Origin of the sequence: Sporosarcina koreensis (assembly GCF_042655825.1) — a bacterium.
GTDB lineage: Bacteria > Bacillota > Bacilli > Bacillales_A > Planococcaceae > Sporosarcina > Sporosarcina koreensis.
In genome coordinates, this window is sequence record NZ_JBHSNP010000011.1 from 517,873 (window position 1) to 575,543 (window position 57,671).

Sequence of the window (57,671 nt, forward strand, 5' to 3'; positions counted from 1 at the left end):
ATTGCTCACAAATAAGTCGACGACAGGAACGAAACAAGCCTTACCGTCCATGATCGTCTGAATTTCAATCGCCTCATTCCAATCATCGATCACCGTTTCGAATTCATTCGCTTCGTCCGTAACGATGGACAACGGATTGTATAAGCCAGCTACGACAATGATGGCATCCCCGTTCAATCCGCGAACCATTTTGAATATTTCATCAAGTCTATTTTCAAACATACCCAATTCAACATAGAAAGGCTTCGCCGTCAAATTAAAGAGATTTGCCTTGACGATTTTCATCATGTCATTCCCGCCGATTGTCATATAAATGACATCCGCCTTTTTAATTTCTGCTTGGATATCATCACTTTCCAACTGGGCGATTAATTGATCGCTTCGCCTTCCTCTTTTCGCCAAGTTCTTTGAATCGATTTCTTCGACGCCTTTCCAATCATTCATTGCAAGTGCAACACGCCCGAAATAACCGCCTCTCTTCAGTTCATCTCCCACCCCTTGGGTAAGTGAATCCCCGAGCCCGATGACAGTGACCTTTTCAGGAATAAAATAATCCGGTACGCTATAGTCGAACAGTGCCAAACCTTTTCTTTCGGAAAATGACGTTGTCTCATATATGGCATTTTCCTGGCATCCTGTTAAAACGAATGAGAAGACGATGAGTAAAAAAATTCTTCTCATAAACACAGTTCCCCTTTTTTTAGTTATTGAACCGCCCGATTATAGTTCAGTCGGTATAATACATGAAACCGATTGCCCCTTCTCCCGTATGAGTGCTGATGATCGGTGAAGTGAAAGAGAATTTGACGTCCTTCAAACCCGATTCTTCCAAGAGTTTTACAAGCGGTTCTGCCATTGCCAACCCATTTGCATGAGAGATGCCGACTGAACGGATGATTTTGCCGGCAGTCTCCTCTTTGAACGCTTTAAAAAGTTGTGAGACGACCTGCTTATGGCTGCGCGCTTTGCCAACAGGGGTATAGACACCGTCTTGCAAAGTTGCGATCGGTTTAATATTCAATAAAGACCCGATCAGTGCTTTCCCTTTACCGATACGCCCGCCTTTCACGAGATTGTCCAACATGTCGACAACGACGAAGAGCGTGGTATTTTTACGCACATCAACCAGCCTCTTTACAATCTCCTCTACACTTTTACCGTCTTGCGCCATTTTAGCGGCTTCAACGACTTGAAACGTCAAAGCATGGGAAATAAACATAGAGTCAATGACAGTAACTTTCGAGTCAGTCATTCCAGCGGCAGCTTCTGCTGATTTTACAGTTCCGCTCATCCCGCCTGTCATATGAATAGATATGATTTCACTTCCGTCTTTTCCGAGGCGATCATATAATTCTTTGAAAACACCTGCAGCTGGTTGCGAACTTTTCGGAAGCTCCTTGCTGTCTTTCATCTTTTCAATGAACGTTTCCGGTTGTAGATCGATTCCGTCCGAATACGTATTGCCATCAATATGGATTGTAAGCGGAACAACATGAATATCATATTGATCGGTATAGTTTTCAATTAAATCCGCTGTCGAGTCCGTGACGATATGAATTTTCTTCAAAAATAGCACTTCCTTTACTATATTGCCGGCGGTTATCAATTAGGCATTTTTCGCCTTATCTAAAATCAAGTAAGAATACGGGGTGCCATCTTCCGTATAATGATCTGCCGACTCCGACACAAGCTTCCAGCTGTTATCATGTTCAGGGAAAAATGTATCCCCTTCATATTCTTTTCGGATAATTGTAATGTAAAGACGGTCAGCGATATCCATCGAGAGATTGAAGATTTCCGCGCCCCCGATGATTACAACTTCATCTGAATACGCTTTTCCTCTTTCAATCGCTTTATGGAGATCGTGGAACACCTCTACCCCTTCGGCCTTATAATCTTTGTTGCGTGTGACAATAATATTCAATCGGCCGGGTAATGGTCGGCCGATTGATTCAAATGTTTTTCTTCCCATGACAATCGCCTTGCCCATAGTTACTTTTTTAAAATATTGAAGTTCTTCAGGGATATGCCAAGGCATTTTGTTATCGATGCCGATCACACGGTTCAAATCATACGCCACAAGTAAAGAAATCATATTACCATCCTCTTTTCTTTTTACGTCTAGATTGCACTTCTGTTTTATACAGCAATCGGCGCTTTGATTTTCGGATAAGGATCGTATCCTTCTACTGAAATGTCTTCATACGTTAAATCAAAAATCGATTTCCCTTCAGTGTTCAATTTCAATGTAGGCAACTTTTTCGGCGTTCTTGATAATTGTTCTTTCACTTGCTCCATATGGTTCAAATAAATATGTGCATCCCCTAATGTATGGATGAAATCGCCAACTTCCAAATTACACTCATGCGCAATCAAATGGACAAGCAATGCATACGATGCAATGTTGAATGGCACTCCAAGGAACACATCCGCGCTTCTTTGATAGAGCTGGCATGACAGCTTGCCATCGGCTACGTAAAATTGGAATAATGCATGGCAAGGGGGCAGAGCCATGTCATTCACTTCTGAGGGGTTCCAAGCAGTGACAATATGTCTGCGTGAATCCGGGTTCCGCTTAATCCCATCAATCAATTGTTTAATTTGATCGACGACACCTTCCCCGGAGCTCCAAGATCTCCATTGCTTCCCGTAGATCGGGCCTAGATCACCGTATTTTGCCGCAAACTCATCATCTTCGACAATGCGCTTTTTATAGTTTGCCATTTCCTCTTTATATGTACGTTCAAACTCTTCGTCTCGAAGACTGCGACGGCCGAAATCCGTCATATCCGGCCCATTATATTCGTCACTATTTACCCAACGTTCAAAGCCCCACTCATCCCAAATCGGATTTCGGTCATTAATTAACGTCCGAAGAGAGGTGTCCCCTTTCAGGAACCATACTAATTCCGAAGCAATCAGCCGCAATGCGGTTTTTTTCGTTGTCATTAAAGGAAAGCCTTTCTGCAGATCATATCTCATTTGGTATCCGAAGACACTGATTGTACCAGTACCTGTTCTATCTTCTTTTACTGTTCCATTTTCAAGTATGTGGGAGCATAAATCCAAATATTGTTTCATTGTCCAATCCTCCTTGTGCTTAATTGACAGTATAGCAAAAACTGAATGCAATTTCGCCTAGCGGTCATCGCATCTTGCTTATTATTAAAAAAGCCAATTAAAATTGGGTTTTAGCATCCATGAAGTCCACAAAGAAAAAACTATCGATACAGCTTTCAGACTGTAGACAAACACCAAAAATGTGCTTGCCAACAGTTATCCTTATAAAATAGAGATAAAGCTAGCATTGTTGATTTCCGCTGCGAGCGGACGCTTTCCGCGGGCACGGCTTCAGCCGCTTCCCTCGCTACGCTCAGTCCAGGGTCTTCAGCTCGCGCTGTTCCCGCAGGAGTCGCCGCTCTCCGCTCCAATCAATGATATTTCCCATTCAAAACTAGGTGATGGAAATGATAACGAAATTAGAAATGCTGACCATAGAGCAACTGGTTCCCTAAAATTAACTGGTACTGTCAATAAGCGCCGCACTTTTTCCGACTTCAATTCCTTATTACCTCACTCATTTTTGTAAATTGAAAAGAGAACAACGAATAATACAGCGTAATGCTTTAATCATCGTTATTCTGTGGTTGGCCAGGGGAACTACAACTTATTTAACTTCTTCTCAATATCACTTTCCAAATCTTTCAATTCCTCCGTACTATATCTAACAACATCTCTGTGTTCTGATAACTTTTCTTTGCCAGTTAGCAAACATGTAACGTTGAGGATTCTCTTCAAACAATTCTATTTGAGTTTGATAGGCCAACAAATTGTACATAACTTTTAAATATAATTCATGGCTAACATGGCTGAAATCTTCCTGTTTCACTTGAGTTAATAGTTCATTTGTCCGCATCTGAAGCAATCTTTCTCTCCTTAAAGCAAATGCATCAAGAGACTCTTTTTGTTTTCCTACAATGTATCTGAATGAAAGATGATTATTTAGATTGAAAATTGTTTGTGTAAATAATTGAATAGCTTTTAGTTCTTTATTCAAATCCTCTTTTTCTTTAAGTCTTAGACTTTGTCTAAATTGACTATGCATAATTGTTACTGCTATAGCACCAGAAGTTATTGTTCCTGAGATAGCCCCAATAAAGCTAGGTTCATAAAATAGGGACGGAATACTAAGAAAATCTTTTGTATACAGTATAAGTATTAAACAGAGGACTATTAACAGAAGGGCTCCATTAGTAATCCATAAAACTTTATTTTCTAATTTTCTTTCACTCAAAACTTTTCACCTTCCCCAAAGCGTAAAAATCTTATACTCACCGTGCAATTTGAATTTTCTCTTTGTCTTACACTCCAAAATTACCACACACAGTTAATAGGCCGCTCTATTATATCAATATTCAGCATTCCTTCACATTCTATTTCTATGTCTGTTAGTTTCATCGAAGTTTCCTCCGTACTTTAATTGTAATCTGCCAAATCAGGAGAGTCACTCCTGGTCTTTTTTATAAATAATTGAATGGAGATACGATTTATGTTTAAAGGGGTAGAATTTAATGGGATGCCTATAGTAGGTCCGCCAACGTTTTGATATTCACCATTTTTGCATTGCACTTTTATATTCCCTCATCTTTTCTACACTACTACCTAGGAGATTGTATAATTTCCTTATTGGTCCTGTATGTTTATTAGGATGCTATATCTGGGCAATACCCTATGAATTTGGGTTTTCATACGTATTTTCAGGGCCAGAAGGAATTCTGTGCTTTTAAATTCCCTAACAACCCATTATCATAGTTGTGCGAAAACACATATACCTCCTATTCTTTGATTGGTACGTTACTTTTCGATATTTGATAAGGTGAAGTATATTTTCTTAGTAATCATTAGATTGCACATAAAAACCGTTCTTGCTGAAATGGAAGTTACCAAATCCTATTTTCAAGGACGTTTATTGTATTTTTTATAAACAGTGATTATGAGTTGCTTGGAGTGAAAGGCGCCGACTCCTGGGGGATTAGCGGGACAGGTGAGACCCCGCAGGAAGCAAAGCGAACGAGGAGGCTCACCGCCCGCCCCCCGGAAAGCGTGCGCCTGGAACGGAAAGCAACGGTTCCTTTGGAAGTCTCCATATGTTCTCCTATAGAAAAGGGCTATCACAGAGAGACAGTTTTCACCGACTTTCTGGACAGCCCCATACCATATTTTTTTAAGACAACCATTTTGGCGGCGTGTTCTTCGACCAATAAATATCCCCAAGTGAGTGGTGCACATTGAAACCGTCTTCTGCGGTATGGTAATGGAAGTTATAGAAATAACCATCCAATGGCCTTTTCTCTGTGCGTACATGAAAGCGTATCAAATCTTTGTTTTCATTTTTGTCGGAAACGTGAAACATTTTTTCGGCGTAATCACCAGATGGATATTCTGTGATGGAAAGCATTCTATTCTCGAGTCCTCCGGTGGAAACTACAGCGTTTTGGATGACCTCTTCAATTTTCGGGAAAATATTTTTGTCAAACTCACTCTGAATGACTGGGCCGATTTTAGATCCGAATTTCAAGTATGCAAGTTCCTTGGCTGGTTGAAAAAGGACCTCTTCTACCGATAGATGCTGTTCAAACGATTCCCTTTCAAATATGGAATCTTCTAATCCTAATCGTAAATCATGTTTTGAGGATGTTGGGATATCGGCTGTCCTGGCATCGTTTTTCGGCTGCAGATTCGTCCAAATTTCATGGTTTGGCGAAATGACGCCGAGAGTCAGGACAGCAACGAGTGCTATGATAATGTTTTGCAAATGTTTTTTCATCAAGTCACCTGCTTTTTATTATGTATTGGGAAATTTCATATTACTAGTTTGATAGTTTCATTCAATTCAACAAATGTACAGCCTCTACCCTAATATTACGAAAAAAACTTGTAAAGGTTTCATATTTCTCTAATTCATTGTACAATAAAACTGAAGATAATTGTGAGGTTTTATGAAGGAGGTTTTTATAAATGAACGTAGAATTACTTATGGGAATTGGAATGCTCGTACTCGTCCTTTATTTAAGCTCATTGAACTTTACAAACTGATACAAAAACCGTCCACGCCTTAAAAGGAATGGACGGTTTTTTCATTTTGATAAGTATCCAAAATGGAACTTCGTGTTTGGCCTTATTTTACGTTTCAAGCCGAACTGATCGAAGACTACGGAATCAAAACGCTCTTTCACAACAACGCGTCGACTGCTAACTCGATACGCCTCTTCCAACCATTCTGCTGTCAAGGATATATGCACACCCGCTTGACGCAGAGGTTTGAAGTTCGAAGATTCTTCGATGGGTGCGTGAAACATCGGGTCAATGTATACGACATCCCAGGAACAATCAGCCTGGTTCGCCAAGTACTTGATCGCTTCGGTTTGAAGTACTTCAATCCGCTGCATCGAAGTCGTCAACACTTCAGATGATGAGGGAAAGTTGCGAAGTCCTGTTTTTGTCAAGAATGCCACAGTCGGATCTGCTTCCAAGCCCGTACACTTTCCCTCGTCTCCAATTACATACGAAGCGATAATGCTATCTGACGCCAATCCCAGCGTACAGTCAAGGAACGTATCCCCTTGCTGTAATCCGCTCGCCTCGACGAGCGGATCGATTTCCCCTTTTACGATGCGCTTTAGGCGGAATGCTGCCGAATTAGGGTGAAAAAATAACGGCTGCTCCATTCCGTCCCGGAAAAGTTCGTAACGGTCTTTACCCGCAACAAGGACATCCGCTTCATACTCGCGCTGCATGCGTGTTACGGATCTCTTCTTTCTTTCAACAATCGGAAATCCGAGTTCCCGGCTAGCCATTTCAGCTAATTCGTAAGAGAGTTGATCCGGTCTTCCGGCTGTCGTGATGATCGTTTTACTGTGCACAAACTTGTCCAAGAACACCTGTCAAATGTTCCTTGATCTGTTCCATTTCATAATTCTCGATTTGTTCCCTTGGAATGAAGTAGGCTAGCGCCCCATCCTTCCATACTGCAATCGAAGGAGAGCTCGGAGGAACTTCAGGGAAATAGTTTCTCATAGCCTCAGTCGCCTCTTTATCTTGGCCTGCGAATACGGTCAATAGATGATTAGGCGCCTCCTCAGTCGCTTGAAGTGCCTCCCTTACTGCCGGGCGGGCAAGTCCTGCCGCACATCCACAAACTGAATTGATGACAATCAATGCAGATCCTTCAAGAGATTGCATTGTCTCCTCCACTTGCTCCGCTGTCGTCAACTCAGTAAATCCAGTTTGAACGAGTTCTTCCCTCATCGGTTTAACAATACCTTTCATGTACTCATCATATGCGTTCATAATTAATTCCCCTTTCGTCGTATCAATGCTACCGGTACTATTCTACATTGAATGCAAACCGGTTTCATGTTTTCATTTTTGGTTTACATAATAAAATTATGAGAAGGCCACTATTTTATTCAGGTGAATTGCTATGGACTTCAGTCATTTGCTTCCATATGGATCCTTTTGCTTCTTCCCCTTCAGTGATTCTTGCAATGGCCATTCTTACTTGCAGTTTCACTTCGAATTCAGGATCATTTTCAGCGTCATGCAAAGCCGGTAAAGCGTTCTCGGTTCCCGTTTCATATAGGAACATGGCAGCCCGCCATCTGACGAGTTTGTTCTTATCTTTCAATGCACCGATAGCAGCATTCTCGAATCCAGGAAAGCCTAAATCACTCATGCAATCCCCGGCCGTTCTGCGGACCGCCCAACTCTTATCTCTCAATGCTTTTTCGACATATGGAATAACAGACTCATCTTCGATCATCCCAAGATACACCGTTGCTAGCCGACGGATCGACATTTTTTCATCCTCCAGCGCAAGATCAAGCAAAGGAAGATCCGAGACATCCGGATCCGGCAACTGATCGATCATCTGGAACCTCTTTTCCCACTCCGTCACATTGAAATCGTCCACTGTGATTTTTCGTTTTCTCTCTTCTACATTGCTTTTACCTTGTTCCGACTGGCTAATAATTTCTTTCAATCGTCCCTCTGGATAAGCCGCTTCTACTTCCAGGGCAACCGTTTCTCCAATTTCCTGCTTATCTCCGTACCGGATTCCGTAATCGGCCCATTTCCGAAGAAGGATATAATTTTCCACTTCCGTACTATGCACTTTTTCCATAGCCTCACGAAAACGGTCGCTTAAACCGAAACGCAACTCGGAATCACTATCGAAAACCTTTACTTGAAGCGGGATATCCTTGTACGTTTGGACATGGACATACACTTCCCCGTAATGATCGTCCGGTGCCTTTTCTGTTTCCTTTTCCACGTCCACGGACTCTTCATTGAAAATACCTTGCACCTCTGCAAGTATGTCCTCCCATGCGATATTTCCAACGCGTTCAACCGCCAAGAAATCCATGACATGGTAAATTCCTTTCACGCCTTTGACTGCAAGGATTTCCGAGACAGGATAGGGTGCATTACCAGCGTCCTCTTTCTTATAATTATGGCTGACACCCAATGGCAGCTCCTTATCCACTATGATTTTCATAGAGTTTGGACTCGGTGTCGGTTCTATTGTGACGATCTTCATGTTGAAATCTCCTCCCATTATGATTCGGATAATTCCTGTAAATATGACCAACGTTCGATCAAACGCTCGTATTCAGCGTTTAATCCATCCAGTTTCGTTGTCAATTCTCTTAATCGGTCGTAATCCGATCCGAATTCCATCATTTCCGCTTCAGTCGATTCAATCTGAGCCTCGACTTCCTCCACGTCTTTTTCAATTGTTGACCATTCCTTTTTCTCAGAGTAGGTCATCCGTTTTCTTGTTACGGCTGGTTCCGGCAATTGTTGCTCAATAGTAGCTTTTTTAGGGGCGGCTTCATTCGTTTTTGCGGCTTCCAATTCTAGATATTCCGAATAAAGACCAAAAAGGACTTCAATATTTCCGGAGCCGTCCAACACCCAAAGCTTCGTAGATGTCCGATCAAGGAAAAAACGATCATGGGAGATTGTCATGACGACACCCGGAAACGAATCGATAAAGGACTCAAGTACTGACAACGTTTCAATATCAAGGTCGTTCGTAGGTTCATCGAGGAGCAGCACATTCGGCTGTTCCATAAGCAGTTTCAATAAATAAAGCCGCTTCCTCTCTCCGCCGGACAGTTTTCCAATCGGGGTCCCGTGAGACGAAGATGGAAACAGAAAACGTTCCAGCATTTGCGTGGCGGATATGCGTGTACCGCTGCTATCTTCAATATCATTGGATGTTTCCCTAATATATTCAATGATCCGCTTATTTTCGTCCATCATCGGCAGTTGCTGATGAAAATGCGCAATTTTTACGGTCGAACCCATTTCGATCGTGCCGCTGTCCGGTTCGATGTCTTTCGCGAACAGTTTCATTAAAGTGGATTTCCCTGCTCCGTTCGGTCCGACGATTGCGATACGATCACCTGACTGCAATAGGCAGCTGAAATGATCAATGACTTTCTTATCTCCATACGATTTGGAAATGTCATGTGTCTCGATGACTTTTTTGCCTAGACGTGATGTTTTCAAGGACACATCCATGTCACCAGCAGGTCCTTCTTTCTTCAGACTCTCTTCCAGCTCTTCAAAGCGTCCGATCCGAGCTTTCTGTTTCGTCGATCTCGCTTTCGCACCCCGCCTGATCCACTTCAGTTCCGTCCGGTACCGATTTCGCATCTTGGCGTCTGTCGCTTCCGCCATCTCCTCCCGGATCGCCTTCGATTCTAAGTAATCGGCAAAATTCCCGGTATGGGCATAGAGCCTTCGATCAGCCAATTCATAAATATGAGTGGATACCTCGTCAAGGAAATAGCGGTCATGTGTAATGAACATGACAGCCCCCTGCTCATTTTTCAAGTATTCCTGCAGCCAAGAGATCGATTGCACATCAAGGTGGTTCGTAGGCTCATCCAAAAGCAAAAGATCCGCCGGTTCGATGATCACTTTCGCCAAGGCTACACGTTTCTGCTGCCCTCCCGAAAGCTCGCCCATTTTTTTATCGAACGTATCAATCCCTAATTTTGTCAGCACCATCCTCGCTTTTGTGTTCAAATCCCATGCCGATCTTGCGTCCATTTCATTCTGCAAACGCGAGAACCGTTCTTGATTTTCCGATGAAGAAGAATCGGCAGTGAGAGCGGCTAGCGCATATTCGTATTCCAAGTTTAACTTGATGATAGGCGCTTCTGACATGAATACCGTTTCCATGACTGTTTTGTCGGGATCGAGTACAGGTGTTTGAGGCAAATAGGAAATACTGTATTTATTCGGATGCTCCTTATTGATTGAATCTGCATCCTCCATTCCGGCTATGATGGAAAGCAGCGTCGATTTGCCAGTTCCGTTTATTCCGATCAGGCCTACTTTGTCCCCATTTACAATCGTGAAGGAAATATCACGGAACAACGTTTTTTCTCCAACGCTTTTTGTTAAGTTTTCCACAATCAATTGGCTCATAACAACACATCCATTTCTACTAACTGCATATCTTCATGATAGCTCATATTCAATTGTTTTTGAACGTAGACGAACCGATTACATCGAATTGGTGATGGGAAATTGTTCGTAATCGGATTAACGTTAGTTCATTAAAGTATCGGCTCCTTCCCAATGGGCATGATAAAGATGTCCCGTGGAAAAATTCCTATCTAAAGATTTTGGTATAAATGTAATTTTAAAAATATAATAAATGTCTGAAAACACTTTATTATCACGGTAAAAACAAATTTAAAAGTAGCTATTTTTATTTTGACAATATAATTAATTTCTCTATATAATAATGAAATACTAAAAGGAGGCAACATTTCAATGTCACAAATAACGAAAGAGCAAATTGTTGAAAGCGTTCCCCAAAAAGGATTCTTCGGACATCCTAAAGGACTTTTCACGTTGTTTTTCACTGAATTTTGGGAGCGTTTTTCATATTATGGAATGAGGGCTATCCTTCTGTTCTATATGTATTATGAAGTGACCAAAGGCGGGCTCGGCATTAGTGAATCGACAGCGCTTTCCATCATGTCCATTTACGGCGCACTCGTCTATATGTCCGGCGTTATCGGGGGATGGCTTGCAGACCGTTTGTTCGGAACATCGAAGGCGGTGTTCTATGGCGGTATTTTGATCATGTTCGGTCATATTGTCCTTGCGATGCCTGGTGGAGCGACCGCACTTTTCATCTCAATGGGATTGATCGTTCTTGGAACAGGTCTATTGAAGCCGAACGTATCGAGCGTTGTCGGGGATTTGTATTCAAGCGATGATATTCGCCGTGATTCCGGCTTCAGTATTTTCTATATGGGCATTAACATGGGGGGCTTCCTCTCTCCTTTGATTGTAGGGGAGATCGGATTGAAATATAACTTCCATCTTGGATTCAGCATCGCTGCAGTCGGTATGTTTTTCGGACTTGTCATGTTCCTGGTTACAAAAAAGAAAAACCTAGGTCTTGCAGGCACTCAAATTGCCAATCCTATGAAACCTGAAGAACGCAAACGTTTCATGTTGATTACTTTGGCGGCTGTTGTTGTATTAGGTATACTTATTTTCATTTCAATTCCTAGAGGATGGCTCACCTTCGACTCATTCATCGGACTTGTAGGGATCCTCGGATTCTTAATTCCCTTCTCCTATTTCATCGTCATGTATCGAAGTAAAAAGACGACTTCGGATGAAAAATCAAGAATTCTTGCCTACATCCCATTGTTTTTGGCCGCAGTGATGTTTTGGTCGATTGCGGAACAAGGGTCAACGATTTTGGCGCTCTATGCAGACAAGCGGACAAACTTGGATGTTTTCGGATTCCATATCTCGCCTGCATGGTTCCAATCGTTAAACCCATTATTCATCATCGTTTTGGCACCGGTATTTGCCTGGCTTTGGATTAAAATGGGCAAACGCCAACCGACAATCCCACAAAAATTCTCGTTCGGAATTCTCTTTGCCGGGCTTTCGTTCATAGTCATTCTGTTACCGGCCTATTTCGGCGGAGCTGATACCCTCGTGAATCCGCTTTGGCTTGCCCTTAGTATATTCATTGCGGTATTAGGCGAACTTTGCCTTTCACCGGTTGGATTGTCCGCAACGACGAAGCTTGCGCCGGCGGCCTTCTCCGCGCAGACGATGAGCTTATGGTTCCTATCGAACGCTGCGGCTCAAGCATTGAATGCACAGCTTGTGAAGTTTTACTCCGCTGAAACTGAAATGATGTATTTTGGAATCATTGGCGGTGTGGCGATTGCGTTAAGTTTAATTTTATTCGCCCTCTCACCTTTCATTTCGAAGTTTATGAAGGGTGTCCATTAATTAGATAACATCTTTAGCAGCAATACTGTTCGCAGTATTGCTTTTTTATTTTCCGTAGATTGTTCTCCTCTTAAATTGAAAGTGATATGATAGAATAGATAGTAAATTAATTCATGGAAAAGGGGAAAAATTATGATTTTGGGATTGTCGATTATTTTAGTTTTAGTTTTATTCCTGCCCTTCACAATCCCGTTCGTCGAGCGCAATTTAGAAGTTTTCCTTTTCATTATGGGGATAGCAGCGGTCGTGGTCAGCGGAGTTTTGAACAAAGGATTGGTGCTGAAAGCTTTGGAAGACCCAATACATATAACAATTGCTGTCATCGTGGCGGGCCTTATCTTTAAATGGTTCCAGAAACCCTTTGAAAAAGGGATTAAAGGAATCAGCCGGATTCTTCCATACAGACTCTTTTTAGCACTGATCATCATTATCCTTGGCATCGTTTCGAGTATCATCACAGCAATCATCGCTGCACTCGTTTTAGTGGCGATTGTCAGTGTATTGGAGCTCGATCGCAAATCGGAAGTCCGGTTTGTCATCCTTGCCTGTTATTCGATTGGTATGGGTGCTGTGTTGACGCCGATCGGTGAACCACTTTCCACGATAGCAACAAGTAAATTGGATGAAAATTTCTTTTATCTTCTAAGGCTCATTGGACCTGATGTCATCCCTGGCGTCATCGCCTTCGGTATAATGGCTATCATACTGATCCATCCTACAAAAAAATCAAGAGGCTTAAAGGCGAATCAAGGGAAAGAATCATTGTTGGATATTGTAATCAGAGGGTTTAAAGTGTATCTCTTCGTAATGGCATTGACATTGTTGGGCGCAGGCTTTGAACCTTTCATTAAAAGATTCCTGCTTGACCTGAATCCATTCGTCCTCTATTGGATCAATATGATTTCCGCCGTGCTGGATAACGCTACGCTCGCCGCCGCCGAAATCAGCAGTGAAATGGACGAGCCTACAATAAAAGCAATTTTGCTAGGTCTTCTTATAAGTGGCGGGATGCTTATCCCTGGCAACATCCCGAATATTATCGCTGCAGGAAAGCTGAATATTAAAAGTGTCGAATGGGCACGATTCGGCGTGCCCATCGGTTTGATTGCCATGGTCATCTATTTCATCGTGATTGTCATATTTGGCTAAGAAAAATGGCCAGCCACTAGAAGTTCCTAGCGGCCGGCCATTTTCTTATTTCTTTTTTGTAAGTCTGCCTAGAAGGAAAGCACCCGCAGCTAGGCCGATCATCGTATTTGTTTTTTTCGTGAACACCTGTTTCACGACAAGGTTCATGTTTTGTGGTCTTTCAGCAAGTCGACGCATGAAATAGCCGTACCAATCTTGGCCAAACGGAACGTATGTGCAGAAGTTGTATCCTTCTTTCGCCAATTCCAATTGCATGTCCTTCCTAAAACCATATAACATTTGGAACTCGAACTTATCGTTCGGAATATGATTGTCTTTTACAAATTGCTTCACATGGTTAATGACATTATGGTCATGCGTTGCAATGGATGTGAATTTGCCATTCAGCAAGTGCCATTCGATCAATTTGATATAATTTTTATCGATTTCCTGTTTGTCCTGATAAGCATATTCAGCAGGTTCCTTATATGCCCCTTTAACGATTCTGAGTCGGTAGTCTTTATGCTTGTGCAAGTCCTCTTCTGCACGGAAAAAGTATGCTTGGATGACCGTTCCTATATTGTCGTACTTCGTCGATAGTTCGTCCAATAAATTAAACGAAGGTTGGAGACGGGCATGGTCTTCCATGTCAAAGTTGACAAAGAGGTCATATTTGTGTGCCGCGGCTACAATTTCTTCAATGTTTTCCTTGCAGAAGTCATAGTCGATGTCGAGGCCTAATTGGGATGGCTTCAATGAGATGTGTGCATCCACCCCGTTTTCATGGATGGCTTCAATGACCGCGAGAATTTGTTCTTTCGCAGCGATTGCTTCTTCTTTTTCATAGACGAACTCGCCTAAGTTGTCGACAGTACAAGAGATGCCATGTTTGTTCAGTTCTTTAATACTTTCAATCGTTTCAGCAATGTTAGTTCCTGCAACGACGTTTTGCGCGCCCATTTTCAAACCGTATTTTTTCGCAGCATTATTCAAAAATTGGTTTTGGGATAAGCCGATAAAGAAGTCTTTTAACATTTCCATTACTCCTCGGTAAAAAGATATTTTCATCATGCATTATATCATAGCATCCGCTATTCACAATCAAATTAAGCAATGAAAACATACAAGGTTAATTCACTTGAGATGATTATGATAATTTGAATCGACCGACAATCTTTTCAAGCTCGTTGGCCATCTCGTTTGTCTGCAAAGAACGTTGAGAAACTTCGTTAATTGAAGCAGTCGTCTGCTCCGTCGCCGCTGAAATATTATTTGTTTTATTCTCGATTTCTTGCATAGCATTCATCAAGTCTGTAATCAAACTGACGACAGAAGATGATTTCTCAGCCTCTTTACTCATTATTTCAGAAATCTGATTGATTTCCTGAACTGTATTTGAAACGGCTGTAGCAATATTGCTTAATGATTCTGATGTCTGTTGCGCTGTTCGGCTACCCGTCTCAACTACTTTTGTGCTTTCTGATGCGGAAGCTTCAACTTGACCGATGATTCCAGTAATGTCATTGACGATATTTTCGACTTGTTGCACTTCCCTATTCGATTGCTCAGCCAGCTTTCTAACCTCTTCTGCTACTACGGCAAATCCTCTTCCCTGTTCTCCCGCTTTTGCAGCTTCGATGGAAGCATTCAATGCCAATAAATTAGTTTGTGCAGCAATCCCTGCAATTGAATTCGTTATTTCTTGAATTTGACTTGTCGACTTGATGAGTTCTTGTATGATTGAACTCACTTCTGTTGAAGACTGTCTGATTTTATCCATGTCTTGGCTAATGTCATTAGCAAGCTGCTGACCATCTTGTGCAATCTGCATCGTCATTTGGGAATTGACAGCAACTTCATCTGCTCTCACTTTTGAGCTTTGCAGATCGTCTGCTAGTGAGCCAAGAATCGATGATGCATGTTCAGTATTATTAGTACCCTCTGTGACACTCATTGCAACATCGTTCATATTTTCCGCTACCATTTCAATGGCACCATTCATTTCCCCTAAAGTTGAAGCAGTCGTCGAAGCATTCATCATTAATTGATGCGATGTGTCTTTCATCGTTCCAATCATATTCCGCAAATTCATTGTCATCATGTTTAACGTATCGGCAAGATCTCCGACTTCGTCCCTAGAGTTCACATTCACATTGCCGACATCCAAATTGCCATCTGCGATTTCTTTCGCATGGGCAATCAATCTTGAAATTGGCTTCGTTTTACGGCGAAGAAGGACAATCGTAATAATTGCTGCAATCAACATCGGAATAATGCTGATCAGTATGCCATCACGTACAACCTCCCATGTGCGATCCGCCACGATGCTTGCATCAAAATCTATTACACTAATCGCGACGATTTCTTTTGATGGATCGTGGTCCTTAAATATAGGCGCATATCCAGACAACCTTTTTAGACCTTCGAATGTGTAAGGTTCTGAATAGGTGGGGTGTTTCATTTCCAATAGCATGGAAACTGCTTTTTTATCCAACGGAATTTGATCCCCGGCTTCAAGGCCTTTGGCAGCCAAATTATCATCAAGGGCAATAAGCTTGCCGTTTACATCAACAATATATTGTGTTTCAAAAATGTTCTTATGTTGAACAGTCCAATTTAATTCTTTGCCTACTTTTTCAATCGTTGCAACATCCCCTGCCAATGCTTTGTCAATATCATCGGGGCGAAGTAATCCAGTCGTTATGTTCGCACATCCGTAAGCTTCTATGCCTGCCGCGTCATAGAGCTTGTCGTACGCTGTCTTGTAAGTGGCGACAGAACTGATGGCAAGCATAGCGACGAGTATGCCGACGATGATTATGCCCAATTGGTAAGTTAGGCTGTTTCTTTTCTTCATTATTTTTCTTCCTTCCTGTGACTTATCGATCATGATGCGATAGAACTAACTAGCTAAATCATACATTATTTTCATAGATTTTCATATTCATTATTTAACTATCATCATTTATTAATAAATCAACCATAAAAAAAGTGAAGGAATTGGACAGGATTCCTTCACTTGTCTGTCTTAGGATATATGAATACTTTCATTATTTCACTCTTGAATATCCACCAAATTGCTTCTCCAGAAAAGAACCGAGAGAAAAGATGGCATCCTCATTGCCATTTTTGCTAATGATTTGTAGACCGATCGGCATACCCTCTTCATCCTTTCCGATCGGAACTGTTAATGCAGGCAGCCCCCATGTGTTTGCATATGAAGCAAAGGGCATGTATTTCAAGAACGTCTTTTTGATCGAAAAAATTTCCTTATAAACGATACCGTGTTCAGGAGCAGCCGTATGATAAACCGGCATGACGATCAAACGATTCTCCAAATACTTCTCCAAGAAATTATCCCCTTCATCCAAGCGGTTCGATAGTTCATCTATCCGTTTCGCAGACGGCTTGAATAATGAAGCTCCGATTAATGCCCATGAAAGATAACGATGGATTTCAGCGGATCCACTTGTCCTCTCCCTAAAATAAGCGGTAAGCGGATTCCCCTTCCCATTCCCGAATGCAATCTTCCGGGTTGACTCGCCTCCGTCAATCGACATGATTTCCTGCCAAAGAAGTGCAGATTCCTCGAAGTATGGCAGCGGTTCCCTTTCCGTCGAAAAAGTATCTTTCACGGAAAGGTATACATCATTCAATAACTTCACCGATTCAACAGAAAGCGGCAGTTCGGTCGTACGGAATACATTTATCGAAAAGCCAGTGAGATCTTGTTCTTCAATACTGTGATCCGCGATAATCGAATAGACAAGCTTCGCATCCCTTACTGTTTTTGCGATCGGTCCGATTCCAAGCATCCTTTGCTGCCAAACATCTTCTACGAACGGGAAACTTCCGACTTGTGACACTTGCCCCTTTCCTGATTTGAATCCGACAACACCATTGAAGTGGCTTGGAAACCGGATGGAGCCGCCTATATCCGAGCCAAGACCGACAGCTGCCCCTCCAATCGCGATTGCTGCTCCTTCCCCACCGCTAGACCCGCCTGCTGTCCGATCCAGATTCCATGGATTATTTGTCCTGCCGTACAATTTGTTATCCGTCTCCTGACAAAAACATAATTCCGGTGTATTTGTCTTGCCGATAATAATTGCCCCTTCGGCTTTCAACTTCTTTACAACTTCAGCGTCATTCTTTTGTACGATGCCTTTTCTGCCGAGCAATCCGCCAGTCGTTTGCATTCCAGCGACATCAAAAGATTCCTTCATGCTCATTGGTACACCGAACAATGCCCCTTTCGCGGTTCCTGTCGATAATGCAATATCTGCCTCCGCAGCTTGGTCCATTGCTGCAGCGAAACGTTCTTCCACAAGGAAATTCACCGAAGGATTTTTCTCCTTCATCCGATTAATAAATATAGAAGTGGCATTAGAAACAGATATCTCGCGATTTTGGATCATTTCCCTGATTTTCATAGCATCTGCACCCAAGACTAAATCAATATTCTCCAATTATATCCCCCATCTCCCATTCTCCCGAACTGAAGAACTATTCTATCTTTTTATTATAGAGAGAAATCCATTTTTAAACAAATGAATAAAGCCTCTCTCCTATTCGGAAAGAAGCTCTTAGGAATTACATAAGATTTATGATGATGACAATGAGTATTATCAGGAACGAGATGCCCAATGCAGCCCATTCACCCGGATCGGGCTTATCTGGTCTGCTATCCCATTTTTGCATAACATCCTCTCCTTTTCTTTGTATATCCCTCTAAAGATTTCCCGACTTCTAGAAACCCTAAACGGACTATTCAAAATTTGATGAATCCATTAGTTCGATTATGCTAAACTAGTAATTAGAAATGAGGTATTAAGATGTATGTATTTATTCTCAATCCGACTTCGGGAAAAGGGGCAGCGTTGAAGATTTGGGAGAAAATCGAATTGCTGCTTATCGCTAGGAAAGTGCCTTACGAAACACATATATGCATCTCCCCGGAAATGACACGGACGTATATGATGGAAAAAAGTGCATCACAACCGATTAAGGCATTCATCATCGTCGGCGGGGATGGAACAGTGAGCTCAGCTATACAACAATTAGCCGCTACGGACATCCCATTGGCTATACTTCCAGCAGGATCCGGAAATGATGTCGCTAGAAATTTCGGCTTGACAGTAGAACCTGATCAATTTGTGGATAAGTTGATTGCCGGCGAAACAATAAGGGTGGATTTATTATATGTGAACGGATTATACGGAATGACGGTAGCCGGGGTTGGAATGGATGCAGAAATCGGCGTAAGGGCTGATCGATCCTTTTATAAAAGATGGCTCAATAAATTCAACCGCGGTGCGGCAGCGTATACAATTGCAGCGATCATTGAATTGCTGATATTCAAGCCCTTTCAAGGGAAAATTCTCGTGGATGGAAGCCACTTCCCTCAGACGGATTTATGGCTGGTTGCATGCGGCAATTTGAAAATGTATGGGGGCGGCCTCACAATATGCCCATATGCAAATTATAGCGATGGACTGATAGACGTGACCATTTTACATAATGCAAAACGTTGGAAAGTCCTGACGAAACTTTTTCCAGCCCTTATGAAAGGAGAACCCGTTATTGCTAAAGAAGTCACCTATTTGAAAGGAAAGGAAGTTATCATCGAGGGAAATCGTAAATTGCCTTATGTCATTGATGGAGAAACTTTCAATTCCAATAGGATTCAACTTTCCATCCGGGCTAAAGCGTTAAAACTGGTTGATACATCTAATAATTGATTTTCTCATAAAGAAAACGCTTACATATTTATTAGAATAGTCCATTTAGGCGAATTCATTCAAATTCATAGTCAATTATGAACAATCTTATGTTCTTCTTCGGTCTTTCATGGTAATATAATAAAATATTCATTTAAGATACCGGAGGGAAAGAGCATATGACGAAAATGGCTAAAAGTGAGACAAATTTGGTACAAGTGGAAGATATCCTTATCGCCAATCAATTGCTCAAAGATGTTGTGAATCATACACCTTTGCAAAAAAATGAGAGGCTGTCCGAGCAATATGGCTGCAATGTCTATATTAAGCGGGAAGATTTACAATATGTTCGCTCCTTCAAATTACGCGGTGCCTATTATAAGATCAAGCGTATTGAAACAGAAGCACGCGAAAAAGGAATTGTCTGTGTCAGCGCCGGCAATCATGCGCAAGGTGTAGCCTATGCATGTGCCCACTTGAAGATTAGCGGCAAAATTTATATGCCACAAACAACGCCGAAACAGAAAGTCAACCAAGTGAAAATGTTCGGAAGGGATTTTGTAGAAATCATCCTTGTCGGCGATACATTTGATGACTCTTCCACCCACGCGGTGAATTGTGCGGAACAGGAAGATCGGATTTTCATACATCCATTTGATGATAAGGATATTATCGCAGGTCAAGGGACAGTTGCTGTAGAAGTGATGAATGATATCGAAGAACCGATTGATTTTGTTTTCGCAAGCATCGGTGGCGGAGGTCTAATGGCGGGAATCAGCACTTATATTAAAAACCTTTCCCCTATGACAAAGATGATTGGTGTCGAGCCTGAGGGAGCAAGCAGTATGAAAGCCGCCATCCAGAATGGCGCTGTCATGGCACTGGAAAATATCGATAAATTCGTCGATGGTGCCGCAGTTAAATGTGTCGGTGCCCAAACGTATGAGATTTGCCGGAAATATGCCGATGATATTATGAGTGTTCCGGAAGGGAAAGTTTGCACATCTATTTTGAATTTGTATAACGAGCATGCCATCATTGCCGAGCCGGCAGGTGCTTTGCCAATTGCCGCCCTTGATTTCTATAAAGACCAGATTAAAGGGAAATCCGTCGTTTGTATCATAAGCGGAGGGAATAATGATATCGGCCGCATGCAGGAAATCAAGGAAAAATCCCTTTTATATGAAGGGCTGCTCTATTATTTCATTATCAATTTCCCTCAACGCGCGGGAGCATTGAGGCAACTGCTTGACTCTGTGCTTGGACCGGACGATGACATAACAACTTTTGAATATACGAAGAAGCATAATAAGGAAAACGGACCTGGACTAGTAGGCATTGAATTGAAACGAAAAGAAGATTACCCCGGTTTATTACTCCGCATGGAACAAAATGGGTTCCCATTCACCGAAGTGAATAAAGATAGTACGTTATTTGAACTTCTTATTTAAATGGAAAAACCGCTTAACGGCAAACTGCGCCGTTAGCGGTTTTTAATTTTTCGGTGTTGTGGCTATGACCGTTGCTATCCGATCAATTGCAGGGAGCGCAGTCGCTTTCTGCCCTTGTGTGAGTACACTGAAAATTAACGTTTCCCCATTTTTCGTTTCAACATAGCCGGCCAATGAATTTACTTGGTTGAGACTTCCTGTCTTTGCAATGATTTTGCCTTTTACAGAAGAGCCCGTCAGTCTATTTCTCAATGTACCGCCAACAAAGCGTTCGTTCATTCCGGATATCGGCAAACCTTGCACGAAACTTCCATACCAAGGTGCATTTCGCGCAAGAAACAGCAACTCCGTCAATTGAGCGGATGTCACTTTGTTATTATGGGACATGCCGGAAGCATCTTCGAAATTCCATTCAGCTGGATCCAATCCGATGGATTGTCCAAAATCACGCATGACACGAAGTCCCGCATTCCAGCTGCCTTCCCCATAAACGTGTTTCCCCATCGTCTTCGCCAATATCTCAGCATGGGTATTATTGCTTAGTTTCATAAAAGGTCTCATCAGCTGTTTCAATGGCATCGATTGTCTTGATGTGAGGACAACGGCAGATTGCGGAGCTTGCCGTCTTGCCACCTTCGATGGTGTTGTAAATTTGATCCCTTTAGCGGCAAGTGATTTTTTGAAGACATCAAGCGTATAAGCGGTCGGATTAGAGACGGTCACCCATTCCTTTTTCCCCGCACTGCCTAAGGGTACATTTCCCGTAATGACAATATTATTCGTTCCTTGCTGGCGCTTAATGGACAATGTGTTCTTATAGCCCTTTGGAACAGTATTACTTTTATTGATGATGGTGACGATACCCGTGTCAGGCGTCATTGTCACTTTGGCTTTATACCCTTTCTTCGTCGGGCTTGCGTTGACGATGACCGTTCCGGCGTCATAATCTGCATTTGGGGATAGCGTCAATCCCGAAATTTGCGCGGCATAGTAAAACGTTTCATCACTTTTATCGATTCCTGGAGACAGACGAATTGAATCGAACCAGCTGTCATCTCCGACGAGATCGCCATTGATTTTCTTAACGCCGAGCTTTGTTAGAGTTGCTGCAAACTGATCAAGGTCATTCTTCATAAGAGTCGGATCCCCTTGACCCTGTAAATAAAGATTGCCGTTTAGCACTCCTTTTTCCAAGGAGCCGTCTGTGAGCAATTGAGTCGTGAATCGGTATTCCTCGCCTAACGTTTCCAACGCGGCTGCGGATGTAAGAATCTTTAATGTGGAAGCAGGCGTTACTTTCCGGTCAGCATTTGACTCGTAAATGACTTCCCCAGTTGAAGCGCTGCGTACTGTGACGCTGCTTATAATGGATTTCATCGAAGAATCCGTCATGATCGCATTAATATTTCTTTCCAGCTGATCGTATGGACTTGAAGCTTGGACGTCCGGTTGTCCCGGAGTAACTGTGAACACAGCAGCAAACGACATGACAACGGCCATGAAAAACATGGCAGCCCTTTTGAAAACCAAACCAATTCCCCCTTTTTTTACATGATGTCGTTTTCAGTCTACCATTTTATTCAAGTTAAATAAATAGAGTTTGATATAAAAAGTATTTTATTAATCAAATCTATTCAATTGAATAATATTCTATTATTGATAAACATTAATTATAATAGACAAAAAAAGACATCCAAAGTAAATGGATGCCTCTTTTGCTTATTATAAACCTACAGAAATGTATTTTACTTCAATATATTCATCCAATCCATGATGGCCGCCTTCCCTGCCAAGACCGCTTTGTTTAAATCCCCCAAACGGGGCTTGAGGGGTTGAAGGAAGTCCATCATTCAATCCGACAATCCCATATTCCAGTTTTTCGCTCATTCGGATGCCTCTTGATATATTTTCTGTAAATACATAGGCTGCCAATCCATAGATCGAATCATTCGCTCTTCTGAGGACCTCTTCTTCAGAAGAGAAGGTCGTAATCGGTGCCACAGGGCCAAATGTCTCTTCCTGCATGCATACCATATCATCCTTGACATCCAGTAATACGGTAGGTTCGAAAAACAGTCCATCCATCCCCGTGCCTCCAACAGCTATTTTTGCACCTTTTGAAAGCGCATCGTCAACATGAGACTGGACTTTTCGGATGGCATCTTCATCAATGAGCGGACCGATTGCAACTCCTTCATCCATTCCATTTCCGACTTTCAATTGCTTCACTCGTTCTACCAGCTTTGCCGCAAATTCTTCAGCGATTGATTCATGAACATAAATACGATTTGCACATACGCATGTTTGCCCGGCATTCCTGAACTTGGCAGCTACAACTCCATCCACCGCTTTATCGATATCACTGTCTTCCATGACGATTGCAGGGGCATGTCCTCCGAGTTCCAACGAGATTTTCTTCACTGTGTCAGCCGCGCCTCGCATGAGCAGCTTCCCGATTTCTGTGGAACCGGTGAATGTCAGCTTACGGACTCGTGTATCCTGCAGCCAAGCTTTGCCGATCGTACTCGCATCCCCTGTGACGACGTTAATGACACCAGGAGGAATTCCCGCTTCCATTGCCAACCGCACCAATCGGATTGCTGTTATCGGCGTTTGTTCGGCAGGTTTGATGACAACTGTACAGCCGGCAGCAAGTGCCGGACCAACTTTTCTAGTAATCATTGCCGCAGGGAAATTCCAAGGCGTTATGACAGCTGTTACACCTACGGGCTGTTTATGAACAAAAATCCGTTTTCCTGTATGACTTGCCGGAATCATTTCACCATATATGCGTTTCGCTTCTTCTGCATACCAAGAGATGAATCCATTCGCATATTTTATTTCGCCCCTTGCTTCTGCTAAAGGCTTCCCCTGCTCCTCCGTCATTGTCTGGGCCAGATCTTCCGTGTGCTTTTCAATCAGCTCATGCCATTTATCCAATAATGAACTCCGATCATATGCGGTAAGCCCGGACCATTCTTGAAATGCATCATATGCGGCATTCACAGCTAGGACAGCTTCGTTCGCACCTCCATAGGGCACGGTTGCAATCGTATTTCCCGTTGCGGGATTAATGACATCAATTGTCTTAAGGTCTTTGCCAACTTCTTTACCGTCGATAATCATCGAATAAGCAGTCATCTTTTAACCTCCCATTCATCTTTATCTAAATGTACCATTACTATTTCTTTAATTCCCGCCACATGAGTTGGTAGTAGAATAAACATTTTCGAAACTTGGCACACTATACGTTTATATCCAGTGTGCTAAACTATGTAATAAATAATCTTGAAAGGCGGAAAAGTGGATGAATACAACTAATTCTGTAAAACTTACATCTCTTACATCAAAAGGGGGCTGTGGCTGTAAAATCGGTCCCGCCGACCTATCACAGGTTCTTCAATCTCTCCCCCCTGCCCCCTTCGATTCCAATCTTCTCGTCGGCTTGGATACAAGTGACGATGCCGGAGTTTATAAGCTGACCGATGATATTGCTATCGTGCAAACGCTAGATTTTTTCACCCCTATTGTCGATAGTCCCTATGATTTCGGACAAATTGCTGCAACGAATGCAATTAGTGATGTATACGCAATGGGCGGGAAGCCGATAACTGCCCTTAATATCGTGGCATTTCCAATTTCAAAGTTGGACAAGACCATCCTTTCCGATATTTTGCGTGGGGCTGGTGACAAGTTGAGAGAGGCCGGTGTCACACTTGTCGGTGGACATTCCATTGACGATCAGGAACCTAAGTTCGGCTTGGCGGTGACAGGCACCGTCCATCCCGATAATATCCGTACAAATGCTGGTGCAAAAGCTGGTGACAAGCTGGTGTTGACGAAGCCGATCGGAGTAGGGATTTATACAACATCTTTAAAACAGGGCGCCCTTTCAAACGAGGAAATAATACAAGTGACCTCAATTATGACCACTTTGAATAAGACAGCGTCAGAAGTGATGGCCTCCTATGAAGTTCATGCCGCCACCGATGTCACTGGTTTCGGCTTGCTTGGCCATGCAACCGAAATGGCAAAGGCGAGTGATGTCGGAATCAGGATCCTTGCCAAGCAAGTTCCTATCCTTCCACGCACGAAAGAGCTTGCCGAGGAAGGTAGGATTCCAGGAGGCACTAAAAGCAACTATGCCCATGTTGCTGATGCGGTCACCTACTCCGAAAAACTTGATCAATTGGACCGGTATATTTTGTGTGATGCAGTGACTTCCGGTGGTCTTCTCATTGCAGTATCGGCTAATGAAGCGGAGCAACTAGTTGACGGGATGAATACAAAGGGCGTCAACGCAACCATCATTGGGGAAGTTACCGGCGAGCATCCAGGAAAGATCCATGTTGAATGACCCTAATATAGAAGGTGAAAACGATGATTCGAGATATCAGTCTACAAGACCTATTTTCAATAATGGAAAAAGAACCACATACAATGATTGATGTCCGATCTCCATCCGAGTTTAGCGAGGCGACAATTCCAGGCAGTATAAACATTCCTGTCTTTACCGATAAGGAACGGGCGGAAATCGGCATTCTTTACAAGCGGGTTAGCAAAGAAGCGGCTAATGAACGGGGACTGGAGATATTTTCGGCAAAACTTCCCGCTTTCATTCGACAATGTAAGATGATAGATACGCCTAAGACCGTCTTTTGCTGGCGTGGCGGCATGCGAAGTAAAACAGCTGCAACCGTCCTTGATTTAATGGGCATCCAAGCAAACCGGTTAAGCGGCGGAGTCCGGACATATCGCCAATGGGTTGTAATGGAGTTGAAAAAGGAAGAATTTGAACCGGAACTGATCGTGTTGAATGGATATACAGGCTCCGGCAAGACAATTCTTTTGAAACGGCTGGTGGATGAAGGCTTTCCTGTCATCAATCTGGAGCAGCTTGCGGGACATCGAGGTTCCATTTTTGGGCAAATCGGACTTGAACCGAATAACCAAAAAAAGTTCGATTCATTGCTAGTCCATGAACTGCATAAGTTTAAAGATGAACCATACGTCTTTATTGAAGGAGAAAGCAAGCGAATCGGCAAAGTGCTGATCCCCTCTTTCCTATTCAGCAAAAAGGAAAATGGAATTCATGTTTTTATCCATCTCCCGATGGAGCAACGGGTTAAAAACATCTTGGCTGATTATAATCCTTGGGAGGCCGGGGATAAGTTCATTGAAGCATTTAATTTAATTAAACGGAGAATCCATCTACCGATTGCAAAAGAGATAGAGGAAAAATTGGAAAAAGGGCAGTTTGAGGATTCAGTTTCATTATTGCTTGAGTATTACTACGATCCCCGCTATGAGTATTCAACAAAAAAACATCTACATGATAACGACTTCCTCATTTATGCTGATTCAGTAGATGATGCCTTTGAACAGTTATTGAAGTTGAACCAATCATTTGTGAAAATGAATCAAAATAAAAAGGCTGTCCATCGCTTTTTCAAGTGATGGGCAGCCTTTCTCCAATGTTCTTCAACACCTTTTCAATCAGCTTGGCTGGTGTCCATTCATTTCTTTAGTATCAGCAAAACCTTTAATGAAGAATCCATCTGTCTCGGACCATTCGCAATATAAGATTTCCTTGACATTATTATAACCTTCTTCGCCAATTCCTTCCCGCAACCATTGCTCCGATTTTCCGATTGCATGCAAGACTTCCGTTTTTAATGCGCCTTCATCTATGAGCAAAACACTCGGTTCCTCTTCTTTTTTATTAAGATCCAGATCATCTGCCACAACAGACTTATATCTCGCGAAGGGATTGATGGAGATTTGGCCGCCCGGTTCGATATACATATCACGGACTTCCCTTAAAGAAAAAATCCCTTGTTGACGAAGCATCGTTCGGATCTGCTCCATTTCCAATTGATTTTTCTTAAACGCTTTCCGATTGATCTTTCCATTTGAAATCAATTGATCCGGCTCACCTTTCAAGAGAATACGCAACGGATCGAATTTAGCGACGAGCTTTTCGATAGCAAATATTGCTGTCGCCCATACAACCATAGAAAATAGGAACATCCAAATGGAAATTTTATTATCATATAAGGTTTCTTCAAGAATACCGCCGAACATTATTAAATAGATGATGTCGTATGGCGTCATCTCGGCTAAATGCTTCTTGCCCAACAGTCGAATAACGACCATGAAAGTAATTAATCCGATAACGAGCTTCATTCCGTTTATTAAATAATCCATTCTCATACCTCCTCTTCTATAGTTAGATAAATACCCGTTAAGACCTTTTCAAATCTATTAAAAATATGGAAGATGTTTTAAAAAGGATTGATGGGGTATTTTCTAGAGTAGCAACCAAATAGAACAATAACATTATTCAGGAGGCGTTTTTGAATGGTACAACGACATGTGGTAGGTTATTATGACACTGAATCGGAAGCAGTGGCTGCAATTGAAGACTTGAAACGACAAGGGTACACATCGAATGACATTTCCATCATTAGTAAGGATAAAGATCATGTGGATTACATCGAAGAACAGACAGGGACGCACGCCGCCGATGGTGCGGCCACAGGTGCCGCAACGGGAGGCTTGCTCGGCGGACTTGGAGGAGTATTAGCTGGAATCGGAGCACTTGCGATCCCGGGCATCGGCCCAATCATTGCAGCCGGTCCAATCGTTGCAGGAATCACAGGAGCAGCGGCTGGGGCCGGTGTTGGAGGCCTTGCCGGCGCATTGATCGGCATGGGAATTCCGGAGGAAGAAGCACATCGTTATAATGAATATTTCGATCAAGGTAAGATTCTAGTGTTAGTAGATGGCGAATATCGGAATACACGGATGGACTATCCAGATCGCCCGCTTGTATAAATACTAAAAAGGCTGTTCCCTTCGAATGGGAGCAGCCTCTTTTTCAATTTAATAATATGGGGAAATCAGTATGTAAACGAGAACCCCTGTAAAGCTTACGTACAACCAGATCGGCATTGTCCACCGCACGATTTTACGATGACGCTCATGCTCCCTATTCCAAGCCCTCGCTACACTCGTCAATGCAAGCGGGACGATTGCCGCGGCTAGTAGGATATGGGTGATCAAGACGAAATAATAGATTCCGGCCAAAATACCATTACCTCCATATGGAGTGGATGGTGCTAAATAATGGTAAGCTACATACGAGATGAGGAATAAAGCAGTTGTACAGAATGCGGCATATATGAATTTCCGATGGACATCCACATTCCTTTTCTTAATGGCAATTAAGGCGGCAACTAAGAAAAGGAATGTAAAGCTATTGAAAATGGCATTCAGCAAAGGCAGGATCGTAACATCGAATGCATCGAAATCTTCCACTCCTTGCCTGCCTGACAACAGGCCAATCACTCCTATTAATACGATTGATAAAATGATAATGGCTGGCCGATAATTCCTTTTTTTAAACGGCTTTCCTTCAGTCGATTGAATCATTTAAACATCTCCTTAGACTCTACATTCCTTAAAGTAGTGTAACATATTTTCCGCTTCATTAACCCGACTTCACATTGTTGTCGAAATGAAAAAGCAGCCGGGGCAACTTTCCCGACTGCGTTGTGAAAAACGGGTATTCATTTGGATAATGTCCGAGATAAAAATGCTTTAGTCCTCTCCATTTGTGGATTGCTCAATAGGTCCACTGGACTTCCGGTTTCAACAATTTCCCCTTTATCCATGAAAATCGCTTTGTTTGCAACATCTTTTGCAAATTCCATTTCATGTGTGACAACGACCATTGTCATATCGTCTTCAGCAAGATCCTTCATGACACGAAGTACTTCCCCGGTCAACTCCGGGTCAAGAGCAGAAGTCGGTTCATCGAATAGAAGGATTTCAGGCTTTCTCATCAAAGCTCTGGCAATCGCCACCCTTTGTTTTTGACCACCGGAAAGTTTTGAGGGCAATACATCAGCCTTATCGGAAAGACCTACTTTCTCCAATAATTCCATGCTCAATTGCCGGGTTTGTGCGGAATCATTCTGCTTTAAAAGCTTTGGAGCGAGTTCGAGATTTTCGATGACAGTCAAATGAGGGAACAGATTGAAATGCTGAAAAACCATTCCCATATTGGAGGTGATCTGTTTCACTTGCTGGGGTTTAGAGTAGACTCCATCCTTCACGATATAGTTTCCGTTGACCGAGACACTTCCCCCATCCAATTCGTCAAGATGGACCAAGCTTCTGAGCATCGTACTTTTCCCTGATCCAGAAGGTCCAATGACGGCTATGCAATCGTTCTTATTCACTTCAAAACTGATCTGCTTGAGCACTTCAAGCGGACCGAATGATTTTTTTATATTTTTCACTTCAAGAATCGGCATTCCTTTTCACTCCTCAATTTCCAACAATGAATTTAATCAAACCGCAGACGCCTTTCCAGCCATTTGAAGAACATAGTCAAACATAACGTAATGAGTAGATAGATGACGCCTGCCAGTAAGAATGGCGTTATTGTAAAATCACGATTTACTGCTGTTTGTGCGAAATGCAATAATTCGGGTACTGCCACCGCATAAAGCAAAGCAGTATCTTTCACCAACGTAACCGACTCATTCGCAACGGCGGGCAATGCGATTCGGAACATCTGAGGCAACACCACTTTTCGCATCGTCTGCCATCTGTTCAATCCGAGCACTTGCGCGGCTTCGTACTGTCCTTTATCGATCGCAAGCAGTCCTCCGCGGAAAATTTCCGCGAAATAAGCGGCATAATTCAGTATGAACCCTAAACAAGCAGCAACAAATCGGTCCAGGACTAAATATTCCCCGATGACCGGAATGAGCGGCAAACCGAAAACGATGAAAAGGAGCTGCAATAAGAGCGGTGTTCCCCTCATCAAATAAATATATGCATTCGCCAAGTAAGCTAACGGTTTGATGGAACTTCTAGCAATCAATGTAAGCAGGAAGCCAAGCGGGATGGATACGATGATGGCAATAAGGAATAGTAGAACTGTCGCTTGAGCACCTTGCAGCATCGGTTTTAATATGGAAATAAAATAGTCGATAGACATATATGATGACTCCTTTTAAAAAGCAAATCAGGTTTTCTCATCGAAAACCCGATCTGTTCAATTCATTATTTAAGTACTTTATCTTCGCCGAACCATTTCGTGGAAATTTCGGCTGCTGTGCCGTCTTCATTCATTTTATCCAGGGCATCTTGAAGCTTGTTAAGCAATTCATCGTTGCCCTTCTTCACGCCAACACCATATTCCTCAGGAGCTAAAGACTCATCCAACACTTTAAAGGCGCCTTCATCTTTGGACATGTAATAATCAATGACTACTTCGTCAATGACAACTGCATCCACACGACCTGATTTCAAATCTGATAGTGCCAGAACATTATCCGCATACTCGGAAACGGATTTGATTTCCGATTGTATCGGGTTGGCGTTCAATGCGTCAGCCGCTGAGGATAAAGCTTGCAAACCGACCTTCTTCCCCGACAGGTCTTTCAGTTGGGCGATATCGGAATTCGTTAAGGTAGCGACGACTTGAGCGTTTTTCAAGTAAGGCTTTGTAAAAAGCACTTTGCCTTTTCGTTCATCCGTGATTGTATACCCATTCCAAATCAAATCAATGCGTCCACTGCTCAATTCTGTTTCTTTAGTTTTCCAATCGATCGGCTGGAACTTCACTTCCATTCCCATATGTTCAGCTGCAGCCTTTGCATATTCTATATCGAATCCAGTAAGTTCGTTATTTTCATCCCGGAAACCCATTGGAGCGAATTTATCATCTACACCGATGACAAGAACGTCTTTTCCACCTGATTTCCCATTTGATTTTGAATTTCCGCATCCGGTTACGACTAACAATGCGGCTATTGAAATGATAATTAATGTCATATACTTTTTCATAACTCTCTCTCCTTTTCATATTCTTGCTTTAACACTTTAGTCTGTTAACGTATTGATAATATATCATGCTTTCTCTATAAAGAAAACCCCTTTAGTAATTTGCGGAATTTTCGTATTCAATCAACAGTTGTTAGTATATGAATGAATAACGTTTTAATTCTGCCCAAAGAGGCAATTGAACAGTATAGAACAACGTAAAAAATAATAAAGGAGGATGTGACGCATGGAAAAAGATTTTACTGATGACAAGAACCGGAGAGAAAAAGAAGAGCCTGAGTTCAAAAACGATTATGTAGAAAACAGTATGCGGAATGAATCGAGTCAACACCAGCAGCCTCCTGCCGGAATTAATGAAAGTTATGAGTCGGATAAGGAGCCCAATGGAATTGATCCGGAAACCATTTTTGAAAAAGGCTACACTTTTCAGGAGACACCAGAGGAGATCCGTTCACAAAGAATGAATCGTTTTGGTAAAGAACCAAATAGCATTAATCCGGAAAATAAATGATCATAACAAAAAAGGCTGCACGGAAATCAGTTTACACTGATGTTCCGGGCAGCCTCTGTTATTACGTCCCAGGAGGACTTCTATTATCTCTTACAAACGTTGATTTGACAGCATTCCCTCCTGCCGATGTTTCAGCGACAAATTCAAATTCCAAATCATCTTTGTTAATAAATACATTTGTCTTAGAGGGAAAACCAGTTACTTTAGAAACAATATCCATTTCAACAAGGTTAAAGCCTACATTGTATGCTTCCTCAATATCCAACCCGCCAGTACTCAATCCGTTAGAATGCAGTGCCGTTAATCATGTCAACTCGTATACTTTCACCGGTCTTCCCCTTGAATAATGGGATTCTTCCCCTACGCATACGGCTAAATCCACTTTGCACAAATCGGAAACGATTCGCTGGGCATTCCGCTCACTCATGTTCAAGTGAATCGCCAAATCCTTCGTTGTGAAACGGGTCCAATCCATTTTCCGAATGAGCGACTCAATTCGTTTAAATGTCTTGACACTTATTTTTCCTTCTTGTAGTTTCTTTACGAATTCATGATTGTCCGTACGGTAGGAATAAATGAGCTCCTCATCCTTCCCCGCTGCATCGATCATCGTGCCATCCTCTTGAATAATGACAATTTCCTGTTTCCCTTTATCCTTCGACTCCCGAATTGCACGGTTTGCATGAACTTCTGCCGTTAAAACGGTTTGGCCAAAACCTATTCCGACTGCAATCTTCGAGTTCGCTTCAAGCGAAAGATGATTCACTTTCTCCTTGACTGTCCTGATTTCTCGCTCCACTGCTCCTCTTGTGCTAAAGATTACATATCGTCCATTTCCTAGTTCAATTAGTGAGCCATCCAATGTTTCACATAGCTGGATAAGTGTTTTCTTTAAATGCAGCTCCAAATATTCCAATTGGTAGGATTCCTTCATTTTTTCCTTAATGGCATCATATTCCACGATTTCAATCATTTTGACACTGATTTGTGTGTCTTTGTAGTATGATGTCTTAATCTTTTCGAAGAACATCCGGATGGTCTGGTAGATTTCATTGCGCGACGGCGACAGCCAATATGCCGGTACACCTGCTTTCCGCAAGCTTTCATAGACAGTCGGATAGCATGTTAGCGCCACTTCAATTTCATTCCGTTTCCATAAGCCGTAATGAAAATCCAATAGTTCCTCCGCCTCAATATCCACATCGAATTTTTTAATAAATGCCTTCCCCAGCTCCTTTTCCAACTGGGTAAATTCCTCATCAAAATGAAATGACGAAACCATATCTACGCTAATCCGTTCCGGAATTTTACCAATATCATTGGAAAGCTTCAAGATTCCCTTATAAATACTCAGTTCGCTTGAATCGATAAACACAAACGTTTCATTCATCCCTGTCGCATCGACTGCAATTTTATACGGGATATAGCCTGAAAACAGCCAAAAATCGACCGGAATGTCCGGTTTCACTACGAAGTCTTTTACTTCGTTCGTTTTCGAATAAATATACGGAACGAACTCTAATTCCTTTTCAATCTCTCTCGCCATTGTAAGAATCCTGTCGACCGATTGTTTCGGACCAACAACCGCTACTTTGTACATGACATTACCCACTTTCTCAGCTCGATAAGCCCATTTTACGGTAAGCCTCATTTGAAAGGAATAAAAATAACAAAAAGTATCGGGAGTATGTCCTCACGATACTTTTGTCAATACATTATTTTACTGAATCAGGAATTAAAGAATAATAAGATTTGCCGTCCAAGCGGTCCACCAATTCGGCTTTTGCCTGTTCGATGATCGCCGGGTTTTCAATAACTTGCAGTGCAGTGGACGCGATTACTTTTGCCGCCTGCAGCATTCCCTTGTGTGCAATCGGCGTTGCTCCCTGTGACACGACCTGCCATGTATGGAGTGGGGTGCCTAAAGCAAAACAGCTTGTGAGACATTGCATCGTTGGCACGACCCAGCTGACATCCCCGACGTCCGTTGAGCCTGAAAGAATCGCTTCCGTAGTGGAATGGGGCGGAATCAGATCAGCAATAACCTTTTCCTTCAGCTTTTTCACTGTTTCCCGGTCCCGTCCTGCATATGCATTGTTCAGATCTTCCTCTGACAATGTGCTCCGGATTTCTTTCGCAAATGCCACGTCCGCTTCATCATAGGAAGGAACCCCGACATTCACTAGGTTTTCATACATCACATCAGCAAGGACAGAATTAGGAATCAGATTGGAAGCAGTTCCCACAAATTCAACGTCAAACGTCGTACCCGTCATTAATGCAGCTCCACGAGCTATATCGTGCACCCTGTCGTAAAGTGATTCCACTTCATCCTTTTCAGCTGCCCGTATCAAATAGACGACTTCTGCATTCGCCTGAACCACATTCGGCGAAGTGCCGCCTGTATCCGTAACCGCATAATGGATTCGTGCGTCTTGCACCATATGCTCCCGTAAATAATTGACACCGACATTCATTAACTCCACTGCATCGAGTGCACTTCTACCTAAATGAGGCGTGGCCGCAGCATGGGCGCTCTTCCCTTTGAACTTGAAACGCGCAGAGTAATTGGCAAGCGTCTTCACATTCATGAGTCCCGGTACATCCCAAGGGTGCCACGAGAACGCGACATCTACATCGTCAAACAGACCTGCCCGCGACATGAAGGCTTTACCGGACCCATTTTCCTCTGCAGGGCAACCATAATAACGGACCGTCCCTTGCAAACCATTCTGTTCAATACATTCTTTAACGGCGACAGCAGCTGCAAACGCGCCTGTCCCAAGAAGATTATGGCCACATCCATGCCCATTTCCGGCTTCGACAATTGGATCATGATGGGAAAGCCCTTTTTTCTGACTGAGCCCTGGCAAAGCGTCGAATTCACCTAAAATCGCCACGACCGGCTTCCCTGTACCAAAACTCCCGACAAAAGCGGTGCTAAGACCCGCGACTCCCCTCTCGACATGAAACCCTTCTTCTTCTAACGCCCCAATTAAGAAGGCGGATGATTGATGTTCTTCGAAATACAATTCAGGTACTTCCCATATTTTATCGCTTAACGCAATGAATTTATCCTTTTTTTGTTCAATCAAATTTGAAATCGTTTTCATTAATTCCATCATTATCTCTCCTTATCTACATGAATTGCCGTTTGCGTTTATGCGTTCGCTTGAAGTAGCTCGCCCTTCCGGAAATTCAACGTCAAAAGTGAAATCGTACAGATGATGGCAAAAATGATCAGCATCCAAAAAGCCGCATTATACGAGCCGTTAAATGTCTGCACAATAAACCCGATAGCAAGCGGGGTAATAAAACCGGCTAGCTGACCTCCTGTATTCGCAATACCCATGCTTGTCCCAGTCACAGCGGATGGAAGCCTTTTCAAAATAATTGCCGGCAACAGAAGCATGACAAAGGATATAAAAAGAATAACAATCGTCTGGTATGCAACGAACATTGTTACACTCGGCGCATTGAACATGAGATATAGAAGGATACCGACAGCAACGCAGGAAATTGCGCCAATCACTTTTTCCTTGCCAAGTGGAAGTCTATCGATGACATAACCAGATAAAAACATCGCAAAAATCATTGCTAAACCTGGAACTGTTTGCGCCCATCCAAGTGAAATCAAGTCAAGTCCTCTCACATTCACGAGGTACGTCGGCAACCATGTTGCCAAGCCCCAGTTAATGGCGTAAATGCTGTAGTAGGCAATGAATAGATTCAACATGATTGGCGTTTTTAGTACTTGTTTAAAAATTCCTTGCTGGGAATCCCCTGAAGGTTTCAGCTGCTCTTCTTTAAGATTAGCAGGCAGTCTGACGAAGATCCAGAAGAGGATCGTGATGATAATTCCAATACCACCGAGAATCAAGAATGATATACGCCAACCTATCGTCGTCAGCATATAGGCGGAAAGAAGAGGTACAATCAGCGATACAATCCCTCCCGACGATAACATGATCGACATGGCCCAAGCTCTTTTATCCGTTGGAAATGTTTGCGAAATCAATTTCGAGCTTGACGGCTGGAATCCACCTTCCCCGATTCCGAAAAAGAAACGGATGATGATCATCGAAGCCAATGACCACACTGCCCCAGTCAAAGCCGTAAAGATCGACCACATTAGAACGGAGACGATAAGGACCCTTCTTGACCCCAATCTATCAGCCAACCACCCACCGGGAATTTGCATGAGCGCGTACCCTGCAAAAAAACTACTAAGAATCAATCCCGTACTGGTAGGATTTAATTGTAAATCCTTTGTTATGGACAGTACTGCGTAGTTAATAAAATAACGATCGAAATTACCAATCGCCCATCCAATGAAAAGTAATAACAAAATCATATTTCTTTGTTTCACAGAAACCATAGGGAAACCTCCTTTTCAGAACTTCCTGTCTCATTTTGCGTATATTTAACGAAATATACGTTATATCACTTACTATAAATAAAATTTAAAAGCGGTGCAATACTTTTCTATTTTCCAGATTCCGCCCAACCTTCAAAATAGTTATCTGTAATTGTTTTCAAAGATGCCGGAGCTGGTGAAGGGTCAGTTGCAATTACGTTAATTTCTCCATTATCGACCACACCCCATAGAAATTCTTGTGTATAACCAATTAAACAATTTAAACATTTGAAACAACAAAAAATGCCCCACAAAGATATATTCTCCACGAGGCAATTTAGAAAAAGTATTTATTTCTCAAAAATCGTTTCTCTTTTGAAGCTCGATCCTTTAAAGGCAAACTTCGAAAGAAGATAATAAGCTATTCCTGCCACAACTACTCCGATGACCCATGCAAGATGAACAACTATGAACGCAGCCGCGGCACCGATAAGCATCGCTAGCAATCCTGCTTTATTAAATCCGGCATAAGGACCATCTTCCTTATACAAATCAGAGACATTGACCTTCTGTTTTCTCAAGATATAATAGTCGACTAATAATATTGAAATTACGGGCCCTAAAAACGCGGAATAAATAAGTATGAACATGTCCAGACCTTTAGCCGACGATTCTTTAATAAGCAACCAAGGAAAAGCGCCTAACGCAAGCATTCCCGTAATAATGGCAGAGGTTTTGTATTTCAGTTTCGTCAACATTGTAATGACATAAACGGGCGGGATAATGTTAGCCACCATATTCGTCGCGATTACTGTAACAATGATAAATGCAGATACAACAACCGAGAGAATATCATTATTAAGTATGATTGGAAGTGCTAGTGCAGGATTTGTTATACCTGTTGCTGCAGCAAGCATAGCCCCAATAACAATAACAAAACCATATGAAAGGGTAATTGGGAAAAAGTATAAGGTTGCACGTTTCTTATCACTCATGCCTGTTTTCAGCTCTCTGGAATAGTCAGCTGCGCTTACAAAAATGCCAGCATAATTCCCTAAGAAGACCATGATGAGACCAAAGAACGGCAAGCCCCATGAGCCTTTTGCTTGTATCCAGTTTTGTGTGATTTCAGTGCTGTAGTTCGACATAAGTATGACAAATACATAAATTAATCCTGCCGCAAAAACAATAGATGCAATTGTTTCTACCCATTTAACTGCATGGAAGCCGAATAACGATAGTATAATTTGGAATAGTTGTAGCGCGACAAAACAAATAAATATATTATCAAAGGACCCGCCAGTAACAATCTTTGCAATTTCGTTTAAGGCAGTTCCGCCAATCCAGCTTTGAATCCCGTACCAAACGATAGCGGGTATACCACGTAATAGTGATGATATAACTGTCCCTTTTATCCCAAAGGACATTCTAAGCTGGACAACATAGGGAACTCCCTCTTTGTAGCCCAGTCGATCATTTAAGGCAAAAACAGTGGAAATGATGGCAATTGCGGCAATAGCTGCTAAAATTGTTTGGAAAATGTTTAATGTTGCTACACCTGCTACAATCACACTGGCACCTAACGTCATGTTCCCTAAGTTAACACCGTCGCCAACCCACATGAATATATAGTCTTTTGGTTTAACCGTCCTATCCTGATCTGTTTTTGGATGGAGTGATTCATCCAGCCTCGTAGCATGTTCAATCTGCGAATCCACCCTTTCATTATTTGTAGACATGTTCACCCAAACTCCTCTCTATTGCATGCAGTACTTAACACAACTTCTCCGCCCTACACTCCATTCAGGTGCTTTTTATATCCACATATTTTTTCTTTCGTGGATAAATATTATTATGTTCTTCTTTTTGTTTCCTAATCAATCAAAAGTGGAATCCTTGATACTCAATGAACAATAACAAATCGCCCCACAGATTTGCTTGTAGACAAGCAAATCGACCTCATAAGCCATCTTACAAAAGATTATTTGAGGGCGCCTTAAATCGTGAAATGACGCACTTGAAAGCGGTTAAAATTTTTCAAGGCTAATATATGACGGAATAATCAGACTTGTATTTCCTTCTGATTCATGGTAATAATTTATTATCACCAACGAAATACTAGACGAGATGAGGAATGTTAAATGTCGAAAAATTATCAGTCTTCTTTAGAGATGCATCGAATTCACGGAGGTAAAATGGAAATCTTGTCTAAGGTCCCGCTAGGCAATAAAGTGGACCTCAGTTTGGCTTATTCGCCAGGGGTTGCAGAACCTTGTATTGAAATCGCCAACAACCCGTCGGCAGTGTATGACCTTACGATCAAAGGGAATTTAGTTGCTGTCATTACGGATGGATCAGCTGTGTTAGGGTTAGGCGATATTGGACCGGAAGCAGCTTTACCGGTAATGGAAGGTAAATCGTTATTATTAAAGAGATTTGCAAATATCGATTCCATTCCTATCTGTTTGGGTACCAAAGATGTCGATGAAATCGTACAGACGGTAAAAGCGATTAGTCCTACGTTCGGCGGCATCAATTTAGAAGACATTTCAGCACCCCGCTGCTTTGAAATTGAGAGAAGACTGAGGGAAGAATGTGATATCCCGGTTTTTCATGATGATCAGCACGGAACTGCAATTGTTGTCGCTGCAGGGTTACTTAATGCTTTAAAAGTTGTGAACAAAGATATGAAGTCCCTTAAAATAGCCGTCAATGGAGCCGGTGCAGCTGGTATTGCCATTGTCAAGCATCTTCTGAATGTGGGCTTTGAAGACATCATCATTTGTGATTCGAAAGGTGCCATTTATAAAGGACGCCCTGAAGGCATGAATCCGATAAAGGATGAAATATCTGAAATAACAAACCCGCTCCATATCACTGGGACGTTACAAGATGCAATGACTGGTGCAGATGTTTTCATCGGTGTATCTGTCGCGAATGTATTGACAAGTGAGCTGATTGGTTGCATGAACCGTGATCCGATCGTCTTTGCGCTTGCGAATCCCGATCCTGAAATCACACCTGATAAAGCCAAGGAATTCGGTGTCCGCGTCATCGCCACTGGCCGTTCCGATTTTCCGAACCAAGTGAATAATATCCTTGCATTTCCAGGGATTTTCCGCGGAGCCCTCGATGTCCGCGCAACCGAAATCAATGAGCCTATGAAGCTGGCTGCGACTTACGCAATTGCTTCCCTCGTAGATGAAGCGGAGCTACATGATGATTTCATCATTCCAAGTCCGTTTGACGATCGGGTTGCAGAAGTCGTTACCCGAGCAGTTAGCGAGGCTGCCATCGAAACAGGCGTCGCAGCTGTTAAATTACTCATTAAACAATAAAGAACACGATTATTTGATGCGTCATAAAACGGTTTCGACTGTTTTATGACGCTTTTATTAATTATTTTCACCGGCTCTAAATCCAGTTTCTCATGCAAATACACCACAAATTAAGCAAAAAAGAAACCTTCACATATCATGAAGATTTCTTTTTAAATCTTTATATATTATTCTCCGTCAGTAACGCCAAGTGATTCAAAGCATCTTCAACCGTTGAACCATCACGTTCAGCAAGCTTTGGTAATTGTTTTTCAATGAGTTCTGTACGAGTAGGTCCTGGTAAAATCGAATTGGCCGTAATGCCGAATTCTGCGTTTTCCATTGGCTCTTGAACAACTCCACAATTTAAAGACCTAACTTTTTTATTTTTTATTTAACTCCAAAAAACCTAACAAAAATTCCATACGATACGAATGCTGTTACAAAACCACTTATCCAAGAAAGATCAGAGAAGAAGGAAAGAGTTGGAATAAAAATACCACTTAGCGATACTAAAACCCCTAGAATCGTTGCAATATAGGCATTTTTATTAACTCCACGGAACTTATTTGCTGCAGTATCTTTCGTGTCGTAATAAAGTTCTTTCAAATCGATATTTTGTTTAGCTACTATAAAGAACTGATAAATCATTACACCAGATACCGGACCTAAAACTGCACCAATTCCATTCAAGAAAGTATAGATACCTTCCGGGTTTTCCATCAATTTCCACGGCATAATCAAGAAACCGAGAATACATGCTGTTAGAACACCTCTTCGGTAATTGAACCATTTCGGGAAGAGAGCAGTTAATTGATATGCCGCTGGCGTGAGGTTAGCCGTTGCATTGGAGTTTACTGTTATTAACAATAATACTATTGTTGCAAATAGAATTGCTGGTAGGTTGTCCCAATGGTTAATTACGTTTAATACATCCCATTGTTCCACTCCGTAATGAATCGAACTACCAATTAAGATAGTGATACTAGTGAATACAAAAATTGCGTAACCAACAATTAAACTTAATCCTTGTCCAAGTGCTTGTTCTTTCGTTGAATTTGCATTTTGGGTAAAGTCAGCAACACTTGTTCCTGGAGCTGACCAAAATGCCAATACAGCACTAATAATCATAAAGTAAGCAAATATAGGATTTACATCTTGTGCTCCTGAGACAGAATAGCTAAGAATATTACCTAATCCACCACCTACAATTACTCCCCAAATTCCCATGGAGATAAATAGAACATAAATTAAGATGGTTAATATCGTATTAAATCTGTTTAAGACCGTGCTTCCATTAATACTTATTGCAATATTAGCTACCCAAAAGATGATAAAAGATATTAGTCCTGGTAAACCGATTCCAAAAAATGTTATGTCTCCGCCTACTTCTATAAAGCCAGGCCACAACTTACCCATAATAATGAATAGTGCTTGCGATCCTACAAAAGTTTGCAGACCAAACCAACCAATTGCAACTACAATTCCCCGTAAAAATCCAGGTAATTTAGCCCCAGCTTCTCCATACGTTGCCCGTAAATGCATTGCAAATGGAATACCGTATTTTGAACCAGCTCGTCCGTTATAGGCCATAAATATAGCAGTAAGTATTGCCCCTAAAATTAAAGCAAGCATGACATTAACCGGAGCTAAACCAAGAACCAAGAAACCACCGACCGCAGCATAGTTTGGAATGTTGTGTAGATTACCCATCCAGAGATTAAAATAGTTAAAGACACCCATATTACGTTTTTCTTTGGTCTTCGGCAATAAATCCTCGTTATCGTAACCTCTTGCTCTGAATAACTTAACGTCTTCTTGAGTTACCCTAATATCTTCTTGACCCATATTGAATTAACCTCCTTGAGGCAATTATTTTTTCTTTTGTCAATAAAAGCTAGATAAATCTGTTTATCATCTTTTTGCAATATTTGTATGCTCAAAACTCCTTATTAAAAAACCAACAATTATACCCCCATCTAAAACAGGACGGGGGTATGTGTTTTGGAAGTGGAAGTATTAAACTTATTGTACTCTTGTCATTTTCTTGCTGCGACTTCGCAAGTAATACCCTTATTAAGTATATTTAAATACTTAAAATGTAACATTCTAATTTATACATGGATTTCAAGAGGAAGTTAGTCCTTTTTTCGTAATAAGCTATTTAATATTATTGAGCTGTAAATCCACCGTCTACAATATATTCTGATCCAGTTGTGAATGTCGATTCATCTGAAATTAAATGTAAAACTAAGTATGCAACTTCTTCAGGCTCTCCAGCACGTCCTTGAGGGGTAGCTTTTTTGACCTCATCGAAAATTACAGCTCGTTCTGTAGCAATTCCACCAGGGTGTACGGAATTTACTCGTATATTAGATTCAGCTAACTCAAGTGCAGCGACTTTAGTCATTCCTCTTATTGCAAATTTTGATGCAATATAAGGGATAAGATTTCTAGAACCAACTATACCTGAAGTAGAAGACATATTTACAATGGAGCCACCACCATTAGCTTTTTTCATAGATTTTACTACAGTTTGCATACCCTTAAAAACACTATATGCATTAAGATTAAAAATTTTATAGAAATCTTCATCTGTTACTTCTTCCAATGGAACGATTTTTCCAGCTGTTCCAGCATTATTTACAAGCCCAGTAATTGGTCCAAATGTATTCTCTGCCTTATCAACAACAACTTGCCAATCTTCTTTATTCGTTACATCGTGTTTTATAAAAATTGCATTTTCACCAAGTTCCTCTGCTACTTTTTGACCCTTTTTTACTTCTATATCAGTTAATACAACTTTTGCTCCTTCTTTTATAAACAATCTTGCAAAAGTCTCTCCCATACCATTAGCTGCTCCAGTTATAATTACTACTTTCTCTGATAATCTACTCATTGTCTGTTCCTCCTTATTTAGTTAACTCTAGTTGTGTTTCTTTTAACCTTATCACCGAAGTTTTTTCTCTATTCGTCCATCACCACCTTTAATGTATCTACATGTCAGAAGGTTTGTGATTTTAACGATTCGGGCTGGTATAACTATCAACAGTCCTATCTCGATCGGTTTTCGGATACAATGATTCATCCAATCCCGTGGCATGTTCAATTGTTGTATCGTAACTTTCATTTACTGTAGACATAAGCCATACTCCTTTGCCTTGTATGTTATAGTGCGAAATTATCCTCATATAATAAAAGACTGCCTAATATTTATTTTGAGTTGCGAATAAATAATGTTAAATCAGCCTTTTCATATCCTTCGAGAACGTTTTAGTTGTTTACAATAATTATTATACATTGCTTTATAAGGAAGGTCTTCATGCCTATTCAACAAAATTAACAAAGCAGGCTATATACTGTACATAACAAAACTAACAACAGCGGCTTCAGTGTACAGTGGCTTGTACACTTTGAACAATATATTAAAAACATTTATTGAAAATTTATAAATTTACATACCATATAAGTTGCACTCCATCCTTCACAGAAGCCTCATTGTAATACACATCTTCGTCTAATTTACCCAAAGTCAAACCTTGTTTCCAATATAATTTACAAGCTGGAATATTATTATTTTTACATTCTATTTTCATTTGCTTAAACCCATTTGATTTCGACCATTCAATAGAACCAAAATAGCCTTGTGCCCACGCCCTGTTGTTGTATCAATCGTCTATTCGTATATCCCATAACACAGCCAAGTCGTCCCTCCCCTGCAAAAAAGATTACATCGTTTGTAAAAGTACACATTAACGAACAGCGTTTCAAAACTAAAAATACAATTTAAAAGGTAGTTAGTAAACTCACTTATTTACTTTTTGAACGTTTACTTGATAATTTGCGATTACCGAACAGAAATTATACTCTTTTAGAATAATACACCCTCAAAAACTTGCTCATGCTGTTGAGGCTTTTTGATGCTTACAGAAAAACATAGTTATATAAGTACATGTCAAATAAGTTGAATGTATAAAATTTGTAATTCCAAACGTTTCTAATGTAATCCCCCAAAAAAATAACGACCGTAAACGCTGTGAAATCATCGTTTACGGTCGTTATTTTCATGTGATGCTATGTTGTTCACTTTTCATCTAAAAACGTCCCAGGCAGGAATCGAACCTGCGACCCTCAGCTTAGGAGGCTGATGCTCTATCCCCTGAGCTACTGAGACAAATGAAAGTACCTTTCTATTATAAAGAGTGGAACTGCTAAGAGCAATACATTTGTTGTTCAAATGAAAAAATCGTATGACTAAGTGTTATACACACATATTAGGGTAAAAGTGAATGAAAGATATTAGGGGAGGTATGATGCATGGAAAGAAGTTCTTCAACAGAACGATTTCAACCGATGACTTCGGTAACGAGCGGACAAGGGATCGAGGTAGCTCCAGACCTATACTGTTATACGGTTCAAATCGTAAATGTCATTTTTTTCGGAGTTGCGGGTGAAGGAAACGACTGGGTACTAATAGATGCAGGGATGCCAAAGTCCGGTGATAAGATAAAAGAAGAAGCTGAAAAGAGGTTTGGTAATGATAACCCTCCGAAAGCTATAATCCTAACCCATGCGCATTTCGACCATATCGGAGGTTTGATCGATCTATTGGAAGTTTGGGATGTACCGGTTTATGCACATGAATTGGAGTTACCCTATCTTACCGGTCAGAAGAATTATCCTGAACCCGACACGACCGTCGAAGGAGGAATGGTAGCTAAGTTATCATTTATGTTTCCACATGAGAGCATCGACATCGGATCAAAAGCCCATGCACTGCCAGATGATCATACAATCCCGTTCATGCCCGGCTGGAAATGGATTCACACACCAGGGCATACCGAAGGGCATATTTCCCTGTTCCGACATGATGATCATGCTATGATTGTTGGAGACGCTTTTGTGACCGTCATACAAGATGAGCTGTATAAGGTGTTCACACAAGAAAAGGAAATTGGTGGACCCCCACGATACTTAACGCCCGATTGGGATATAGCGGAACAGTCCGTTGAAATTTTAGCTGCGTTACGGCCGAGCCTTGCCATTACTGGCCATGGTGTCCCTGTAGAGGGACAATGGCTGCATGAGAATCTGGATAGATTGGCGTCAGATTTCCAATCGATCGCAGTACCTGACCACGGAAGGTACGTGGATGATTCAAAGTGATGTCCAATGTAATTGCCTTTACCCCCACTTTCTTAGTTTCCTGTCATATTTACAGACATAACAGGCAAGCTAAGAAAAAGATGAGTGAGGAGGTCATGGCAATGGATAGAGTCGAACGGCGAATTACAAAACGAAATGAAATTGAAAGGCACAAAAAGAAATACGCGGAGAAATTCCACGAATTCGCCACTTTAGGCGATTATAAAGAAGCAATGGTAGGTGCTTACAGGAAGACGAAACGTGAGCAAATCGAAGACGATGAATCAACGACGAACCAATAACAAAGACGTCTCTCTGTCGCAAATGACAAAGAGACGTCTTTTTGAATTTCAAAATAAAGCAGGTGCTGTCAATCCAATGATAATGCCAACGATGGCAATAAGGATAATAATTGGCAAGAAGACAACCACGGCGGCTTTCCATGCTGAAAATCGATGAACTTCTGAAATTGCCGCTATCAGAACGACCAATGACCAAATCCCTACAATAAAGTTGACGAATAATGAAATGATTGACCACCCAAACTGTCCAAATGAGAAATCATAATCACTTATGAAATTACCTTTCCCCAAAATAATCAGGTCAGGTATCCAAATAAGCCCCCCGATGATAATAATGATGCTGGAAACCGTAAATGCCTTCCGTGATTCCTCGGATGTGCCCATCCCGCCTAGCATAAGTGATAATGCGTGGTAGATGCCTGATGCAATGTAAAGGCCGATCACTCCTATGATTGGTCCGGCAAGCAAAGCCACTAATAGAATGGCAGCTATATTCCAAGTCTCAAATAGATCATTGCCCGAAGCTTGATCGAGAAAATGGATAATTCCCGTAACCATCGCAATCATAAGAACAAAACTGCCAGTTTTATATTCCATGACATATTGGACTGTCTTTCTTGGATGAAGCCATACGGAAGCCCATGGATTCAATTGTCGACCTGCATTGTCCTCGTTTTCAATGTTTTGCATACACAACCCCACTCTCCATTACTCTTTTTTTGCCCTACTCATGCATACGTATCAGAATGCATTTCGTTTCAAAGAATAATAGAGAATCGGAATTCATTTATTTAGCCCTTTCCCCATTCCTTTCAAGAAATCCAATCCGTATTTCACTGCGCGATTAATATCCGGATCGTTAAGTGCCGTCATGACTTGTAAAACGGACACTTTATCCCCATTTCCTTTATACAGCTCAGCCTCTTCAATCCCCTTCGTGACGCTATCCTTCAAATTTGACGTTACTTCCGGATTTAAAGATGTCAAAAGGCCTGTCGCATTAAGTAAATTATTGATTAGATTCGTCATTGGCTCACGTGAAGCTTGTGCAACGGCAATGCCTGCAATCTCATCCTTTGCTTTCACCATTGCATTCACCGCATCGAGAAGACCAGCCCGATCCAATTCCCCGGTAATTTCGAGAATTTTATTCAATGATTGCTGTTGTTCTGAAATGAGGGATTGCAGTTCTGACATTTTCTGTTGCTGTTGCTCTTCAAGTGTCAATTCTTTTCTTTTGATGGAAGTAATCGGTGCTGCCATTCATCTCACCCTTTCTCCACTTGATCTGTCAGATGTTCATAGCCAGGTCTCGCCCACTTCCGCTCAACTTCCACCCCGTTTTGCGGATGACGCTTCTTATTCCGGTGGTTGCTTGCTGGCAAAGGATTTTCTCCGTCTTTCTGTAAAACCTCCATCCGGACTTTGGCTTGTTTGAATGCTGGTGTATTCGTCCTTTGGTCAACCGCAGTTCCCGTAAGGAAGTTTATCGCCGATTCTTTTTCCACCGAGTTCATCGGAAGGAATAATTCATTCCCTTTCACTCTGTCAGTTACAAGGGCGGGTAAACGTAGGGCTCCGTGAGGCGATACGAGCCTTACGATTGAACCGCTCAGCACCCCTCGCTCCTTGGCAAGTTCCGGCGAAACCTCTACGAAAACTTCAGGCACCTTGGACTGGATCCCTCCCGATTTATTTGTCAGATTCCCCTCATGGAAATGCTCAAGGATCCGGCCATTATTAATATGCAAATCGAATTCTTCATCATAATGTGCAGGTTCCACCCAGTCGGATAAGGCAAATCTTGCTTTTCCATCCGGGAAATTGAATCCGTCGACATAGAGCAACGGCGTGCTTTCTCCGTTCAAGCTTCCCCACAAAAAGCTATCCCAGTTTTCCATATTGCTGTAATCGGCCTTGCTGAATAACGGCGAAAGACTGGCCATTTCAGCAAAGATTTCACTTGGATGTGTAAACTGCCAATCGGCCCCCAGTCTTGTAGCGATTTCCTGGACAATCCACCAATCCGCCTTCACATCCCCTAATTCCGGCAATGCTTTATACAATCGCTGCACTCTTCGTTCCGTATTCGTAAATGTCCCATCCTTCTCCAAAGAAGGAACTGCCGGAAGGATGACATCTGCATATCTAGCTGTCCTCGAGAAGAAAATATCTTGGACGACTAGGAAGTCGAGTTTAGATAAAACGTCATGGACGTGATTCGCGTTGGAATCAACAAGAGCCATGTCTTCACCGACGATATACATCCCTTTCATGATGCCTTCATCGACTGCATGTAGCATCTGGATATTATCCAGCCCTGGTTTATTTCCAATTTTGACCCCATATGCGCGCTCGAACTTTTCACGTGCAGCATCATCCGTCACATGCTGATAACCCGGCAGCCATCCTGGAAGTGTTCCCATATCACAGGCACCTTGGACATTGTTATGTCCACGGAGCGGGTAAGCACCTGCACCTGGTCTGCGATAATTACCAGTAACAAGAAGTAAGTTGGATATCGCAGCGGAAGTATCCGATCCACCAGTATTTTGAGTGACTCCCATTCCCCATAAAATACATGTTCCATCAGCGTCGCGAATCATTTCAGCTGTGCGGATCAACATATCTTTCGGTACACCGGTAATATGCTCAGCAAAATCAAGCGTGTATGTTTTCAATACATCTTTGAACTCCTCAAAATGATGGACATTTTCTTGGATGAATGCCGAATCATGCCAACCTTTGTCAATCATATATTTTGTAACGGCCATCAGCCAAACTTGGTCCGTTCCCTGCTTAGGGCTAATGAAAATATCAGATCGCTCCGCCATTTCATGTTTGCGCAAATCAGCGACGATCAATTTCTGACCATGCAGTTTATGTGCCCTCTTTACACGCGTGGCGAGGACAGGATGCCCTTCAGCCGGATTCGCTCCAATGATGATGACGAGGCCCGCCTCCGAAATGTCTTTAATCGTTCCTGCGTCACCGCCCATCCCAACTGTACGGAATAACCCATCGGTTGCCGGCGATTGACAGTAGCGCGAACAGTTGTCGACATTATTCGTCTTAAACACTTGCCTCGCAAGCTTTTGAATCAGGTAGTTCTCTTCGTTTGTGATTTTAGATGATGAAATGACACCCACACTATCTTCCCCATATTCCTTGTGGATGGACCCCAACCGTTCCGCAACCAAATCCAATGCTTCCTTCCATGTGGCTTCAACGAAGGAATCCCCTTTTCGAATAAGTGGAGTCGTCAATCTTTCTTCGCTGTTGATGAAATCCCAGCCGAATTTTCCTTTTACACAAGTCGAGATTGCATTGACAGGCGCTTCAGAAACTGGTTGTATCTTAAGGATTTTCCTGTCCTTTGTCCAAACTTCAAATGAACAGCCAACCCCGCAGAATGTACATACCGTTTTTGTTTTCTTCGTTCTTGTATCACGCATTGCAGCTTCTGCATCTGAAATTGCCATGATGCCGCTGTATCCAGGCTCAACATCCTTAACAAGATCAATCATCGGGGTAAGGATTTCTTCTTTCATGCCCGTCATGAACCCGGCTTCTCCTAGCATGGACTTCTCCATCAATGCGTTACAAGGGCAAACAGTTACGCAATGTCCGCAGCCAACACATGAGGAATCATTGATTTTGGCTCCGCCATCCCAAAGGACAATCGGACGATCCCTTTCCCAGTCGATGCTGAGTGTTTCATTCACTTGCAGGTTTTGACACACTTCCACACATTGTCCGCATGCAATGCATTGGTTAGGGTCATACCGATAAAATGGATGTGTGAAATCTACGCTGTCTTGTGTACATTTTGGTTCGTATGGGTACTTCTGCTCTTCGATCCCCATCATATCGACAGTATTATGGATTTTGCAGTTGCCATTGTTATTATCACAAACCGTGCAATATAATAAGTGGTTTTCAAGTATCCGATCCATCGCTTCCGTTTGGGCATCTTTTGCGCGTACAGAGTTCAATTGGACATCCATACCAACTTCGGCTTTTGTTGAACATGCTCTTACAAGACGTCCATTCAATTCAACGATACATGTATCGCATGTTTCGATCGGATCCACTTCAGGCAAATAGCAGATTTGAGGATGCTCGATCTGCTGTTCATTGACCACTTGTAATATTGTCATGCCGTCCCTGAACGGATATGCCTTTCCATTAATCTTGATTGACATGAAAATCCTCCTTTAACATTAAAAAACCACCATAGACAAATACACCTGCTTGGAGGTGTGTTTGTCTATGGTGGAATAGTCCAGTAGCAGTGCTTGCTAAATAACCAATCCAACTGTAAAGTAATTGAATAATAATACCGGTGCAGTTTCATACCCCGATATCATGCTTACTAGTATTATAGATTATATGCATTGATTATACAATGCTTTTTAGATAATTCGTATTTTTCAAAAGGAGTGCGTGTTATGTCAAAAAAAATCCATGATTTCAATGATATTATTAGAAAGCTAAGAAAAGACCTCTTTGGCAAAGGACCAGAAAGGATAACGACAATATTCGTCGACAATATGGCAATCTCAACGCTTTATGGGAATTTGACACCTACTGAAAAATTCATTGCGGGTACTAGTGAAGGCAAAGAGATGGTCCATATGGCCAGAACAAGAATGATACAAGAAGTGTATGATGAGTCACCGCCTGAAGGTCTTGAAGAGGTGGTTGGCGCTAAATTCGTCCATCTTTTTTCAGATATCAAATTGGAGGACGATATTGCGGTATCTGTTTTCTTATTCGATAGGATCATTGAACAATGAAAGGAGAACTATCATGAATCGCATTCAAAAACGGTCTATTTTGCGATTTGCAAACGGTAAATTCGAACAAAAGCAGGATGAGGTCGCAACCGAATACCCAATTACAGTTAAATTGAACGGTAAAGAACTCCTGACGATCGTGTGTACACCCGAGTATATCGAGGAGATGGTTGTCGGATTTCTAGCATCCGAACGGATTATCATTGATTACCAAGACATCCAGGAAATCCGGATAGAAGAAGCATTAGGCCTTGTACATATACAGACAAAGAGGACATTTCCTTTTTACGAACAGCTTCAAAACAAAAGGTATATCACATCCTGTTGCGGCATGAGCCGGCAAGGTTTTGTATTCGCCAATGATGCCCTCACAGCCAAAAGGATGTCGGAAAAGAATATATCTTTAGCAGCTAAAGATTGTTTTACATTGATGGAGAAAATGAACAAGAAAGCGGATCTGTTTCAACAAACCGGCGGTGTCCATATCGCAGCATTGTGTAATCCTAAAGATTTTATGTTGACGCGAATGGATATAGGGCGCCATAATGCGCTTGATAAAATTTACGGTCATTGTTTGAAAAACGATATTACTGTCAATGACAAGGTTATTGTATTTAGCGGTAGAATTTCTTCAGAGATATTGTTGAAGGTCGCAAAAATCGGCTGTGAAGTCGTCCTTTCAAAATCAGCGCCTACAGAATTGGCAATTAATCTAGCTGATGAGCTGGGGATAACAGCTGTCGGTTTCATAAGAGGCCAATCCTTCAATGTGTATTCACATCCTGAAAGAATCAAACTATGAATTTTCTTTGTTTTTAGAGTAGATTTAATTTTTAGTGACAAACCCCAATGATGATGATATTATGACAGAAATATGGCAGAATATGACTCTCTATTTTTTTCAAGAAGAATGAAAGGGTTTTCATTTTTCGTTTGCGATTGTAAAGAGAGAGTAAAAATTCATTGTCATATTACTTTTTTATCAAAGGGAGATGTGGAAAGTGAACGTGAAAGCGAAGAAAACGAAGAACAGATGGTTGATTGCCGCCTCCGCCGTTGGAATTCATATTTCGATCGGCTCCGTGTATGCATGGAGCAACTTCACCAACCCGCTGATCGATCAATTTGGTTGGTCGACCAGCCAAGTACAGTTGACGTTTAGTATCGCAATCCTATTTCTTGGCCTGTCTGCTGCTTTTCTCGGCCACTTCGTTGAAAAGCATGGTCCCCGTAAAGCAGGGATACTTGCAGCAACCTGCTTTGGTGTGGGTGTCATGGGTGCTGGTTTTGCTGTAAGCATGTCCTCACTGACGCTTTTGTACATTTTCTATGGGGTACTTGGAGGAATCGGGCTGGGTGTTGGGTATATCGCTCCAGTTTCTACACTCGTGAAATGGTTCCCCGATCGCCGAGGCCTTGCAACAGGAATGGCAATAATGGGGTTCGGCTTTGCTGCTGCAATCAGCAGTCCGATCATGGAAGCACTCATCACTTCCGTTGGTCTTCAAAACACATTCTTTATCCTTGGTGCATCTTATTTACTAATTATGATCGCCTCTTCGCTTTATCTTGAGAAACCCGAGGAGGGCTGGGCACCTGCAGGGTATGTAAAAAAATTGGAGGCCGGAAAAATCGAAGCGAAGGTAGACTTGGCACAATTGACAGCGAACGAAGCCGTCAAAACAAAACGCTTCTACTATTTATGGCTGATGCTGTTCCTGAATGTCACTTGCGGAATCGCAATCTTGTCGGCAGCAAAGCCTCTTGCCATTGAAAGTATTGGCATGACGACAATACAGGCCGCTGCACTTGTTGGTATTCTCGGCCTCTTTAATGGCTTCGGGCGGCTCGGATGGGCGTCCATTTCCGACTATATTGGCCGCAGACATACGTACACGACATTTTTTGTTATCCAGTTGGTATTATTTGCGCTCCTTCCCTTCACAACAAACGCGATTATTTTCCAAGTGATGCTTGCCGTGATCTATACTTGCTACGGCGGTGGGTTCTCATGCATCCCTGCCTATATCGGTGATATTTTTGGAACAAAACAACTTGGGGCCATTCATGGTTATATATTAACCGCCTGGGCTGCTGCAGGTATAGCTGGACCTATGTTTGCCGCATGGATGAAAGACACTACGGGAAGTTATGAAAGCAGCTTGCTCTTCTTCTCCGGACTATTTGCAGTTGCATTAGTCATTTCAATTTTGATACAATTCGATATCAAAAAAGTCAGAGCTGAGCAACATGTACCGAAGAGAGCAAAAGCAGTACAAACTGCTAAAAGCGTCTAACAATTTTATTTAATAATAATACCCCTAGACCTTTCAATCTGGTTTAGGGGATGTTTTTTACTTACAGTGGAATTTCATTGTATATATTGTATCGTTCTCATGTATGAATCGGTCTAGAAACACAAAACCGCCATGGCGACGTTAATCCGATGCCAGTGGCGGTTTGTTATTCATCAATTAACTTGTGCCTTCATTTCTTTGAACTCTTTTTCAGAGCAAAGAACGAAATGGCCAGGGTTTACTTCACGGAATTCCACTTTTTCATCGGGTCCGTAGTTATGCTTTTTCGGGTCATATGTTTGTCTTACCCGTGACCGTTCATAAATCGGATCCGGAAGCGGAATTGCGGATAACAATGATTTTGTGTAAGGATGCAAAGGATTTTTGTATAATTCATCAGCTGGGGCCATCTCAACAAGCTTCCCGAAATACATTACACCGATACGGTCAGAAATGTATTTTACCATTGATAAGTCATGCGCGATGAATAAATATGTCAATCCTTTTTCTTTCTGCAAGTCTTTCAGAAGGTTGACGACTTGTGCTTGAATGGATACATCGAGCGCTGAAATCGGTTCGTCGGCAATGATGAATTCCGGATTGACGGCAAGCGCACGCGCAATCCCGATCCGCTGTCGCTGACCTCCAGAAAACTCATGCGGATAACGATCGGCATGTTCCTTATTCAATCCAACTGTTTCAAGCAATTCGACTACTTTCTGCTTCCGCTCTTTCGGGTTTTTAACCAGACCGTGAACATCCAGTCCCTCTGCAATAATATCAAGAACTTTCATTCTAGGGTTCAGTGATGCGTATGGATCTTGGAAAATCATTTGCATCTTTTGGTTCAAAGCTTTCACTTCAGATTTAGATTTATTGGCATGCACACTGACTCCGTCATAAAGTACTTCCCCGTCAGTCGCGTCATAAAGTCGAATGATTGTCCTACCAGTTGTCGACTTTCCACAGCCTGATTCACCGACAAGCCCGAATGTCTCCCCGCGATAAATATCAAAGCTGATATTATCGATTGCACGAACTTCAGAAGGCTTCCCGGCATTAAAATATTGTTTCAAGTTTTTCACTTCAAGCAATTTCTCTGCCATCATGCATTACCTCCATTCGCTTGCTCAAAATATCTGCTTCCACGGAATGTCTTCATCCGGTCGATGATCGTCTTCGGAGGATCAACTTGCAGTGCGTTTGGATGCAGCAGCCAAGTTGCGGCATAATGTGTATCGCTCACTTTGAAGAACGGAGGCGGTTGTTCCATATCAATCTTCAAAGCATATTCACTACGTAGTGCAAATGCGTCTCCAACAGGCGGATTCAACAGATCAGGCGGAGTGCCTGGAATCGCATATAGCTTTTCCTCAGTCAAATCCAATGACGGCATTGAACTTAGAAGGCCCCATGTATATGGATGCTGCGGGTTATAGAAGATTTCATCAACCGTTCCCACTTCCACAATCCGGCCACCATACATAACAGCAACCCGATCTGCAACGTTCGCAACAACACCGAGATCATGTGTAATGAAAATGATGGATGTATCGACTTTTTTCTGGATATCCTTCATCAGTTCAAGGATCTGCGCTTGGATCGTTACGTCAAGTGCAGTTGTAGGTTCATCGGCAATCAAGATTTTCGGATTACATGCTAGCGCTATTGCAATGACGATACGCTGTCTTTGTCCCCCGGAAAATTGGTGAGGATACATTTTGAAACGGTTTTCCGCATTCGGAATTCCTACCATATTTAATAATTCAATGCCGACTTCTCTCGCCTTTGCCTTGCTTACTTTTTGGTGTTTCAAAATCGGCTCCATCACTTGCTTGCCGATTGTCATCGTCGGATTCAATGAGGTCATTGGATCCTGGAAAATCATTGAGATTTCTTTCCCTCTGATTTTTTGCATCTGCTTATCGGAAAGTTTCGTAAGATCATTTCCGTTAAATAGAATTTCACCATTTTTAAATTCAGAGCTTGACTCTGGCAATAAACGCATAATCGATTTCGTCGTAACCGATTTTCCGGAACCCGACTCACCGACAATCGCCAATGTCTCTCCTTTGTTCAAATCAAAACTGACTCCTCGAATCGCTTTCACTTCACCGGCAAACGTGTGGAAGGAAAGCTCCAAGTCTTTTACTTGCAATATTTTTTCCATCTTGGCTTTCCTCCAATCAATCTTTCATTTTCGGATCGAGCGCATCGCGCAGTCCGTCGCCGATCAAGTTAAATGCTATCATCAAGACACTGATGATCACAGCAGGGAACAATAAGAAATACGGTTGGTGTTCCATCACTTTGTAGGCATCATTGATTAATGTACCTAATGAAGCATCAGGCGGTTGCAATCCAAGACCGATAAAGCTTAAAAACGCCTCAAAGAAAATGGCAGTCGGAATCGTGAACATCGTATTAATGATGATAATCCCCATAATGTTCGGCAATAAATGTTTGCCGATGATTCTACTGTCACTCGCTCCTAATGTACGTGCAGCGAGTACAAACTCCTGCCCTTTATATTTCAATATTTGGGCACGTACAATTCGGGACATGCCAATCCATCCGGTGAGGGATATCGCAATGATAATGGCAGTTAGTCCTGGCTCCATTATCAATAGCATCAAGATTACGATAATAAGTGTCGGGATCCCTATCAAAATTTCGACAATCCGTTGCATAATATCATCGACACGGCCGCCGAAATAGCCCGAAATGCCTCCATAAAGGACACCGATGACGACATCGATCGCCGCTGCAACAAATGCGATCAATAAGGAAATTTGAGTTCCTTCCCAAACGCGAGTGAATAAGTCCCGGCCAAGTCCATCCGTTCCAAACCAGTAATACTCATCCACTTTTTTAATTTCATATAAGTTTACTTTTTCCCCGCCTAATTGACCCATTCCATTAAATATCCCTAATTTTTCAATCCCGGGGATTTTTGGCGGCAAGTTAGCGTGACGTAAAACTTGTTGCTCGCCATCATGTCCATTTAGATGTGGTCCTATCAATGCCATAATGATTAGTAATACAAGGACAAACATACTAACGATTGCAGCTTTGTTTTTACGCAACCTTAACCATGCATCTTGCCAAAAACTTAAACTCGGTTTTGTAATACGTTCAGCATTGCTGCTATCAAGTGTAATTCGCTCGAATCTTTCCGGCGGCAACTGTTGAAGTTCTTCTTTTCGCATTAACCTTTACCTCCAGACAAACGGATTCGCGGATCAATGATTCCGTAAAGAAGGTCTACAATGAAGATAATGAAAATCAACAATGCAGAGAAGAATAGTGTCGTACCCATAATCGTTGCAAAGTCATTCGTCATGATAGAAGATACGAACTGCTCCCCGATTCCCGGAATCGCAAAGATCTGTTCTACAACTAGGGAACCGGTAACAATACCGGCTGCTACCGGTCCTAATACTGTAACGAGAGGGATTAGCGCATTTCGGAATGCATGTTTGAATGCGATTTCAAAACCGCTCGCACCTTTCGCTTTTGCTAATGTAATATAGTCGGAACTCAATACTTCGATCATTTCAGTACGGATGAAACGTGCCGACAGTGCAAGTGGTCCCATCGCTAAAGCTATGGAAGGGAGGATACTTGACTTCCATCCGTCCTTCCAAAGTCCGACCGGAAGTAAATGCCACTGTGAAGCGACCCAATATTGCAATAATGAAGCGAATACGAACGAAGGTATCGATACGCCTAGTATCGCTACAAACGTACTACCATAATCCCATATCGTATTCTGCTTCAAGGCGGCGAGCATCCCTAACAGAATCCCAATGATCGTACCAAATACCATCGCCTGCGCCCCTAATATGAAGGAAGGTTTTACCCTCGAAGCCAATAGGTCGTTAACACTTTTCCCTTTAAAGACAAAAGATGTTCCCAAATCCCCTTTGGCCAAGTTTTTCATATAAATAGCGTATTGTACCGGTTTCGGTTTATCGATTCCATATTTCTTTTCCACAATTGCACGTTGAGTTTCATTCAGCTTGTTATAAGAAGCGATCGGTGAACCTGGCAGCGTCTGCATTAAGAAAAACGTTGCAGTTGCGATCAGGAACATCGTAAGGAACATGTAAACGAGCCGTTTTCCAATATACTTAACCACGTTGCACCTCCAAAGTACGTGAGTTTGATTTATGTCAAATTGAATAATCAATTTCTTTTCAAAATGAAAACACTTACAAACTTTCACTTTATTACCCTTTAGTAAAAAGAGAGTATATGGATATTCCGCCATATACTCTCATTTCTATTTAAATTGCAATGCTTACTTACTCTTTACCAGAGATATAAGCCCATTTGTAGCTGTAGTCAGCTCCGAATGGATGAACTCCAAGTCCTTTGAAGTACGGTTTTTGAAGTTGGATCAATCCACGTTGGTAGATTGGTGCGATAGCTGCTTCATCCTCAAGTAGGATTTTTTCAGCTTTCGCGAATGCTTCGTAACGTGCTGCAGGATCTAGTGCAAGCTCATCTTTAGTAGCTGCAATCAATTCATCGTATTCTTTGTTCGAGAATGACATCAAGTTGTTAGTACCACCCGTGACGAACAAATCCATGAATGAAATCGGGTCTTGGAAGTCAGGGCCCCATCCAGAAACTTGGATGTCGTAGTCTTGATTTCCATCAAGCTCCAAACGTACTGCGAAAGGAACTTCTTTCAACTTGATTTTCAAACCTTCAAGGTTGCCTTCAAGTTGTGATTTGAAATACTCGTCCATTTTCTTGGAAAGTTCAGTGTCTCCACCTAGGATTTCAAGTTCCAATTCAGTAACACCTAGCTCTTCCAATCCTTTAGCCCAGTATTCCTTAGCTTCTTCTGCATTGTATACAAGGTGGTCTCCGCTGATGTCACGGAAGTCTGTTCCGCTTTCATCATATGCGAAGTCTCTTGGTACTAGGAAGTTAGCAGCTGTTGACCCGTTTGCAAGAACAACGTCAGCCAGATCTTCTTTTTCGAATGATTTAGCGATCGCTTTACGGATATTTACGTTAGCAAGTGGTGTTTCTTTACCACCGCGCTCTTGGTTGAATTTGAAGTAGAACACTGCTGTGTCTGATTCGTTACGCGCTTCTTCATGAGTACCATATTGAAGAGCCAAGTCTCCTGATACTCCTGCACGGTCTTTCTTGCCGTCGTTGTAAAGTTTTACTGCAGTTGCAGAATCCTTAACAACGTCAACGTTGATCGTTTCAAGTTTTACATTGTCTGCATCCCAATAATGCTCGTTCTTTTTGTAAACCCAGCTATCTCCAGTCCCATCCCATTCAGTTAGGATGAACGGACCGTTGTAAAGTAGGTTGTCAGAGTTCGTTGCATAAGCATCACCTTTAGATGTAACAAACTCTTCTTTTTGTGGATAGAATGTTCCAAACGACATTAGAGAAAGGAAGTATGGCACTGGGCGTTCCAATGTTACGACCAATGTTTTGTCGTCTTCGGCAACTACGCCAAGTTCAGACTTGTCCATTTTCTCTTCACTGATTGCTGTTGCATTTTTGATAACTCCAGACATCATGAACGGACCATAAGGTGATCCAGTAGCAGGATCGATTGCACGTTGCCATGCAAATACGAAATCATGTGCTGTTACAGGTGTTCCGTCAGACCAGTTTGCATCACGAAGTTTGAATGTGTACGTAAGACCGTCTTCACTCACTTCCGCTTCTTCTGCAGCCATTGCCGGTTCAGCAATGTTTTCAAGGTTCAGGCGGTACAACCCTTCGTTTACGTTGTTCAATACATTAAATCCTACTGCGTCTTCCACGATTGCGGAGTCGACAGATGGGATTGCTGCAGATTCAATCAAGTTCAAGACTTGTTCTGCATCCGGCTCGCCGGCTTCTTCTGTTGGTTGTTCTGTTGCTTTGTCGTCTTCTTTATCAGGAGCAGCAGTTTTGTCTTCGTCCTTGTCCTTGTTTCCACAAGCAGCAAGCACTAAGCTTAGCACTAATGATAGAGCGACAAGCAATAGCCATTTGTTTGTTTTCAAAGCATTGACCTCCTTTTGTAATTGTCTGAAGAATTATCACTTTTTATTATACATTCAAAACATCTTAAGTCAAAGTGTTTTTTTATGTTTTTTTCTGAAACAACATAATTATAAGAGAAACAAAAATCAAATTATTCTACTTATCTATCTCTAAAACCATGTGGCAATTGACTTTGCCTCAAATTGCATTCTTCCGTCAAATGATATAATATACATAAATAATAAATAATATAAACAATAAAAAAGAGGTTAGAATATGAAGAAAATTACATTCAATGCTATTGCGAACCAATTATTAATTTTGGTATTTATTTTAATATTCTACAGAAAGCTAACAATTCTACATTATATTAACGTTTCATTCTATCTAGGAGCCTTGTTTCTCTCCATCGGAATCCTAGTTTTG

Annotated in this window: 51 protein-coding genes and 1 tRNA gene (2 of these 52 only partly in view); 15 read left to right on the top strand and 37 right to left on the bottom strand. The window is 41.9% G+C overall.

Going from position 1 to position 57,671, the window contains the following annotated elements:
- The 10 genes from ACFPTP_RS09210 to ACFPTP_RS09255 form a co-directional block, all read right to left on the bottom strand.
- A protein-coding gene (locus ACFPTP_RS09210) for a GDSL-type esterase/lipase family protein (protein WP_381443810.1) crosses the window boundary here: on the bottom strand, nucleotides 1–681 show its 5' portion. 132 nt of this gene lie to the left of the window's left edge; 681 of the gene's 813 nt are visible here — the first part of the coding sequence; the start codon lies at nucleotides 679–681; its stop codon lies beyond the left edge, outside the window.
- A 46-nt stretch (nucleotides 682–727) separates the two neighbouring features.
- Nucleotides 728–1,567, bottom strand: a complete 840-nt coding sequence (locus tag ACFPTP_RS09215) for a DegV family protein (RefSeq protein ID WP_381443813.1) — start codon at nucleotides 1,565–1,567, stop codon at nucleotides 728–730.
- Between the two features lie 39 nt (nucleotides 1,568–1,606).
- Nucleotides 1,607–2,095, bottom strand: coding sequence for a dihydrofolate reductase (locus ACFPTP_RS09220; RefSeq protein WP_381443815.1), 489 nt, complete (start codon nucleotides 2,093–2,095; stop codon nucleotides 1,607–1,609).
- Nucleotides 2,096–2,139: 44 nt separating this feature from the next.
- Nucleotides 2,140–3,081, bottom strand: coding sequence for a thymidylate synthase (locus ACFPTP_RS09225; RefSeq protein ID WP_381443818.1), 942 nt, complete (start codon nucleotides 3,079–3,081; stop codon nucleotides 2,140–2,142).
- Between the two features lie 643 nt (nucleotides 3,082–3,724).
- Entirely contained in the window at nucleotides 3,725–4,294 is a 570-nt protein-coding gene (locus ACFPTP_RS09230; protein WP_381443821.1) for a hypothetical protein, read from the bottom strand.
- Nucleotides 4,295–5,224: 930 nt separating this feature from the next.
- Complete coding sequence (locus ACFPTP_RS09235; protein WP_381443823.1) at nucleotides 5,225–5,827, bottom strand: YpjP family protein; 603 nt, start codon at nucleotides 5,825–5,827, stop codon at nucleotides 5,225–5,227.
- 310 nt (nucleotides 5,828–6,137) lie between these two features.
- On the bottom strand, nucleotides 6,138–6,935 hold the full coding sequence (locus ACFPTP_RS09240; protein ID WP_381443826.1) for a class I SAM-dependent methyltransferase: 798 nt from the start codon (nucleotides 6,933–6,935) through the stop codon (nucleotides 6,138–6,140).
- Nucleotides 6,913–7,350: a BrxA/BrxB family bacilliredoxin gene (locus ACFPTP_RS09245; RefSeq protein WP_381443828.1), complete on the bottom strand. Its 438-nt coding sequence runs from the start codon at nucleotides 7,348–7,350 to the stop codon at nucleotides 6,913–6,915. The genes ACFPTP_RS09240 and ACFPTP_RS09245 overlap by 23 nt, the downstream gene beginning before the upstream one ends.
- A 115-nt stretch (nucleotides 7,351–7,465) precedes the next feature.
- Entirely contained in the window at nucleotides 7,466–8,599 is a 1,134-nt protein-coding gene (locus ACFPTP_RS09250) for a conserved virulence factor C family protein (protein ID WP_381443831.1), read from the bottom strand.
- Nucleotides 8,600–8,616: 17 nt separating this feature from the next.
- Nucleotides 8,617–10,503, bottom strand: a complete 1,887-nt coding sequence (locus ACFPTP_RS09255) for an ABC-F family ATP-binding cassette domain-containing protein (RefSeq protein WP_381443834.1) — start codon at nucleotides 10,501–10,503, stop codon at nucleotides 8,617–8,619.
- 351 nt (nucleotides 10,504–10,854) lie between these two features.
- Between ACFPTP_RS09255 and ACFPTP_RS09260 the strand changes: the two genes are divergently transcribed.
- Together ACFPTP_RS09260 and ACFPTP_RS09265 are read left to right on the top strand one after the other, a co-directional pair.
- The gene (locus ACFPTP_RS09260; protein ID WP_381443836.1) at nucleotides 10,855–12,348 is read left to right on the top strand and encodes a peptide MFS transporter; all 1,494 of its coding nucleotides are present in this window, start codon (nucleotides 10,855–10,857) and stop codon (nucleotides 12,346–12,348) included.
- Nucleotides 12,349–12,480: 132 nt separating this feature from the next.
- Nucleotides 12,481–13,497: a DUF1646 family protein gene (locus ACFPTP_RS09265; protein ID WP_381443839.1), complete on the top strand. Its 1,017-nt coding sequence runs from the start codon at nucleotides 12,481–12,483 to the stop codon at nucleotides 13,495–13,497.
- 45 nt (nucleotides 13,498–13,542) lie between these two features.
- On the opposite strand, the gene ACFPTP_RS09270 is transcribed toward ACFPTP_RS09265, so the two are convergent.
- From ACFPTP_RS09270 to ACFPTP_RS09280, 3 genes are all read right to left on the bottom strand, one after another.
- Nucleotides 13,543–14,511: a proline dehydrogenase family protein gene (locus ACFPTP_RS09270; protein ID WP_381443842.1), complete on the bottom strand. Its 969-nt coding sequence runs from the start codon at nucleotides 14,509–14,511 to the stop codon at nucleotides 13,543–13,545.
- 112 nt (nucleotides 14,512–14,623) lie between these two features.
- Nucleotides 14,624–16,333: a methyl-accepting chemotaxis protein gene (locus ACFPTP_RS09275; protein ID WP_381443844.1), complete on the bottom strand. Its 1,710-nt coding sequence runs from the start codon at nucleotides 16,331–16,333 to the stop codon at nucleotides 14,624–14,626.
- A 193-nt stretch (nucleotides 16,334–16,526) separates the two neighbouring features.
- Nucleotides 16,527–17,945 carry an amidase gene (locus ACFPTP_RS09280; RefSeq protein WP_381443846.1) on the bottom strand — a complete coding sequence of 473 codons (1,419 nt, stop codon included), beginning with the start codon at nucleotides 17,943–17,945 and terminating at the stop codon, nucleotides 16,527–16,529.
- Nucleotides 17,946–18,311: 366 nt separating this feature from the next.
- Between ACFPTP_RS09280 and ACFPTP_RS09285 the strand changes: the two genes are divergently transcribed.
- Together ACFPTP_RS09285 and ilvA are read left to right on the top strand one after the other, a co-directional pair.
- Entirely contained in the window at nucleotides 18,312–19,217 is a 906-nt protein-coding gene (locus ACFPTP_RS09285; RefSeq protein WP_381443849.1) for a diacylglycerol/lipid kinase family protein, read from the top strand.
- 167 nt (nucleotides 19,218–19,384) lie between these two features.
- Complete coding sequence (gene ilvA, locus ACFPTP_RS09290) at nucleotides 19,385–20,647, top strand: threonine ammonia-lyase IlvA (protein ID WP_381444234.1); 1,263 nt, start codon at nucleotides 19,385–19,387, stop codon at nucleotides 20,645–20,647.
- A 42-nt stretch (nucleotides 20,648–20,689) separates the two neighbouring features.
- Here ilvA and dacB read toward each other — a convergent pair whose 3' ends face one another.
- Nucleotides 20,690–22,177: a D-alanyl-D-alanine carboxypeptidase/D-alanyl-D-alanine endopeptidase gene (dacB, locus tag ACFPTP_RS09295; protein WP_381443851.1), complete on the bottom strand. Its 1,488-nt coding sequence runs from the start codon at nucleotides 22,175–22,177 to the stop codon at nucleotides 20,690–20,692.
- Between the two features lie 192 nt (nucleotides 22,178–22,369).
- On the bottom strand, nucleotides 22,370–23,788 hold the full coding sequence (locus ACFPTP_RS09300) for an NAD-dependent succinate-semialdehyde dehydrogenase (RefSeq protein WP_381443854.1): 1,419 nt from the start codon (nucleotides 23,786–23,788) through the stop codon (nucleotides 22,370–22,372).
- A 166-nt stretch (nucleotides 23,789–23,954) separates the two neighbouring features.
- Here ACFPTP_RS09300 and selD point away from each other — a divergent pair, with 166 nt between their 5' ends.
- Together selD and mnmH are read left to right on the top strand one after the other, a co-directional pair.
- Nucleotides 23,955–25,004: a selenide, water dikinase SelD gene (selD, locus tag ACFPTP_RS09305; RefSeq protein WP_381443856.1), complete on the top strand. Its 1,050-nt coding sequence runs from the start codon at nucleotides 23,955–23,957 to the stop codon at nucleotides 25,002–25,004.
- 23 nt (nucleotides 25,005–25,027) lie between these two features.
- Nucleotides 25,028–26,104, top strand: coding sequence for a tRNA 2-selenouridine(34) synthase MnmH (gene mnmH / locus ACFPTP_RS09310; RefSeq protein WP_381443859.1), 1,077 nt, complete (start codon nucleotides 25,028–25,030; stop codon nucleotides 26,102–26,104).
- A 39-nt stretch (nucleotides 26,105–26,143) separates the two neighbouring features.
- Here the strand turns inward: mnmH and ACFPTP_RS09315 are convergent, their stop codons facing one another.
- Nucleotides 26,144–26,854, bottom strand: coding sequence for a DUF421 domain-containing protein (locus ACFPTP_RS09315; protein WP_381443862.1), 711 nt, complete (start codon nucleotides 26,852–26,854; stop codon nucleotides 26,144–26,146).
- Between the two features lie 153 nt (nucleotides 26,855–27,007).
- Between ACFPTP_RS09315 and ACFPTP_RS09320 the strand changes: the two genes are divergently transcribed.
- Nucleotides 27,008–27,484, top strand: coding sequence for a general stress protein (locus ACFPTP_RS09320; protein ID WP_381443865.1), 477 nt, complete (start codon nucleotides 27,008–27,010; stop codon nucleotides 27,482–27,484).
- A 48-nt stretch (nucleotides 27,485–27,532) separates the two neighbouring features.
- Here ACFPTP_RS09320 and ACFPTP_RS09325 read toward each other — a convergent pair whose 3' ends face one another.
- The 4 genes from ACFPTP_RS09325 to ACFPTP_RS09340 form a co-directional block, all read right to left on the bottom strand.
- Nucleotides 27,533–28,081, bottom strand: coding sequence for a DUF420 domain-containing protein (locus ACFPTP_RS09325; RefSeq protein WP_381443868.1), 549 nt, complete (start codon nucleotides 28,079–28,081; stop codon nucleotides 27,533–27,535).
- 137 nt (nucleotides 28,082–28,218) lie between these two features.
- Nucleotides 28,219–28,968, bottom strand: coding sequence for an amino acid ABC transporter ATP-binding protein (locus tag ACFPTP_RS09330; RefSeq protein ID WP_381443871.1), 750 nt, complete (start codon nucleotides 28,966–28,968; stop codon nucleotides 28,219–28,221).
- Nucleotides 28,969–29,000: 32 nt separating this feature from the next.
- A complete protein-coding gene (locus tag ACFPTP_RS09335) occupies nucleotides 29,001–29,660 on the bottom strand; it encodes an amino acid ABC transporter permease (RefSeq protein WP_381443874.1) in 660 nt (219 codons plus the stop codon).
- Nucleotides 29,661–29,725: 65 nt separating this feature from the next.
- Entirely contained in the window at nucleotides 29,726–30,511 is a 786-nt protein-coding gene (locus ACFPTP_RS09340; RefSeq protein ID WP_381443878.1) for an amino acid ABC transporter substrate-binding protein, read from the bottom strand.
- 223 nt (nucleotides 30,512–30,734) lie between these two features.
- Between ACFPTP_RS09340 and ACFPTP_RS09345 the strand changes: the two genes are divergently transcribed.
- The gene (locus tag ACFPTP_RS09345) at nucleotides 30,735–31,019 is read left to right on the top strand and encodes a hypothetical protein (RefSeq protein ID WP_381443881.1); all 285 of its coding nucleotides are present in this window, start codon (nucleotides 30,735–30,737) and stop codon (nucleotides 31,017–31,019) included.
- A 61-nt stretch (nucleotides 31,020–31,080) separates the two neighbouring features.
- Here ACFPTP_RS09345 and ACFPTP_RS09350 read toward each other — a convergent pair whose 3' ends face one another.
- The 5 genes from ACFPTP_RS09350 to ACFPTP_RS09370 all read right to left on the bottom strand — a co-directional run bounded on the left by ACFPTP_RS09350 (nucleotide 31,081) and on the right by ACFPTP_RS09370 (nucleotide 37,115).
- Nucleotides 31,081–31,284 carry a hypothetical protein gene (locus tag ACFPTP_RS09350; RefSeq protein WP_381443883.1) on the bottom strand — a complete coding sequence of 68 codons (204 nt, stop codon included), beginning with the start codon at nucleotides 31,282–31,284 and terminating at the stop codon, nucleotides 31,081–31,083.
- 39 nt (nucleotides 31,285–31,323) lie between these two features.
- A complete protein-coding gene (locus ACFPTP_RS09355) occupies nucleotides 31,324–32,619 on the bottom strand; it encodes a hypothetical protein (RefSeq protein ID WP_381443885.1) in 1,296 nt (431 codons plus the stop codon).
- 115 nt (nucleotides 32,620–32,734) lie between these two features.
- Nucleotides 32,735–34,141 carry a M20 family metallopeptidase gene (locus ACFPTP_RS09360; RefSeq protein WP_381443887.1) on the bottom strand — a complete coding sequence of 469 codons (1,407 nt, stop codon included), beginning with the start codon at nucleotides 34,139–34,141 and terminating at the stop codon, nucleotides 32,735–32,737.
- Nucleotides 34,142–34,179: 38 nt separating this feature from the next.
- Entirely contained in the window at nucleotides 34,180–35,397 is a 1,218-nt protein-coding gene (locus ACFPTP_RS09365; protein ID WP_381443889.1) for an MFS transporter, read from the bottom strand.
- A 329-nt stretch (nucleotides 35,398–35,726) separates the two neighbouring features.
- Nucleotides 35,727–37,115 carry an NCS1 family transporter gene (locus ACFPTP_RS09370; protein ID WP_381443891.1) on the bottom strand — a complete coding sequence of 463 codons (1,389 nt, stop codon included), beginning with the start codon at nucleotides 37,113–37,115 and terminating at the stop codon, nucleotides 35,727–35,729.
- Between the two features lie 402 nt (nucleotides 37,116–37,517).
- On the opposite strand from ACFPTP_RS09370, the gene ACFPTP_RS09375 reads away from it, so the two are divergent.
- Nucleotides 37,518–38,714, top strand: a complete 1,197-nt coding sequence (locus ACFPTP_RS09375; RefSeq protein WP_381443893.1) for an NAD(P)-dependent malic enzyme — start codon at nucleotides 37,518–37,520, stop codon at nucleotides 38,712–38,714.
- A 160-nt stretch (nucleotides 38,715–38,874) separates the two neighbouring features.
- Here the strand turns inward: ACFPTP_RS09375 and ACFPTP_RS09380 are convergent, their stop codons facing one another.
- The 4 genes from ACFPTP_RS09380 to ACFPTP_RS09395 all read right to left on the bottom strand — a co-directional run bounded on the left by ACFPTP_RS09380 (nucleotide 38,875) and on the right by ACFPTP_RS09395 (nucleotide 42,867).
- On the bottom strand, nucleotides 38,875–39,036 hold the full coding sequence (locus ACFPTP_RS09380) for a hypothetical protein (protein WP_381443895.1): 162 nt from the start codon (nucleotides 39,034–39,036) through the stop codon (nucleotides 38,875–38,877).
- Nucleotides 39,037–39,083: 47 nt separating this feature from the next.
- Nucleotides 39,084–40,541 (bottom strand): allantoin permease, encoded by a 1,458-nt coding sequence (gene allW / locus ACFPTP_RS09385; protein ID WP_381443898.1) that lies wholly within the window; start codon nucleotides 40,539–40,541, stop codon nucleotides 39,084–39,086.
- Nucleotides 40,542–40,863: 322 nt separating this feature from the next.
- A complete protein-coding gene (locus ACFPTP_RS09390) occupies nucleotides 40,864–41,592 on the bottom strand; it encodes a glucose 1-dehydrogenase (RefSeq protein WP_381443902.1) in 729 nt (242 codons plus the stop codon).
- Nucleotides 41,593–42,794: 1,202 nt separating this feature from the next.
- Nucleotides 42,795–42,867: transfer RNA gene (locus ACFPTP_RS09395), tRNA-Arg, on the bottom strand.
- 143 nt (nucleotides 42,868–43,010) lie between these two features.
- On the opposite strand from ACFPTP_RS09395, the gene ACFPTP_RS09400 reads away from it, so the two are divergent.
- Together ACFPTP_RS09400 and ACFPTP_RS09405 are read left to right on the top strand one after the other, a co-directional pair.
- A complete protein-coding gene (locus tag ACFPTP_RS09400) occupies nucleotides 43,011–43,859 on the top strand; it encodes an MBL fold metallo-hydrolase (RefSeq protein WP_381443905.1) in 849 nt (282 codons plus the stop codon).
- Nucleotides 43,860–43,960: 101 nt separating this feature from the next.
- Nucleotides 43,961–44,140, top strand: a complete 180-nt coding sequence (locus ACFPTP_RS09405) for a hypothetical protein (protein WP_381443907.1) — start codon at nucleotides 43,961–43,963, stop codon at nucleotides 44,138–44,140.
- Nucleotides 44,141–44,188: 48 nt separating this feature from the next.
- Here ACFPTP_RS09405 and ACFPTP_RS09410 read toward each other — a convergent pair whose 3' ends face one another.
- The 3 genes from ACFPTP_RS09410 to fdhF all read right to left on the bottom strand — a co-directional run bounded on the left by ACFPTP_RS09410 (nucleotide 44,189) and on the right by fdhF (nucleotide 48,345).
- A complete protein-coding gene (locus tag ACFPTP_RS09410; RefSeq protein ID WP_381443909.1) occupies nucleotides 44,189–44,830 on the bottom strand; it encodes a YIP1 family protein in 642 nt (213 codons plus the stop codon).
- A gap of 93 nt (nucleotides 44,831–44,923) precedes the next feature.
- The gene (locus tag ACFPTP_RS09415; protein WP_381443911.1) at nucleotides 44,924–45,403 is read right to left on the bottom strand and encodes a helical membrane plugin domain-containing protein; all 480 of its coding nucleotides are present in this window, start codon (nucleotides 45,401–45,403) and stop codon (nucleotides 44,924–44,926) included.
- Between the two features lie 5 nt (nucleotides 45,404–45,408).
- Nucleotides 45,409–48,345: a formate dehydrogenase subunit alpha gene (gene fdhF, locus ACFPTP_RS09420; protein WP_381443914.1), complete on the bottom strand. Its 2,937-nt coding sequence runs from the start codon at nucleotides 48,343–48,345 to the stop codon at nucleotides 45,409–45,411.
- 246 nt (nucleotides 48,346–48,591) lie between these two features.
- On the opposite strand from fdhF, the gene ACFPTP_RS09425 reads away from it, so the two are divergent.
- The 3 genes from ACFPTP_RS09425 (at nucleotide 48,592) to ACFPTP_RS09435 (ending at nucleotide 51,236) form a co-directional block, all read left to right on the top strand.
- Nucleotides 48,592–48,939 (top strand): Na-translocating system protein MpsC family protein, encoded by a 348-nt coding sequence (locus tag ACFPTP_RS09425; protein ID WP_381443917.1) that lies wholly within the window; start codon nucleotides 48,592–48,594, stop codon nucleotides 48,937–48,939.
- A gap of 13 nt (nucleotides 48,940–48,952) precedes the next feature.
- A complete protein-coding gene (fdhD, locus tag ACFPTP_RS09430; RefSeq protein ID WP_381443920.1) occupies nucleotides 48,953–49,741 on the top strand; it encodes a formate dehydrogenase accessory sulfurtransferase FdhD in 789 nt (262 codons plus the stop codon).
- Between the two features lie 205 nt (nucleotides 49,742–49,946).
- The gene (locus ACFPTP_RS09435) at nucleotides 49,947–51,236 is read left to right on the top strand and encodes an L-lactate MFS transporter (RefSeq protein ID WP_381444237.1); all 1,290 of its coding nucleotides are present in this window, start codon (nucleotides 49,947–49,949) and stop codon (nucleotides 51,234–51,236) included.
- Between the two features lie 173 nt (nucleotides 51,237–51,409).
- Here ACFPTP_RS09435 and ACFPTP_RS09440 read toward each other — a convergent pair whose 3' ends face one another.
- The 5 genes from ACFPTP_RS09440 to ACFPTP_RS09460 form a co-directional block, all read right to left on the bottom strand.
- The gene (locus ACFPTP_RS09440; RefSeq protein ID WP_381443922.1) at nucleotides 51,410–52,342 is read right to left on the bottom strand and encodes an ABC transporter ATP-binding protein; all 933 of its coding nucleotides are present in this window, start codon (nucleotides 52,340–52,342) and stop codon (nucleotides 51,410–51,412) included.
- A complete protein-coding gene (locus ACFPTP_RS09445; RefSeq protein ID WP_381443925.1) occupies nucleotides 52,342–53,406 on the bottom strand; it encodes an ABC transporter ATP-binding protein in 1,065 nt (354 codons plus the stop codon). Before ACFPTP_RS09445 ends, ACFPTP_RS09440 begins: the two co-directional genes overlap by 1 nt.
- Before the next feature lie 16 nt (nucleotides 53,407–53,422).
- Nucleotides 53,423–54,445: an oligopeptide ABC transporter permease gene (gene opp3C / locus ACFPTP_RS09450; RefSeq protein WP_381443927.1), complete on the bottom strand. Its 1,023-nt coding sequence runs from the start codon at nucleotides 54,443–54,445 to the stop codon at nucleotides 53,423–53,425.
- Complete coding sequence (opp3b, locus tag ACFPTP_RS09455) at nucleotides 54,445–55,377, bottom strand: oligopeptide ABC transporter permease (RefSeq protein WP_381443930.1); 933 nt, start codon at nucleotides 55,375–55,377, stop codon at nucleotides 54,445–54,447. The genes opp3C and opp3b overlap by 1 nt, the downstream gene beginning before the upstream one ends.
- Nucleotides 55,378–55,543: 166 nt before the next feature.
- On the bottom strand, nucleotides 55,544–57,265 hold the full coding sequence (locus tag ACFPTP_RS09460; RefSeq protein WP_381443933.1) for a peptide ABC transporter substrate-binding protein: 1,722 nt from the start codon (nucleotides 57,263–57,265) through the stop codon (nucleotides 55,544–55,546).
- 256 nt (nucleotides 57,266–57,521) lie between these two features.
- On the opposite strand from ACFPTP_RS09460, the gene ACFPTP_RS09465 reads away from it, so the two are divergent.
- Nucleotides 57,522–57,671, top strand: partial view of a DUF3899 domain-containing protein gene (locus tag ACFPTP_RS09465; protein WP_381443935.1) — the 5' end (the start) only. It continues 195 nt past the right edge of the window; only the first 150 of its 345 coding nucleotides appear in the window; the start codon lies at nucleotides 57,522–57,524; its stop codon lies beyond the right edge, outside the window.

Bases quoted from the DNA above. Each gene is read 5' to 3' on its own strand.
- ACFPTP_RS09220 (WP_381443815.1), bottom strand. From the start codon at position 2,095: ATGATTTCTTTACTTGTGGCGTATGATTTGAACCGTGTGATCGGCATC.
- ACFPTP_RS09225 (WP_381443818.1), bottom strand. From the start codon at position 3,081: ATGAAACAATATTTGGATTTATGCTCCCACATACTTGAAAATGGAACA.
- ACFPTP_RS09235 (WP_381443823.1), bottom strand. From the start codon at position 5,827: ATGAAAAAACATTTGCAAAACATTATCATAGCACTCGTTGCTGTCCTG.
- ACFPTP_RS09245 (WP_381443828.1), bottom strand. From the start codon at position 7,350: ATGAACGCATATGATGAGTACATGAAAGGTATTGTTAAACCGATGAGG.
- ACFPTP_RS09250 (WP_381443831.1), bottom strand. From the start codon at position 8,599: ATGAAGATCGTCACAATAGAACCGACACCGAGTCCAAACTCTATGAAA.
- ACFPTP_RS09255 (WP_381443834.1), bottom strand. From the start codon at position 10,503: ATGAGCCAATTGATTGTGGAAAACTTAACAAAAAGCGTTGGAGAAAAA.
- ACFPTP_RS09260 (WP_381443836.1), top strand. From the start codon at position 10,855: ATGTCACAAATAACGAAAGAGCAAATTGTTGAAAGCGTTCCCCAAAAA.
- ACFPTP_RS09265 (WP_381443839.1), top strand. From the start codon at position 12,481: ATGATTTTGGGATTGTCGATTATTTTAGTTTTAGTTTTATTCCTGCCC.
- ACFPTP_RS09270 (WP_381443842.1), bottom strand. From the start codon at position 14,511: ATGTTAAAAGACTTCTTTATCGGCTTATCCCAAAACCAATTTTTGAAT.
- ACFPTP_RS09275 (WP_381443844.1), bottom strand. From the start codon at position 16,333: ATGAAGAAAAGAAACAGCCTAACTTACCAATTGGGCATAATCATCGTC.
- ACFPTP_RS09285 (WP_381443849.1), top strand. From the start codon at position 18,312: ATGTATGTATTTATTCTCAATCCGACTTCGGGAAAAGGGGCAGCGTTG.
- ilvA (WP_381444234.1), top strand. From the start codon at position 19,385: ATGGCTAAAAGTGAGACAAATTTGGTACAAGTGGAAGATATCCTTATC.
- ACFPTP_RS09300 (WP_381443854.1), bottom strand. From the start codon at position 23,788: ATGACTGCTTATTCGATGATTATCGACGGTAAAGAAGTTGGCAAAGAC.
- selD (WP_381443856.1), top strand. From the start codon at position 23,955: ATGAATACAACTAATTCTGTAAAACTTACATCTCTTACATCAAAAGGG.
- mnmH (WP_381443859.1), top strand. From the start codon at position 25,028: ATGATTCGAGATATCAGTCTACAAGACCTATTTTCAATAATGGAAAAA.
- ACFPTP_RS09315 (WP_381443862.1), bottom strand. From the start codon at position 26,854: ATGGATTATTTAATAAACGGAATGAAGCTCGTTATCGGATTAATTACT.
- ACFPTP_RS09320 (WP_381443865.1), top strand. From the start codon at position 27,008: ATGGTACAACGACATGTGGTAGGTTATTATGACACTGAATCGGAAGCA.
- ACFPTP_RS09325 (WP_381443868.1), bottom strand. From the start codon at position 28,081: ATGATTCAATCGACTGAAGGAAAGCCGTTTAAAAAAAGGAATTATCGG.
- ACFPTP_RS09330 (WP_381443871.1), bottom strand. From the start codon at position 28,968: ATGCCGATTCTTGAAGTGAAAAATATAAAAAAATCATTCGGTCCGCTT.
- ACFPTP_RS09335 (WP_381443874.1), bottom strand. From the start codon at position 29,660: ATGTCTATCGACTATTTTATTTCCATATTAAAACCGATGCTGCAAGGT.
- ACFPTP_RS09340 (WP_381443878.1), bottom strand. From the start codon at position 30,511: ATGAAAAAGTATATGACATTAATTATCATTTCAATAGCCGCATTGTTA.
- ACFPTP_RS09345 (WP_381443881.1), top strand. From the start codon at position 30,735: ATGGAAAAAGATTTTACTGATGACAAGAACCGGAGAGAAAAAGAAGAG.
- ACFPTP_RS09355 (WP_381443885.1), bottom strand. From the start codon at position 32,619: ATGTACAAAGTAGCGGTTGTTGGTCCGAAACAATCGGTCGACAGGATT.
- ACFPTP_RS09360 (WP_381443887.1), bottom strand. From the start codon at position 34,141: ATGGAATTAATGAAAACGATTTCAAATTTGATTGAACAAAAAAAGGAT.
- ACFPTP_RS09365 (WP_381443889.1), bottom strand. From the start codon at position 35,397: ATGGTTTCTGTGAAACAAAGAAATATGATTTTGTTATTACTTTTCATT.
- ACFPTP_RS09370 (WP_381443891.1), bottom strand. From the start codon at position 37,115: ATGTCTACAAATAATGAAAGGGTGGATTCGCAGATTGAACATGCTACG.
- ACFPTP_RS09375 (WP_381443893.1), top strand. From the start codon at position 37,518: ATGTCGAAAAATTATCAGTCTTCTTTAGAGATGCATCGAATTCACGGA.
- ACFPTP_RS09380 (WP_381443895.1), bottom strand. From the start codon at position 39,036: ATGGAAAACGCAGAATTCGGCATTACGGCCAATTCGATTTTACCAGGA.
- allW (WP_381443898.1), bottom strand. From the start codon at position 40,541: ATGGGTCAAGAAGATATTAGGGTAACTCAAGAAGACGTTAAGTTATTC.
- ACFPTP_RS09390 (WP_381443902.1), bottom strand. From the start codon at position 41,592: ATGAGTAGATTATCAGAGAAAGTAGTAATTATAACTGGAGCAGCTAAT.
- ACFPTP_RS09400 (WP_381443905.1), top strand. From the start codon at position 43,011: ATGGAAAGAAGTTCTTCAACAGAACGATTTCAACCGATGACTTCGGTA.
- ACFPTP_RS09405 (WP_381443907.1), top strand. From the start codon at position 43,961: ATGGATAGAGTCGAACGGCGAATTACAAAACGAAATGAAATTGAAAGG.
- ACFPTP_RS09410 (WP_381443909.1), bottom strand. From the start codon at position 44,830: ATGCAAAACATTGAAAACGAGGACAATGCAGGTCGACAATTGAATCCA.
- ACFPTP_RS09415 (WP_381443911.1), bottom strand. From the start codon at position 45,403: ATGGCAGCACCGATTACTTCCATCAAAAGAAAAGAATTGACACTTGAA.
- fdhF (WP_381443914.1), bottom strand. From the start codon at position 48,345: ATGTCAATCAAGATTAATGGAAAGGCATATCCGTTCAGGGACGGCATG.
- ACFPTP_RS09425 (WP_381443917.1), top strand. From the start codon at position 48,592: ATGTCAAAAAAAATCCATGATTTCAATGATATTATTAGAAAGCTAAGA.
- fdhD (WP_381443920.1), top strand. From the start codon at position 48,953: ATGAATCGCATTCAAAAACGGTCTATTTTGCGATTTGCAAACGGTAAA.
- ACFPTP_RS09440 (WP_381443922.1), bottom strand. From the start codon at position 52,342: ATGGCAGAGAAATTGCTTGAAGTGAAAAACTTGAAACAATATTTTAAT.
- ACFPTP_RS09445 (WP_381443925.1), bottom strand. From the start codon at position 53,406: ATGGAAAAAATATTGCAAGTAAAAGACTTGGAGCTTTCCTTCCACACG.
- opp3C (WP_381443927.1), bottom strand. From the start codon at position 54,445: ATGCGAAAAGAAGAACTTCAACAGTTGCCGCCGGAAAGATTCGAGCGA.